A 57364-nucleotide genomic window follows, 5' to 3' on the forward strand; every position below is an offset into this window, starting at 1 on the left:
CGTTCATCCTGAGCCAGGATCAAACTCTCCATAAAAAAGTGTTTGATTAGCTCTATCAAGTGATGACAAACGATTTCATACTTTGTCGATTTCAACTTCGAGCTTGTTCATTTACCGAAGTAAAATCACTTCGCTCTCAGTTTCATCTCCTCGTCTGCCAATCGTTTTCATTCACTAGCTATAATAAGTGTTTATTGGAATTAACGTTGACATATTGTCATTTAGTTTTCAATGTTCATTTCGGTTGCTAACTAATGTTAACATCTGTTTAACACGCTGTCAACAAAAGTTTTCAATTTGTTTTCAAGTGATTAACATCACTTTTACAATATTAAATTATAAAATTGATTTTAGCAAGTATAAGTTTTACACTTTTCTGTTACTCAACTTTATAATTTCTATGTCGTTTTTGACGACTTTTATAGAGTACCAAGAAAACAATGAAATGTCAATAAAAGATTTCAACTTTTTTATTTAGCATTTCGTTCTTCATTTCTTTCGACTCACAAGAACTAATTCTAACATCTATTTCGTATAATGCAAGTGATTTTCTTAACATTTATTAATAGAAGTTTACATCTTATCAGGCTATTATTCCATAATAAAGTTATACTACTATTATTCTTGAAGCGTAACTGAATTCAACCAAAGTGTTTTTTAAAGTTCCTACTAAGTGAGTTCAGCTCACTCTCGTTCTAATTTATTTATTCTATAGACCAGTTTCTAACATATGTCCACCCTAAATAATTCATTTTTACATTTGTGCATTCTTGCTATCACTTTATTCATCAAATCATAGGATAGTCGCACCTCTCTACCGAATCGAATTCTTCATCTCAATATAAAAAGACTAAGCAAGCACGATGCTTACTTAGCCCTACACTTTCTTTAAGAATTCTTATTCTTTATCAGAAGTTTTCTCAATGATACTTTGTGCCATTGATTGATAAATCTTACCTAGACGATCATCTGGTTGATAAATGGATGGCGCGAAATCATTTGGATCCCATGATGGCTGTTCTAATGGAAGTTGACCGAGAAGTTCTGTTTGCAACTCATCGGCAAGTTTCTCTCCGCCACCTTTACCAAAGACGTATTCTTTATTTCCTGTTTCTTTACTTTCGAAATAAGACATGTTTTCAATAACACCTAAGATAGAATGCTCAGTATGTTTCGCCATTGCACCTGCTCGAGCTGCAACGAATGCTGCAGTAGGATGAGGTGTAGAAACGATAATCTCTTTACTAGATGGCAACATAGTATGCACGTCTAAAGCGACGTCACCTGTTCCTGGTGGTAAGTCGAGTAATAAGTAGTCGAGTTCGCCCCATTTCACTTCTGTGAAGAAACTCGTTAACATCTTACCTAACATAGGTCCGCGCCAAATCACTGGTGCATTCTCCTCTACGAAGAATGCCATTGAGATAACTTTAACTCCATGACGTTCAACAGGTACGATTTCTTTACCTTCCACAGCAGGTTTGCCCTCGATACCCATCATGTCAGGTACACTGAAACCGTAAATATCAGCATCGACTAATCCTACTTTCTTACCTTCGCGTGCAAGTGAGACAGCTAAGTTGACTGCTACAGTAGATTTACCTACCCCACCTTTACCAGATGCGATTGCGATAAATTCCACAGGATTGTCTTTAGATAATAGTCCTTCGATAGTTTGAGGTTCTTCTTTCTTCTTACCTGTGTATTTCTCTACAACTTCAGGTGGAAGTTCTTCGAAACGAATTCCCACAGTCTTCGCTCCGTTATCTTTCAATGTTTGCACGACTTTCATTTGTAAGTCTAATTGAGGCTGACCTCCAAGTTGTGCCATCGCTAGCTTAACACTAACATGGTCGATTTCCTCTTTAATTGAAATATTAACGATACCATCTGTTTCAGATAATGGTACATTGATGATTGGATCTTTGATTTCCCCGACAAGTTCTTGAACTTGTTCTTTAGTTAACACGATTAGTTCCCCCTCATGCAATATCTATAACATATGTATAGTTAACAAACGTTATTTGTATATGCTTCTAGTCCTAGTATATACGTTCATTATGCTTTATAAAAAGACTTAGCTCAATAGTTTCACACTATTTTCTCGTAGTAAATGCTATTTTTTACGATTGAGGTTTTCACTATCTGGATAAAAGATTTCTTTACATAAAAACAGAAATCCTATAATAACTAATATTACCCAGAAGTCGATATGAATATATTGATAGTGAATATGAATCACGAAATAAAACATAATAGTAGTCACGACATAAGAAATTAAGTGAAAAGTAATCCCTTGCAGATACTCACTTTCAGGCGCCCTTTTACGAAAATAGTCCATTAAATGTTCAACGACAAATAACGTGAAATATCCTAATACAATATAACTGCCGTAATAAATCGAATTGTCGATGAAATTTTTATTATAAGTAAAATCGGCAAGATGGAAATAAATCAGTATACGACTTAACCCGAACAAGCCGAAACCTAAAAATGCTAAGAAGACTGCTCCTGATAAAACAAAAATAGAGAGCATGACTAGCGTGGTTAATAAATATCTAAAATATCTCATCACTAATCACCTCTCTATTTGATTACTAATATAAAGTTGAATTATTAAAATCGTTATTCTAAAGCTAAAGTCTTAAAATATTAATTAAAGCTATGCTCGTGTCTATAGTAAATTGCCCATACAATAAATAGAATGACGAGCAGTATTAATGTCGTAGCCAAAATATTATAAATGCTCAATGACATAAATGGTAAACTCATTGCATATAGTGCACCCATAACACTTGAACCGATCAAGTTACCTAAGTTTTTAGTCAATGTATATAGAGACATCATACGTTTCATATTACTTGGATCTGTCTCTTCTTGGGTAATAACGCTATCTTTCGTATAGACCGTACCAAAGCTCACACCTGCAAGGATAAACGTAGCAGCCATGAACAACGGTGCATTGGTACCAAAGAATAAGAGTACACTACATACGAATAAAGCTGTAAATGCTGCAAGATACAGGCCTTTACGTGTAAGTTTTTCTTCAATCTTATGCAATGTAAAGTTTAACACAAGCCATGCCACTGAAATTGGGAAGACTACAAAACCACTTTGTAACGGAGAAAGCCCGAGATGGTCTTGCAAGTACACCGGCATGTAAATATTATAGCCCATAAGCATAAAGGCATAGAGAAAGTCTGTAAAGAAGACGAGTCCAATCATCTTATTGAATTCTTTAACTGGTAAGAATAGACGTGACACCTGACTTTCTATACGCACTAACCAAATGATAGCGACTACTGCCAAGATAATTGCAATAATCACACCATAGATTGGTAAATGGCCCATGATTGCAAGTAAGAGTAAAAAGATAAAGCAATAGAAGAGCGTTAGCCCTTTAATATCTAACTTGTTCTTTGTCGTAGTTGATTCGTTCTCGAAATGGAACGTAATAGCAACAAGTATAATCGCTAAGATAGCTATAGGTATATTAACAAAGAAGAGCCAATGCCAAGTAGCAAATTCCAAAATAGCGCCACCGAGTAATGGACCTATAATACTAGAGATGCCCCATACACTACCGACGATTCCCATAATCTTATAACGTAGTGGTATCTCAAAGGCGAGCTTTGGAACAATTTGGCCTAAAGCCATCATAACACCAGCGCCTAAACCTTGAACTAAACGTGAGATAATGAGGAATGTAAAAGTAGGGCTCATTCCTGACATGAGACTACCAATAAGGAATAATGCTACACCCATAATCGTAATATAAAGAATACGCATGCGATCTAACAGTTCCCCTACGATAGGGTTAGCGATAACAATGGCTATGAAATAAACTGCAAACACTAATGAAATAGAGCTAGACACATTTAAGTCTTCTCTAATTGTGGGTAGACCTAAAGACACGATAGATGTCTCAATAGCTGACATAAACATGATGAGAATTAATGCAGCTACTACACCAATTGATTTCAGCTTCATAAAGCACCTCCATATGTAATTTCACGTGAATACACTTTCGTGTGACGTTACTCATCATCATTTCAGAATTAATGGAGTAGCGCCTATTTTAAACCTGATATATTTTATCAAATAAAGTAGACGATTGCTATAAAATGAAATGCTGAAGCCAAGACGATAAATAAATGCCAAATCATATGGAAATATGGGCGATCCTTTTGCGCATAAAACCATGCACCTACAGTATAAGCTATGCCTCCAAATAAGATGAACAGCATAAATGGGATGGACGTTCGTGTTACGATAACTGGAATAAACAGTAAGCCTATCCAGCCCATGACTAGGTAAATGATTAAACTGAGTTTATGATTGACGTGTTTAGCTATCGACTTGTATAGAATTCCCCATATCGTAAGCCCCCATAGCAATAGCATGACGGACCAACCTATCCAGCCACCAACCACAATCATACAAACAGGTGTATACGTACCGGCAATAGCGACATAAATCATGCTATGATCGATAATACGAAGGATATACTTATGCAAAGAATCGTTAGCCATCGTGTGGTAAATGGTTGACGACAAGAACATCAGAAAGATGCTAATCACATAAATCGATACACTAAATGACTCAAGAATTGAACCTCCTATATAGCTACTAACTGCTGCATAGGGTAGAGCACACAAAGTAATTAAAGCTGCTGCTCCGTGAGATACACTATTGCCTATTTCTTCTCCGAATGATAACGGAATGATTTCTTTGAATGCACTTCTTACCTTTTTAGTCTTGCCTTTAGTCATATCTTGCATTGCATCTCCACCTTATTCTTACACTAAGCCTAGTCGTTTTAAATCTTTAGTCGCAGTTTCTACACTATCTTTCCCCTCTTTGTTCTTAAGAGGTGAAAATTCTTCATCTCGTGGAACCTGCAATGTGATAAAGCTTGTATCATATTTAAATATATCAAAGTAAAATAGTTCAAATTTCAAAGTTGGTTGTTTAATCACACCGAAATCTTCATCGAGCTGCTCTAATTCTTTAACAGCAAGATGATATGGTAATGGTCGATCTACAACATTATCAATAAAGGCAAGTTTGAAAGCGTGAATACCTATATTTGCGTTGTCGAATTGGTTGGCAATCTCTGGATCTAGTTCAGAGTATTCTAGCACTGTGTCTTTATGATCTTTATTGACAAGTCTACCTACACTTTCACCTGATTTCGGTTGAATCGATTTCGTTGTTACGTCTTTACTATGGTGATAAGTAAATCCAGCAAACAACGGATCCAATACTTTTACTAATACATTGTCGACGTTGTTGAGATAGATATACTCAATACCTAGCTCTTGCATATCTTGAAGATAACCTGCTTTAGCTAGCGACTTAAAGACGCCACCGTTGCCATTTGGTGTCTCTAGAATGTTGTTTTCCACATCTAAAACGAGTTTACCTTCTTTAGATAAAGCAACGATGTTATCTTGTTTAAATATATGTATATAATCTTTGTCGTAGCCAAAATAGTTTTTATCTTCGAGATATAAACGTGTTTGATTATCATTGATATCACTTGTCATGATATACCAATGAACTTTAGTTCCAGTACGTTCAGCAAGCTGGATGAGCTGACGTGCTTGCAGTTCAAATAAGCTTACACCTTCAATTTCAAATGTTCCTTTAGGCCCTTTGTAACCAAGTCGTGTGCCTTGTCCTCCTGCGAGTAAGACAACCGCAAACTTGCCGTCTTTAATTGCTTCTAAACCAATATCTTCATACTGTTTCGTTTCCTCTTCAGTCAATTGAGATTTAACATCATATTGAACTTCAGAAACGTTGGAAACATCGTTAATCATTTCTTTGTTGAGATATAAATCTTCGTACATATCATTAATTTCATCTAAATCAAGTTCGTCTACTTTGTCTTCTAAAGCTTCTTTTTCATTAGAACTCATTAATTTTTCATATTCAATTAAGTGTTCTTGTCCATGTTTCTCTAAGCTTTTCTTGTCCACTTGTACTTTCTCTCCCTTACCTATCATTCGTTTGTTATGCTGTATTTTATTAAAAATTCTTATATATTCAATCTTTCATTCATTTTAACATATTATAGAATACCTCTTGCCAAAACGAACTAAACAAGAGATAAACCGCTCCTATCGTCAAGGCTGTAGCTAACGCTGTATCAACAGCACCGCCTGTCTTGAAAGTCACTGGAAACTTAACATTTATCGGCAAAGGATACAACAATTTCACTCCTCGTGGTGTAAGCATATCTAATATAATATGTGAAATCATGCCTGCAATAATTGCAGTTGCATAGTAATTAGGTGTTTGAAGAAGATACAGTAATATTCCTACGAAAGCGATAAAACTAAGAGAGTGAGTAAAGGTTCGGTGGCCAAATAGTAGACGAATGACCCAACTGAGGAGTTTAAACTTTCTTCCAACTTTACTACGAGTATGACAAATATCAGGAAAGATACTACTTAACGCGGCTAAAGTTACAAGTGTGATTGAGGTGAAGATGTCAGTATCATAATAGGATACTAAACCTGCACCCACTAGGATGCCACAAGATAGATGTGTCTTACCTGTCATAACTGATACTCCTTTAAGATATCTTTTATTCTATCACATCTCACCTCTAAACGCGAACATACTTTCGCTTTTTTAGTATGGTAAAATTTACACCGTCATCATACCGCCTAAATTTCATCTCTAAAACTTCGCAAGATGATGTATTCAGTTTCGAAGATTAAACAGCGAATAATCGCTCAATGACGCGTCTGTGACACATTTATGATAACTACAGCCAAATGCTTGAAACCGATTGCATATTCTTTTATGATGAAATTACAAACTAATTAAAGGATGTGTTCAAGTTATGGCAATGACTGTTAAGAAAGATAATAATGAGGTTAATATTCAATGGCGCGTTGCAGATATTAAGATCCCTACAAGTGAAATTCAAAACATTTCACAAGATCAAGACATCCACGCAGTACCTAAATTAGATGCTGATAAAGTATCTCGTATCGGTTCAACTTTCGGTAAGACAAATCGCGTTATTATCGATACTAACGACCATGAATACATTATTTATACGCACAATGACCAAAAGGTTTATAACGAATTAACGAAATAAAGAGAATCTCAATTTGACGCATAAATAATACTCCAGGCATCCATCACGGATGCCTTTCTTTTTATGTGAGATGATCACTTTATCATCACACATCATCTTAAAAACTATAAGAGGAGGATATAAGTATGTATGTTGTAACAAATAGAATTGATCTTAAAACAGGTTATGCTGAAAAATTGGCGCCAATGTTTACTAAAAATAGTGGAATCAAAGAAATGAAAGGTTTTGTACGCACAGAAGTATGGCAAATTGATAACGAAGAATCATATGACCAACTTTACGTCAATACGTGGTGGGATACTGAAGAAGATTTCAATGCTTGGCGTAATAGTGATGCTTTCAAGAATGCTCATAAGGGTTCGAAAAAATCTGAAGAATCACCTGTTCTTAATAATGAAATTGTGAAAGCACACGTGTTAACACAATTAGATTAAATATTACTATGCGAATTCCTTACAGAATGATATTGACTTCTGTAAGGATTTTTTTAATAGCTTGGCTTACAAAAATTGATAAAGCGCTATATTCCTAGTATCTCCTAGTCTAGTTATGAAATCGCTATTTCAATAATCCTTTTCCTCCTTTTACAAAAAGAAAAAGGACAGAAACCAAGATCGATTTCTGTCCCTCACATTTTAACTTAACTAAAGTAGAGATGAGCCATAAGAGAAATAATTGGCAACGCGATAATCGTTCTGATTAAGAAAATCACAAAAAGTCTAAAGATACTCACTGGAATCTTAGAACCTAGAATCACTCCGCCTACTTCTGAGAGATAGATTAACTGAGTGATACTTAACGCACCAATCGTAAATAGCGTAATCTCACTATGGGCACCATCGATTAAGATTGACGGTAAGAACATATCTGCAAAACCGATTAAGATCGTTTCAGAAGCATGCGTAGCTTCTGGAATTTGCAATAGTTCAAGATATGGTACGAAAGGTTTCCCAATAAATTGGAATACTGACGTATAAGTCGCAATGACTGTGGCTAGTGTACCTATACTCATCACTATCGGCAAGATGACAAACCACATATCAATAACCGTCTTAAATCCAGATTTAAAGAATTCAACAAAGTTAGGTGCTTCAATTCCAGTTTGTGTAGCTTGGTCAAAACCATGCTTTAAAGGATTCGTACCTTCTGGTAATTGCTCTTGACGCGCTTCCTCAGATACATCTTGTGCATACTCATCGGGAATGCGATTGAGCGGCCAAATACGCGGCAAGATAAATGCACAAACAATACATGACACGATGACAGTAAAGTAGAAATAGAAGAAATGTTTCTGCATATGTACCGTTTGCGCAATAACGATCGCAAAAGTTAACGATACAACACTAAATGTCGTTGAAATCACTGTCGCCTCACGACGAGAATATATTCCTTTCTCGTACTGTCTACTCGTGATCAATACGCCTACCGTACCGTCACCGATGAATGAGGCCAAGTTATCGACGGTTGAACGACCTGGCAGAGTGAATAAAGGGCGCATTACAGGTCTGAAGATCGGGCCTAATAATTCGAGTAAACCGTATTCCATCAATAGTGGAAGGAATAACGCAGCGAAGAAGAATACAGATACGAGTGTCGGGAGTAAATCTCCAAAGACGAGACCACCAGTATCTTCTGAATAAATCATCTTCGACCCTGCTTTGAGATAGACCATCCACACAAACACTACTGCGAGAAGACGTAAGATGAGCCAAATCCAACTCACATTGAAAGCGTCGTTAAGCAGTTGGCCTTTCTTTAATTTATGACGTAAAAAGATAGAACAAATCACAGAAATGATACCTGATAAAGTCACAATCGCGACGATAAGTAGTGGCATCGCTGGTCCGATTAAATCTTTGAGTAAGCTTGCCAAGTATGCCACTGGTAATGACGTTTGTGATTCTCCGTCCATCTTTACAGGTATAGGAATTAAAAATAAAATTATCCCAATCAAGGACATAGTTATAAATTTGAAACGACCTTTACGTATTTGTTTATTACTATAGTCTTTCACTTTCCATCACCTTTCCGGTGTTACCTCAATATTAACAACGAATATAATTATAACTCATTATGTATAAATATGTATAGAACTTAAAGGAAATTTGTTCTTAATATTACTCATATTCTATTTAAGTTTCATAATATATATTCAAGTATGTTACTACTGTATAGGATTACGACTACTTATTCAATTATTGTTGAAAAACGATGCCTTCTTGTCATTCAATTTTACACTTATTTAACCCTCTAACCTTTGAAATTTAAACAAACAAAAAAGGAACACAACAGGCATTATAGTGACTTGACTGTTGTGTTCCATTAGATTTTAGGAGCATTCATTTAATTAAGCTGTTATCCTTTTACGTAAAATAAGAAAACGCGCGTTTCTAAAATTAATATTACTGCATACATATTAGGCCCACAACTAAATGTATACACCATTAATGTTACTCAAATATTCTTTACAAGACCGACATGACCACCACGACGCCACACCATCATCTTAACGACGCACACCTGAGCATGTATTCACATTAAAATTTCTATTGACCGCTTCAATACCTTTATCTTCCATATAATGTCGCTCTAAATGATCTTGAAACATACATTGACTCAAGGCAGAATAACCAAGACTAAAGTGAATCATATCTCCTACCTGATAAAAATCTTGCCCTTTCAAATCTAACATTAACTGATCACTCGTCTCACCAAGAATTTCAATTTGATGTGCAATCGGCTTAAGCTCATTGACCATCGTATCCAACTGACCAATATCCACTATCGCTTGGAGATATTTGTCACCCGTCTCCAAATAAATACGTGGTTGAATTTCTAATATTTCAGCTTCCAAAGTGATGCAATCTTGATAAAGCGAAGCAATACCTACATTGGTCGTCGTATCAATACCTCTGAATAACGTTTCACCTATACGCAACTCATTAATGCGCTCTAAATCACTATACATCAGCAACGGTAGCATGCTTGAGTTCCCACCCGAGATGATTCTGAAATGATGTCCTGTATCAGATTCCACTGCATCAACTACCTGCGTCATCATCGCTACATCATCTTCAGTAGGAGCAATAGAGTTGAAACACATGAAATTAAATGCGATACCTACCAAATTAATGTGACGCAATCGCAGAATTTCCTTAACATAGTGCGTCAAATCATAAGTTAAGATACCTTCACGACCATCCTTCCAATCTACCATCAACATGATTTGATGCTTCTTACCTAAGCCTGCAGCTATCTCATTCAATTGGCGAATAACCGTCAATTCAGTTTGTATGCTCATCTTACAAGTTTCAATTAACTCGGCATATTCACTCGCACGAGAAGGTCTCAGTAATGTAAAGGTATTATCTGTATCTCGGATTGGAGTGAGATGACTCAGTCTTGAATCAGCAAAGTGCGTGAGTCCTACTTTATTGAGTCGTTCAATCACTTGGCGATCACTTGCGACACTTTTCAACACAGGTGTGAAATGGATATGTTTACGCGTCAACATTTGTTGGAGCACACGCGCATTATACTCTATTTTAGACAAATTGATATTTAACTGCGCCATGAGCTGTCCTCCTCTCGCAACGGATTTGGCAAGGTAATCGTTTCATACTGCTTGACTTGTTGCTTCATCCGCATACGCATGAGCGCTTTTACTGTAATCGTCGGACCAAATAAGACATCTTTCAGTATTTGTGCATGAGGTGCTTCATCATCAATAGCCTCTCGTACTTGTTCAGCAACAATGCGATATAACTCCGCTTCTTCTACACCTTCATATTGGGCGAAATGATAGATGAGTTCACCAAACTGGTTCTGAATCACTGAATGTTGAAACTTCTGAATGACCGCCTCCATATCTTGGGCGATGAGACTCGTATTCGTTATTTCAACATTGTGAAGGGCTTGTTGGATCGCATCTATATCTAAACGCGCACCACCTAAATCTCGAATTACAAATGTCATCTCATAGTGAGGCCCCAAGTTAACGACGGTATTCTGCATATGCGCTTCTAGTGCAATGCCGTAATGTTGAATATAAGCAATAAGCGGTTTTACTAACTGACGTGCATATTCTGTGAGAAAACGTTGAATCGTTTGAGGCGAGATATCTTCACGTAACCACTCAAGATAACTATCCACGATGATTTGTTGATCAACTGGGTTGCGATTAACGAGACTCGCCGCCACCACTGATATTCCATTTTGTGTAAAAGTCGGTTTCTCCCTAACAATACATGCAAGTTGACGGGCGCGATCATCTTCAGTGCGCGCATAGATACCATAGGGTTCTTTCGCAATTTGCATATGAGGAAAGCGTTGAAATAATCCTTGTAGTTGATAACTCAAACGAGGGCCATCTACTGTCGTTACAGGCCCCACAGTTCGCACTGCACTCGTCATTTGGATATTAACAGGTAGCTTAATATGGTAAGGACGCCCGACGAGATCCATTGTACGGAAAGATAAGGTTGCTTTACTATCGATAGTAAAAGGTGTTGGTAGCAATATTTGGCGATCGATCCACTTAATGTAATCGTGCAATATCACATGCTCATATTGCCATGGATGCACGAAGATAACGTAATAATCATCTAAACTACGTTCTAACGGTTCGATAAAGGCACGTAGTTTATATCGATAATCCGGAATAACTTGATTAAGAATCATTTGTGAATCTTCGACAGGTGATGTCACGCCTGCATAGTCCTTATGTATGAGCATGAGTTTCAACGGAATCGTTTTTTCAAACTCAGGTGAATATGCTGCTACCTCTTCTTCTGTCAGTGGTAATTTCGTCTTAGACAGTGGATGAGTTGGATGGCCTTCAACAGCTAAACTTTCACTATAAAGCAAAGGATCGAGTTGTGAAGCATCAGCCATATGTTGTAACCAGCTAAAGAAATTAATCGCTATCGGCAACCGAGCATATTTCAAACTGGCTTTAACCGTCGACGCTCTACTTTTCATCACTCGATATACTGAAGCGAACCCGTCCCTACTTGAGATGAGCTCTTGATTTAATCGTTCATCAATAGGTATATCGAAATGTTGAGTGAGAATGTCGATGAGTTGTTCAGTCGATTCAATAAATTGGGTTTGAGCTCCCTTTAAGTAGCAAATCGCACCACTTAACTGATAGCGTTTAAATGTAGCCACACTTTTCAAATCCACCTTAAGCACGTGTGCGTGATATTGAATATCTAACTCGTCGTCCTTCTCTGTAATAATTGTCGACTCAGGGAAGATACGTTCCTTAACGAGGCTATTCATTATTCGATATTGTTCATTTTGATCAGCCTGTTTCCATATTGCGCTTCTCATGCGACTTCCCCTCTCTTCATTCTCTATCTTAATAATATTTACCCTTTTTAATTTGCGCTTCAAACTTTTGTTATTTTCTGAGTAATAGTGCGAATTGACTCATATTATTTTTCTCTGCTTAAAATATTAAAAATCATGTTGAGACTATACATTGAGAATTTTTTCTCTATAGTTACTCTTTTCTTAAAATGTTGAGTCCCCTCAACTTCTGTCTCAACCGTAAAATTGTTATGATAGATGTAATTAAAGATTTCTTTTAATTGATAATTATTATCAATTACTACTGACATTAATTATACAAATATCAAATCGATTTGTAAAATAATCTTTCGAGGTGCTTTATGAAGAAAATAATAGAACATGAAGAGCTTGTGATTGAATTAACACCAACTGAATCTTTAGCTTACGACTACGTAGCACAACAATCATCAGAATGGTTGAAGTATTATGAAGCCACAATCATGACAGGAAGAGATAAAATAACGCAACGCCTCATCGCTTCAATGTATCGTGAGAACTTGGTAGAAAGCTACGATCACAGTGAGATGATCTTAAGTCACCATCTTTCACCTCACTTAAGAGAACTCATTAACTCAGAATATGCGCTGTTTATTCATTTATCTTCTCAACAATCACTACTCGCTCAAGTCACTGGTACATATGCTTATGATCGTGTGGATATACGTGGTCCATTTTACCTAAAGGATAAGAAACAAGTTCATCGAGTAATGAGTCCACTAGAAGTGCTCGACCTTATCTTGAAAGAGGATTCAAGTTATCGCACTGAGGCGAGCGAGCAATTTAAGGATGATCTCGAGAACAGCATGACGCATATGGGATTGAGTTTAAGTTATCGTCTATGGACCAAGAAGGATAGAAATCAATCTCTTTATGATCATCTCATAGAGGCTCAGGATCCTTATTTAGCTTCAGAACAAGCAGTGATAGAGGGTCACCCATTACATCCGGGTGCCAAATTGAGAAAGGGAATGTCCGTAGCAGATACGATACGCTACTCCTCTGAATTTAAACAGACGATTCCATTGCACTTTGTATTAGTGAAACGTTCTCTGAGTCGTCCGAGAGCAAGTAGCGAGGATTATAATAGTGCGCTTCTTGCTGCTTTTCCAGATTTGAAAACTTATATTGAAGAGAAGTTGGGATTACATATACTCTCAGATTTCGTCATATTCGCTGTACATCCTTGGCAATATCAAGAAATTGTTCTGCGTGACTATCAATCTGACATTGAAGACGGTAATATCGTGTCGTTGTCTTATAGTCTGCCGTATTACGCCGGCTTGTCATTTAGAACTTTAATGCCAAAGTATCCTGATATGTATCCTCATGTGAAATTACCGACGAGCGTTCATATTACAGGGGAAATTCGTACGCTATCTGAACAGACGACATATAACGGGCCTTTGATGACGCAAATTATAGGTCGAATTATTGAAGAAGACCCTTTATTTCATCAGCCAAATATCGGAATATTAGATGAGTTTGCAGGCGTACATTATTATTCTCCAGACGTTAACGATGCCGTGACATTGAGCGAACAACTCGGTACACTTTTCCGTAATAATCTGTATGAAAAAGTAGATTTAAGCAAAGAAGAGCTACCCGTTATTTGTTCAAGTTTAGCAATTTCTGATGTCTACGAATCGACGCCACTCATCATGTCACTGATAGAGCAATATAGTAAGTCATTCCACTCTAAGCATGATGCAATTAGACAATGGTTTAAGATTTACGCTCAAGCGTTGTTAAATATAACGTTACCCCTTTATTTGAAATATGGTATCGCTTTGGAAGCACACCTTCAAAATACTGTAGGTATTTTTAATCGTGACGGCAGTCTTGCTCGAATGCTCGTTCGTGACTTCGAAGGTTTACGTATTGATCAACAGCAGTTAGCGAAATTAGGCTTTGATATCACGGATTTCCATGAAAAATCGCTCATCCTAACCGACAAAGATCAAACTGTGTTTAATAAAGTTTTTTATTCAACACTACAAAACCACTTGGGTGAACTCGTTACGACGATAGTTGCTCATACTGATTATGATAATTTGGAACAAGAATTGTGGACAGTTATTCGTGAATTAATAAAAGAAGGTTTAGAAAAAATAGCAGAAACCTTACCAGAGGAAACTGAATGCTTACAATCTATACGAGAGCGTCTCTTTGCACCATTGATTGACTACAAATGTGTAACGACAATGCGATTAGAAGATGAAGCGGATATTTACACGTATCGTCAAGTGCATAATCCACTTTCACGCGATAAGTAATATACCAAATTCACATTCTCCATTTATGCGCTATACCTCGTAATCACATTTATATCGCAGTTAACGCAAATTTTAGGAGCAAGACGAGGTGTTTAACCGATTGTAATCTTGCTTCTCCTTTGATCTTAGAAACTTACGCGCTTGCTAAATCTTCATCCATTTCCTCCAATAAAAAGAGACTGGGACAACATTAAAACTTATTAATTTTCAATGTTATAACTCTCGCTTGCTTATGGGACCACACTCAACTAATTCTTTTCGCTCAAAGAGCTCGAAGAATGGATTTTCGTTGTGGTCTAGATCCATCAAGCGTCTCGAGTACACATTGAATATTTGCTCAAGAATTTATTTTAAGTTTGCTTTTTATAGTCAATTTACATTTATGTACCAAGCTTAATAAAAAAGGTGAGCCTTCAACAGGCTCACCTTTCATATTATAGCGACTCTGGATTATTGTAATCCTTTGTCTTCGTTGTTATTTTTTTGGTTCTTTTCGTGTTTTTGAGACCATTCTTTCTTAGTCATTACATCGTCAACTTGCATGTTCACTTCAACTACTTCTAAACCAGTGATGTAGTTAATTTGTTCTTTAACGATGTCTTGTACTTTTTTGAAGATTTTAGGTGCAGATTCACCGTATTCTAAGATAACGCGTAAATCTACAGCTGCTTGTTTTTCGCCAACTTCAACGCTTACACCTTGAGTTACGTTGTTGCCGCTACCGAATGAGTTAGAAATGTTGTCGACGAAGCCGCCTTTCATTTCTAAGATACCTTTAACTTCGCGTGCAGCAATACCAGCGATTTTTTCAACTACTTCATCAGAGAAAGTCAATTTGTTTTGGAATTGTTGCTCTTGGCTTTCTTCACGACGTTCTTGACGTTCTTCTCTTTCTTTTTCGTTCACGCCTGATTGATTGTTATATGCTTGTTTAGCTTTGTTGTTATCTACTGCCATAATACATTCTCCTTTATTTAAAAATTTTCTTTCTTATCGAATAATTCTATTTTTCTCTAACTCCATCGATTTAAAAAGTTCATAAAGTCTTGCTTTCTGTCTTTCATATACCCGATTCCTATTCCAATCAAACATAATAAAATAATTAATATTGTCTTCCAGAATCCGAGCGTTAGGAATAAAATAGCGATAATCAAGAATGCTAGGAAACCAACTACTCGCCATTTATAAGCTTTAAGGAAATCGATCACTTGCTGTAGTGAATCTTGTTCTTGTTGATTATAGTTATTAGCCATATTAACCCTCCCTTACAACACGCGTTGTCCTGCGGCTTTCTGATCTCGTACGTTAACCTCTAGTTTTTTAACAGGAATTTCAGCAAAATGTTCTACGTTCTGTTTAATATCATTGCGAATCGTTTCTGTCAGTTGTTTCACTTGTACATCACCAGGAACGAAGAAATCAGCCTTCAATGTGATGTATGAATTGTTCTTCTTGTTATACAATTTAGCAACTACGTTAGGCTGTCTGATTGAATCATATTTAGTGACTGTATCGTAAGCAGTCTTCTCAACAGCACGGCGGGACACGTAAATATGTCCATCTTCGTAGTCTTTGTATAATCCAGGTTTGCGATACGTAGGTTTAAACAAGCTAAATACGAGTATTAGACCAATAAGTATGAGAAAAGCTGATAAACCGATAAGTAATGGTTTGAACCAGTTGAATTGCAAGAAGTAATCTTGGTATTCGCTGATTCTTGAATCATCGATGTACATGAAGAGTAAGAAACCAACGATTACTACAATTAATAGGCCTAATATGAAATTTTTAAGTCGTTTCACCTCGTATGACACCTCCTATGCATAGATTAATTATGTTCTCTTTGTATGGTCTTAATACCCTAAATTTTTCTCGAAAAACATTGTTATTAATTTTTAACATTAACGCCTTACGTGATATTATTCTTGTAAAAATATTTTATACCTATATTATCTTTCAGACTCAGCTTCACGCGCTTCCGCTTCTAATTCTGATTTACGATAATGTAAGACTTTATAATCCTGACCGAGAATCTTCTGATGTGACCGTGGTTTCTCATGAGACAGAGCTTTAAACAGCCCCCATATCATAAAGATAATGACGACAGAGAATGGTAAAGCTGCGATGATGAGTAAGTTCTGGATGGATTGTGTTCCACCGGTATAAATCATAATTATCGCAAACAATGCGAGAATAACGCCCCAGCTCACTTTAACGAAAGAACTAGGATTGATATCACCTTTCGAGCTCAACATGCCAAGCACATATGTCGCTGAATCGGCTGATGTCACGAAGAAAATCATGATTACGACGAGTGTTACGATGCTGAGAATAAAGCCTAATGGGAAGTGCTCTAACGTCGCAAACGTCGCTGTTTCTGTCGCTTCTTTCGCAATATTAGCGATGTGATGCTCTTGTAAGTAAATCGCTGTTGCACCAAATACTGCGAAGAACATGAAACATACGAGTGCCGGAACGAAGAGTACGCCTAGAATAAATTCTTTAATCGTACGACCTCTTGAAACTCGGGCGATAAAGATACCTACGAATGGTGCCCATGATACCCACCAAGCCCAGTAGAAGATCGTCCAGTTCTGCATCCACTGAAATTTCTCTCCACCGCTTTGTGGGATACGTAAACTCATGTTAAAGAAATTAGCAATGTAGTTACCTAATGAATTTGTGAAGGTATTTAAGATATGCAATGTCGGACCGACGCAGAATAGAACGACTAGTACGACGAATGCAAGTATCATATTGATATTACTTAAGTTTTTAATCCCTTTATCAATACCAGACCAAGCTGACCAAGTAAAGAGAATTGTTGCGATGATAATGATTACCACTTGTACACCAAAGTTTGAAGGCGCGTGGAACAAGTAGTGAAGTCCTTCGTTAATCTGTAAAGCGCCAAAACCAAGTGTAGCTGCAACACCTGTAACTGTCGCGATAATTGCTAGTACGTCGACAGCACCTCCTAAAGGGCCACGCATTAAGCGTTGACCAAAGACTGGAACGAGCGTCGCGCTTACTAAACCTGGATAGCCTTTATGGAAGTTAAAGTAAGCAAAGACGAGTGCGACAATACCATATACTGCCCATGCGTGAATTCCCCAATGGAAGAAAGCAAATTGCATGGCATCGTTAATCGCACTTTGTGTACCTGCTTTATGAATAGGTGTCAGCGTGAAAGCATGACTGATCGGTTCTGCTGTCGTCCAGAACACGAGACCAATACCCATTCCTGCACTAAATAACATGGCGAACCATGATTTAAGCGAGAATTCTGGATCTTCCCCTTCTTCTCCCAGTGTGATAGATGAGAATCTTGAGAAGAGTAAATATACACAGATCACTAATATCGCTAGAACGAGTAAGAGATAGTACCATCCGAAATGAACGGCGATAAAGTTAGTGATATTCTGTGTGTACTTCTCGAGTTGTTTAGGCAAGATTGCCCCGTAGATGACAAAGGCTGTACAAATTGCCAAAGCAACCCAGAAGACAATCGTCAATTTCTTTTTTTGCATGACATGATACACTCCTTAGTTGAGATGTACTTCACATACCCTCTGAGACGCAGAGTAATCGAGTTTTGAGGGATTAAATGGACTAGAAAGGCTAACTTTTATTACGGATAAAATGAGGCGCTAGAAGCGTTACGATAAAATGTTTCAAAAAAGAAGGAAGCATCCCAATTCACATGTTAGGATGCTCCCTTCTATATCACCTTTAATTCACTATTTATTCATTGGCGTGTTCGTCTTCTAAATTAATGACGAGTTTGCCTATCATTCGTTGGTCTTCGAGTATTTGATGCGCACGGTAGATATTATCGCTCGTTAAACCTTGCATGACTTGCGTCACTGTCGGTTGATAAATTCCCTGCTCAATCTTCTCAGTAATATCAGTTAAATATTCATGATGTTTAATCATATCCTCAGCTTGATGAACGACACGTGCATACATATATTCATGCGTAAAGGTTACACTCTTAGATTTCAATAAATTCAAATCCTGTTTCTCCTGAAACGCCACAATGGTTGCAATTGTGCCTCTTGCTTTAACTAAATCAATCATCGTCTCGTAATACATATCAGTGTTAAATGTACAGAAAACATAATCCACTTCATCGATATCATGCTGCTTCAATTCATCTACGAGATGATTACGATGATTCAGCACAATGTCAGCCCCCATATCTGTACTCCAACGTTTAGTTTCTTCACGCGAAGCAGTCGTAATCACACGGAGACCATAAGCTTTGGCAATCTGTGTTGCAATGCTTCCTACGCCACCTGCCCCATTGATAATCAATAATGTTTTACCTTGATTCTCTTCCGGATTAGATGAAATTTGGAACACATCAAATAATGTTTCTGAGGCAGTAAGACCGGTTAGCGGGAGACTTGCCGCTTCGTTATAGGATAAATTCTTAGGTTTACGACCTACAAGACGTTCATCTACAAGTTGATACGTTTGATTGGATCCTTGATAAATTGGTGATCCAGAATAATAAATTTTATCACCTTCATTGAATAAAGTGACCTCATCTCCAACAGATTGTACCACGCCTACCGCATCAAATCCTAATACTCTCGGCGTTTCTGACGGCGTTGTTTGACGTAGTTTCGTATCTAAAGGATTCACACTAATTGCTTTGACCTGAACGAGCAACTCATGTTCTTGAGGCTCAGGTATTTCTCTTTCATATTCATAGAATAGATTTCCTTCATCCAACGTAAAAACACGATCTGCACCTATCGCTTTCATCTTCTCACTCCTCATTAATCACGCTCTGCAACTTTAACTACTTGTTTACCGAAATTATCGCCAGTAAATAAGTTTTTGAAAGCTGCAGGAACCTTGTCAAAGCCTTCTTCAACTGAAGTTCGCACTTGAATGTCACCATTTTTTACCCATTTTGCGAGGTCTTGTGCCGCATTTGCAAAATCGTCTTGATAATTGTGAACAACGAACCCTTTCATTAAGGCTTGATTTTTAATTAAAATAGGTTGAATGCGTGGACCATAATCAATTTCTGTATCATTGTAGTTAGAAATAGAACCACAAACTGGAATACGTGCGAAAGTATTCAAATGGTTGAAGACTTCATCTGCAACTGTCCCACCAACATTTTCATAGTATACATCTATACCTTGAGGTACAGCCGCTTCTAATTGTTCTGCAAAATCTTCTGCTTTGTAATCGACCGCTGCATCGAAACCTAACTCTTCAGTTAAGAAGTGTGTCTTCTTAGGACCTCCCGCGATACCGACGACGCGAGCCCCTTTCAATTTCGCAATCTGTCCTACTACTGAACCTACAGCACCTGAAGCTGCAGAAACAACAACTGTTTCCCCTTGTTGAGGTTGACCAATCTTGAGTAAGCCATGATAAGCAGTTTGTCCCGGCATACCTAACACGCTTAAGTTTAAATATTCGGGTACATCGAGTTGTGGAACTTTGCGCACTTCATCTTCAGAAGCAGTCATTTCTTTACGCCAAGGCAAGATGCCTACAACGACGTCTCCTTCACTTAAGTGCGTTGATTTAGATTGTGTTACTTGAGCAACGATATGACCATGTATCGGTTCATTGAGTTCAAATGGTTGAACGTAAGAATCACTGTCACTCATACGACCACGCATATAAGGATCAACTGAAATATACAAGGCTTTCAACTTTACTTGACCCTCTTGCGGTTCTTGAACCTCTACATCTTCGAAATGAAAAGTGTAATCATCTGGCATTCCTTGGGGTCTTTGTGCAAGTACAATTTGTTCTGTCTTCATAATAAACCTCCTCTTTTATTATGAGGTTTACCCGCTTCACGTATTTTAAAAAAGTTGTCTAACAATATATCAACCTTGTGAATTTATTATAAAGTTGTAACCTAATCATGTCCCCATAAGAACTGATTAATATGATGAGCCACCTTCGCACTGTCGTGTAGCTCACTATGGTCACCTTCTTTACCAGTAATCTTTAAAGTGTTGTAGCTATCGACCACATCACCAATAATATATTCCAAAGATTGAGAAGAGACGTTACTTACACGACGATCTGAGTGTGAGCCATCCTCTACATCTCCATATATATTTAATACTTGGATATGTTTGTTACGGTAAATTTGTTTCAACGGTAGAATATCCCGATACTCTTTCGTCATTCGTTCAGGTTTACCATTCTGATCGAGGTGATTCTCATTTGCTTTATCATCCATACCCAACACGCCGTCAAATGTGCCTGCAATGTTAACTTGTTTATTTAATTTCGGTAAATCTTTATCATTACCATATTCCAACATAAAGTAACTAAACGACATATTGGCCATTGAATGCATCACCATATTGTACTGATCAAATTTCTGTTGGTCTTCAAGCTTTACTAAGACATTTTTAATCCACTGAGCATTTGTCGGATAATCTCCATTCTCATTATCTTCGAGCTTAATGATGACGATCGGATGACGATCATGATTAGAGAGTGGTCGATCAACAGTCACGTGACCTTGTGCATCTACCGTCGCGTACACTGTTTCATGCTTATGTTCATTCGTTGCACTGTGAATTAAATATTTAGTAGAGTTTAAAGTCCCACTATAACCATGTAGATACAAAGTTGGCGTAATTTCTTTAGAAGTATAGGTAGGCTTCTTATGACTTAGTGAAACCCAGGAACATGCACTCAACGAGGTTGTAAGGAGGACCATAAATAATATCATTGCTAGCTTTTTCATCTGTTGTCTCCTTTAAGTGTTATCACACTTAAGTATAGACTAATTTAAAGCTTTCACGTACTTTTAAGCACTTTTACAAAGGTAAGAGCCTATCTAAAATAGTTTATCGATATCGTAAAATGCAGAATTCGATGAAGTCCTCCTACCTCATCGAACTCTGCATGTATTACAAATTATAAATGTTTCTGTTCTGCGACTCTCTTATACCAATACGCACTCTCTTTCGGATAGCGTTGTTGCGTATTAAAGTCCACATAGAATAGGCCATAACGTTTCTCATAACCATTAGACCATGAGAAGACATCAATCAATGACCATAGGAAGTAACCTTTGACTTCAGCTCCATCACGTATCGCTTCTTGTATTGCCGATAGATGTGATTCAATGTAATCGATACGCGCTTTATCATGAACAGTCTGCTGTTCAACATCAAATTCATCTTTATAACCCAGACCATTTTCAGTAATATAAATCTTATTATAGTTAGGATAATCTTGTTTAATGCGCATGATTTGGTCATAGAGTCCCTGAGGATAAATAATCCAATCCCAATCTGTACGTGGGATATCCACATTAAACTCACGCTCTCCGACTCCTTTTAAAGCATAACGTGAACCACCTTTAACACCTTTAGAATTATGCGTGATGATATTCTCGCCTTCGTATGCTTTCATCCAATCACTCATGTAATAATTGATACCTAAGAAATCATTCTGGTCTTTAGCAGCACGTAATGCCTCGAAATCCTCTTCACGTAAATCCAACGTGCCACCGTTCACTTTAAGAATGTGTTTAACACCCTTCATTGTCGCATCAGAATATTCTCCTAAGTAAGTCGCATCTAAAATAAACTTGTTGTGGATGATATCTTCAAGTTCTGCTGCTTGCACATCCTTTGGATCTTCTGGATTCAATGGATATTTCGTTGGTAACGCATGAACAATACCTATTTCACCTTTGATGTTATGCGTTCTAAAGAGATTAACTGCTTTCGCATGAGCCACCATCATATTGTGATGAAACTGGAAGAGCTTTTCAAAATCATACTGAATACCTGGTGGAAACTTACCTACCAAATATTGCCCATCTCCTATAGGCCCTATTTCGTTAAAAGTCGTCCAATAGTTCACTTCAGTAAATTCTTTAAAGCAGAATTCTGCATAGTTTACAAAGTGTTCCACATTCTCTCTATTGACGAAATCACCATTCTCATGTAATGCTTCAGGTGTATCAAAATGATGCAACGTCACAAAGGGCTCAACATGATGCTCATGGCATCTTTCAAATAAACGATGATAGTATTCTACCCCTTTAGGATTCACTTCCCCATAACCTTTAGGAAAAATACGTGACCACGCAATTGAAATGCGAATACCATTGATATTGAAACGTTCGCACAAGTCTAAGTCAATAGGATACTGATGATAGAAATCACTGGCAGGTTCAGCAATATACCAATAATTCTCTTTGAGATAATTGTCCCATGCGACACGTCCTTTACCATCTATACGAGTGGCACCTTCAGCTTGATACGCAGCTGTAGCCCCACCAAATATAAAGTCCTCTGGAAATCGTTCTACCATCTCTATCTCTCCTTTGAATTAATTAAATTGTTTTTGTACAAATTCTAAAGCTTCTTTACCGTTTCTAGTTAAATTAATGTATTCTACACCTTGCGTTTTTGCTAGTTTAATACCTAAACGATCAGTGTCACATTTAATATCCTCATAGTTAGATGCGACTTGTGGTGCTAATATAACGAGTTGATAGTCTTTCATGATATCCATATGTGCGCCATAACTTCCTGCTGCTGCAGTAATCGGTTGATGATATTCAGCTGCTGCTTTGTTTAAAGCATTGGCTAGTAAACCACTCGTACCCCCGCCGGCACATAACACGAGTACATTCGTTTCTTCTTGAATAGCGGAAGCGTTAGAAGCGACCGCTTCACGTTCCTCATTTAATTTCGCCGATGCTTGTTGTTGATTATTCATCATCTGTTCTGCTTTCGTCGTATCAAAGTTCGCTTTTACTTTTTCTTCTAACGCTTTAGTAGATGCATTATCAGCATTCTCTTGTTCCTCTAAATAGATACCTTTGTCATATACTTTTAAGAAAGGATAATAAATCGTGACGTCTACAAATATCAGAACTGCAGCAAGTACGAATGACCACACACCAAACCCAGTACCCATGATGATCCCCAGAGGCCCTGGTGTCGTCCATGGTAAGTTCACACTAAAGCTATTCATGCCTAATACATCAACGAAAAATTTAAAGATCCAGACGTTGGCAATCGGTGCAAAGACAAAGGGTATAAAGAAAATCGGGTTTAAGACAAGTGGCGCACCGAAGAGAATAGGTTCATTCACTCCGAAGAAAGTTGGAACGACTGAAGCTCTTCCGATCGCTTTATTACGTTTCGATTTCGTCAACCACATAAACATAAATGGTACGACGAGCGTTGCACCCGTACCTCCCAATGTAACGATAAACATTTGAGTACCTGACGTGATCACCTTGTCAGCATGCATGCCAGCGTGTATTAGTTTGAAGTTCGTTTCAATATTCGCATAAGTAATCGCAGCAATAGCTGGTTCCACGATAGATGGTCCATGAATACCGACAAACCAGAAGAACGCAAAGGCACCAAAGATAATTGTGATACCAATCCAACCATCCGCTGCGGTAAAGAGAGGTTCAAATAATTTAAGGATTGCTTCAGCTACCGTAGTATGGATAAATGAGTGAATCAGTAAATCTAAACCATAAAGTATTAGGATAACGATAGAGAAAGGAATGATATCCTTAAATACCTGAGAAATATTAGGTGGCACTTCTTTAGGCATCTTTATCGTGATGTTCTTCTTCATACAGAAATTGTAGACTGCCACTGTGATGAAAGCTGCTAAAAATGCAGTTAACAAACCTTTCGTCCCCATAAAGGCGTTTAAATATCCGCCCTCTTTAGCTTGTTCGGCAGAAAGTAACAAAAATCCACACATAGCCGCTAACATAATAGAAATAAAGTTCAATTGTTGGTTTGCCTTAAGCTTTCGGTTATAGGAGTCCGTCAATGACTTCGCTGTCGTTCCAGCTACCAGTATGGCTACTAATCCCATTGTGTAATTGTAGGGCTTCATCAAGATGCCTTCCATATGCTTAGACCAAGTGAAGCCGAAGATATTAGGTACGAAAGCGATGAGTAAGAACAAACTAGAGAATAAGATGACCGGCATCGCTGCAATAAAGCCATCGCGAATGGCTCTTAAGTAAATATTTCTTGAAATCTTCTCAAAAAATGGTTTTGCTTTCTCAATTTGTGCAATTAGTCTGTTCATGCTGTTCACCGCTCTCTTTGATATAATTCAATAATGTGCGTCATTAAATCTCGAATGGCAAGTGTCGTCATCAAGTGATCCTGTCCGTGCATCATTGTTACACTATAAGGAATATCATTACCTTGCGCTTCATTGGCTAACAATTCCGTCTGAGCGTTATGTGCTTGAGTGATGACTTGGTTTCCTTCTTCAATCAGCGACTCAGCACCTGCAATATCTCCATTCTTAGCAGCTTGGAGCGCTTCCAGGAATTTAGATCTCGCTTCACCTGCATATGCGACAATTTCAAAGCCTAACATTTGTACGTCTTCTTTTTGCATCTTAATCACCCTTTTAAAAGTATTCAGTTGTCAATCTGTATATTCACCGTTGTTCCATTTTTCCAACAATGGATCAAAAGCATGAGTATCATGGTCATACTTACGTTCTTGATCCAATTCAGTAATCTTATCTATCAATTGCTGATTCTCAGGCGTTGGTTTGTACTCCGCAGCAAGAAAGGCATCGATTAAATCGAACAACAATAACTCACCGATGATTCGACCACCGAAGCCGATAACATTCGCGTTCAATTGCTCTTTAGAATAACGTGCAGTCATCAAATCTTTAACCAAACCTGCTCTCACGCCAGGCACCTTATTCGCAGCATTAGTAATACCCACGCCAGTCCCACAAATGCAGATTCCGAGGTCTGCTTCATGTTGAACGACTGCCTCGCCGACCTTTCGACCAAATATTGGATAGTGCGTGCGTGCAAAGTCATACGTTCCTACATCGATAACTTCATGCCCTTGCTCCTTCAAGTATTTAGAAACATTCATCTTCGTATCTGTGACGATATGATCACAGCCAATCGCAATCTTCATAATCATCTTCCTTTAGCACATTTGATTTAACATATCTACTCTGATTTGATGTCGTCCTCCATCATATCCTGCTGTTAAAAATGCTTCGACGATATTGACGGCTAACGAAGCTCCTACAATTTCACTGCCTAAAGTGATAAGTTGACAGTTATTATGTGCACGTGTCATATAGGCTGAGCGTTCGTCTGAAACTTCAGCAGCGATAATACCTTGAACTTTAGTCGCTGTGATAAAGCTTCCTACGCCATAGGCATCAATCGCTATCGCTAAAGCATCCTCATGTTGCTTTAAAGCTTTAGTTATCGCTAATGTCGCATCTACAAAATCTAACGCTTGATCACGCGTCGCATCAACGACCTCATAATCCTGTTGCTTTAAGTGTTCAATGAGTAAATCCTTTAATCTAACTCCTGTTTGGTCTGAACCAATAACTACAACCATGTCGATTCCTTCCCACTTCAAGTATTAATCAATAATGAAAGCGCTTTATTTGATCACTTTAAGTATAAACATAACCAAACAATAAATCAACACAAAACAACATAAATAAACATTATTTGTTTACTAATGTTGAATGAGGCTAAAACTTAATTTTGTGGATTTAATTAGAGTCTCTCATGTCAGGACTAATAAAGATTTATCTCAGCACTTCACAAATAGATGATTTACTAAAAAAAGTAGAACGGCGACATTTTTATTGTCACCATTCTACTTCTTACTTCATCTAATGATTAATCTCGACCAGTTATTTATTTTTTTCTTAGCTTGTTAGTATCTTACCTACCTCTACATATCGTCGCAATCAATTACTTTAAAGTTTCAGTATTTTTTCTATCTACCCTTGTCCTCACAAATGTTACTTAATAATAAATCTTTTTATTATAATCCAACAAATAGTCAATCGCATCTCTGCGTAACGCATCCGTATAAATACCTGTCACTTCTGTAATATCACAGAACTGATTGAAATCCTCTTTGAAGATCTTTGAGCTATCTACAAGCAAATACGTCTCAAGCGAATGATTTAACGCGATTTGTTGCGTATAAGCTTCCTCTACTGATGAAGTCATCGCATATCCATTGTTCACCGCATTACTACTGAAAAACATCTTGTTGAACTTCAGATTGCTCAATATCGTATTCGTCATCTCGCCTACGAAAGATTGAGTAATATCACGCATGTTGCCACCTAACAAGAAGACTTTAAAGTCGAGCGATTTTTTCTTATTCAGAATTTCAAATACTGGCAAGCAATTGGTGATAACTGTTAACTTCTGATGATCTATTTCTTCCGCAAGAATTTCAATCGTAGTCCCGGGGCCTAAGAAGATATTATCCCCTTCTTCAATAATCGCAGCCGCTTGATGGGCAATCGTTCTTTTTTCCGTCACATGCTCTGTATGTTTCTCCTTGTGAGAGCGTTCTCTATACTGAGTTAAATCGTTGCTACGCGCGCCTCCGTAAATCTTCGTTAGCACGCCTTGTTCTTCAAGTTCACTCAAATCTCTTCTCACTGTCATATCTGAGACATTTAAATCAGCAACGATTTCATTCGTCGTCACCGATCCTTTTTTATTAATTAATTTCGTAATTTCTTCGAGTCGTTCAAATTTATTCACATCAATCCCTCGCTCTATGTCCAGCGTTCATTCATTGTACTCTCAATATGTCATACTATACCATACTCTAAGCCATTTTTCTTAAATAGGTAAAATGGCTCATGTGTACTATAATAAAAGTAATAACTCTGATAAATATCAAATAGAGGTGTTAATGATGACAGATCAAATCACTAAATTGAAGACGATCATCGATGAATCAGAACGTATCGTGTTCTTTACAGGAGCGGGTGTATCCGTTGCAAGCGGCATTCCAGATTTCCGTTCTATGGGTGGTTTATTCGATGAAATTTCCAAAGACGGTTACTCTCCTGAATATTTACTCAGCCGTGACTATTTAAATGCGGATCCAGAAGGTTATATTAACTTCACGCACAAACGCTTACTCATGTCTGATAAAGCGCCTAATCCAGTACATGAATGGATTGCACAACTCGAAGATGAAGGACGTGCGCTAGGCGTCATTACGCAAAACATCGATGGCTTGCATAGTGATGCTGGTAGTACAAATGTCGATGAACTACATGGTACATTGAATCGATTCTATTGTTTAAACTGTGATGCTGAATACACGAAAGAAGAAGTTATGGAGAAAACGTTAAAGGAATGTGAGCGTTGTGGAGGCCCTATTCGTCCAGATATCGTGCTGTATGGAGAAATGCTCAATCAGCAAACGATCAGTCGAGCATTAAACAAATTAACGTCTGCAGACACACTTGTCGTATTAGGTACTTCTTTAGTTGTGCAACCCGCAGCTGGATTAGTCTCCAACTTCCAAGGTGACCATTTTGTCATTATTAATCGAGATCAAACGCCTTATGACAATTCAGCAGACTTAGTCATTCACGATGATATGGTAGATGTGATTAAAGCATTAAACGAGCAATCTTAATTTCAATATCAACGTAAAAAAACACTTCCCAATCTTTTGGGAAGTGTTTTCGTATCGAACCACAAATTAACGTTTTGAGAATTGTGGAGAACGACGTGCTTTTTTAAGACCTGGTTTTTTACGTTCTTTCATACGTGGGTCACGAGTTAAGAGACCTGCGCGTTTTAAAGAACCTCTGTATTCAGGGTCTGCTTCTAATAATGCACGAGCGATACCGTGACGGATAGCTTGTGCTTGTCCAGTGAAGCCACCACCATGAACATTAACTAATACATCATAGTTACCTTTAGTTTCAGTTACATCAAATGGTTGACTTAAGTCTAAGATTAAAGATTCGAATGGTAAGTAATCGCGTACGTCACGTTCGTTTACTTTGATATTACCTTCACCTGGTACTAAACGAACACGTGCTACTGAGTTTTTACGACGGCCTGTGCCTCTATATTCAACTTGTGCCAATGTAATTTCCTCCTTCTAATTAACCACGTAACTCGTAGTTTTCTGGTTGTTGTGCAGCGTGTGGATGTTCAGCGCCACCATATACAAATAATTTCTTGCCTTGTTTCTCACCTAAACGTGTGTTTGGTAACATACCTTTGATTGAAGTTTCTAATAAACGTTCAGGGTTAGTTTCTCTTAATTCACCAGCAGTGATTGATTTGATACCGCCTGGGTGATTTGAGTGGTGGTAGTAGACTTTATCTTTGTCCTTTCTACCAGTAAATTGAATTTGTGATGCGTTGATGATGATTACATAGTCACCAGTATCAACGTGTGGTGTGTAAGTTACTTTATTTTTACCGCGTAAAATAGCTGCTACTTCTGAAGAAAGACGACCAAGCGTTTGTCCAGCCGCATCAATAACATACCATTTGCGTTCAATATTTGATTCGTTAGCCATAAATGTTTGACGCATAATATTGTCCTCCTAGTAAATAAATGGTTATCTCATTAAATGTTGTTACGATTTAAAGCTTAGATTTCATTTATTAATTACTGTTAGTTCTACCTGCTTCTATATCTTGTAACACAATAAGTTTCCGGGGCTTATCGTGGGGTAATATAAAACAATACCGTTAATAATCGTATAATTTATAACCCATTTTGTCAATGTCATTCAGTCATTTTCTAATGATTTTTTTCGATGTATACGGATATCTTCGCCAAAGTCTTGAATTAAAGATTCTGGGGACAAATAGACCTTTTCTAAATACAACCCTGCTGCTGGAGCAGTAAATGGCATTTGGTTACGATCTTTAGCCTCTAATAACCGTGGCACATCTTCAGGACGTTTCTTACCTTGCCCTACTTGTAGTAAAAATGCGACCAGTACTCGAACCATATTATAAAGAAAGCCTGAACCTGTCACGACATAGTCAAAACCGTCCTCAGTCACTACCATTCTACTTTCATAAAGCGTACGCACTTTACTTTCGACCTCAGTCTTCTGCGAACAAAAGCCTGTGAAATCGTGTGTCCCTACGAAAGCTTGTGCCGCTTCTTGCATCGCCTCAATATCCAGCTGATAAGGGATGTATGTCTTTAATCCACTTTGAAAAGGATCTTTGTGCGCCCCTTGATATATCTTGTAGCGATACGTCTTCCCTACACAATCGTAGCGACAATGGAAGTTGTCGCTCACAAATTGGATGTCATGCACGTAAATATCATCTGGCAAAGCACTATTCATCGCATATTGCCATTTCTCAGGTGTGATATTCAATTCAGTATCAAAGTGAAAGTATTGATTTAAAGCGTGCACCCCACGGTCAGTACGACTTGTCGGATGTATGCGCACATGACGTTTGTGCATACGTTTCAATATCTTCTCAAATTGTTGTTGAATCGTACGACCATTCTGTTGAATTTGAAATCCTAAATAGTCACGACCCATATACGCTATATTAACTAATACACGCATTAGTAATTACACTCCTAAGTATTTTAATCCAAATAATATAAGCGCGATTGGAATAATCGACAATAGGAAGCAAGTGTCTTTGAACTTCCAGTGTAGTCGACGGTAATTGGTACGTTCTCGATCGACGTCATAACCTCGCACTTCCATAGCAATGGCTAAATCTTCTGCGCGTTGAAATGCAGAGATAAATAGCGGGATGAGTAGTGGCACGAAAGCGCGCACACGTGTGATGAAACTGCCTGAACTGATTTCGGAACCACGAGATTTCTGAGCGAGAATAATCTTGTCTAACTCTTCCATCAATGTCGGGATAAAGCGTAAAGCGATGGACATCATCAGACTTAACTGCTGCACAGGTACTTTGACCAGCTTTAAAGGCGACAGTAGTTTATCAAAGGCGTGTGTTAAGTCTAATGGACTTGTAGACAATGTTAAAATGGTTGAAATCATCATGATGAACATCAATCGCAGTACGATATAGATACCTTCAATAATCCCATTGGAATCAATCGATAGCATACCCACTTGAACTAAGCGTGTACCTCCCTTAGTTAGAAAGAGGTGCATCAGAAATGTGAGTGCTAAAAATATCCACAATGGGGTCAGCCCTTTTACAATATACCATGGCCGAATCTTCGCAAGTTGCATGGCTATAAAGATCAGTACGAATAGCCATAGATACGTTGCAGCCGAGTGAGCGAAAAAGACAAGTATAATAAACAGAAAGACAAAGATAAACTTTGCGCGTGGATCTAAACGATGAATAATACTATCTAACGGTAAATAGCGGCCGAGTATAAATTTATCTTTCATGTTGCCACTCCTTATACATCGCTACAAATTCCTCTTCAGTCAACGCAGTACGTGCGAATTGAGTTTGATGGCGTTGTTCAACATCCTTCTGAAGTTGAACGATATCAGGTAACTCTAAATGTAGCGCTTCAACTTTAGATGTATCACTAAACAACTCACGTGGTGTCAATGTCTCAACTACTTGACCTTGTCGCATCACTTTGACCTCATCCGCATATTGAGCCACGTCATTCATCTCATGTGATATCAGAATAATCGTCTTGCCCTCTTCTTTCTGTAGCCGCTTAATCAATTGCATCACCTGTGTTTTACTATGCGGATCTAAGCCTGCTGTAGGCTCGTCTAATATGATAACGTCGGGGTCCATAGCTAATATTGAAGTCAATGCAATTTTGCGCATTTGACCCCCAGACATCTGAAACGGCGAGCGCGCCATAATATCTTCTTGGAAACCAAACTCTTTGAATAACGCTTTCGCCCTATTAAGTACCTCTTCTTGATTCATCTTGAAGTTCTGCGGACCAAAACGAATCTCACGTTCTACATTATCTTCGAATAGTTGAGATTCAGGAAATTGGAATACCATTCCTACATGTTTACGGATATCTCGTAAAGCTTTGTCTTTCGTCTTGGCGGTAATACGTGTACCGTTCACATAGACTGAACCCTTAGTTGGTTTCAGCAAACCATTGATATGTTGAATCAGTGTGGACTTACCTGAACCTGTATGGCCGATGATCGCATAATATTTACCTTCATCGAACTGTGTAGTGACGTTCTTTAACGCTACAAACTCGTGCGGCGTCTTAGGTTGATATACTTGCTCTACTTCTTGAAAATAAATCGTCATAGCATCTTCACCAACTCATCATAAGTCACATATTGGGTTTCGTGCCCTAAAGCTTTATACATACGCATCGCAAAAGGCAAATCGAGACCAATGTGTTCTAAATCATGCTGTGAATTAAATACAGAGCGAGGTGTTCCTTCTGTATAAACACGGCCTTGATCTATAACGATCATATAGTCTGAATCGACTACCTCACTCAGATCGTGCGTGATTGATATAATCGTTACGTTCTTCTCTGCTTGTAACCTTTTAATCAAAGTGATGAGCTCATTGCGACCTTCAGGATCTAACATAGAAGTAGCCTCGTCCAGTATAATAACGTCTGTATTTAAGGCAAGCACGCCAGCAATGGCAACTCTTTGTTTCTGCCCACCTGATAAAGCTGAAGGTTCACTATCTTTGTATTGAAGCATATTCACATCTTCTAAGACCTCTGGAACGATTCGATGCATCGTTTCGTAATCCGTCGCATGATTCTCCAAACCGAAAGCGACGTCAAACTCTACCGTTGAGCCTACAAATTGATTTTCAGGGTTCTGAAAGACAATTCCGATATGTTGACGTAGCTCTTCCAACTCCATATCTGACGTCGCTTGCTGATTGAAATAAATCTGCCCTTCGTGTGGCTGTTCTATTCCCATCATCAGTTTAGTCAATGTAGACTTGCCTGACCCATTATGTCCTACGATAGATGTCCATTTACCTCGTGGAATATCGAAATTAATATGTTCTAATATTGTGGGTCCTTCCTCTTGATATCGAAAGGAAATATCTTCAAACGTAATCACCGAATCGAAGCTTTCCATGCTTTGAACCTCCGTTTAAATTGCGCTTGCTATATATTGTACACGAATTACCCTTTAGTGTATACGAGTAGACCCGTGCGGTTGAGCTCATAGATAGTGTGTGCGATTGCATTCTTTGTACTAGCTTGCTTAACCTATCCTTGAATTCTATCCAATCTGAAAGTAATTAACCCGCAGATGATGTTGTGATTCATCCACGGGTTATGCTGATATGTTTCACTATGCCTTAATTATGTATGAATAAGCTCATTAAAAAGATTGATGAGCTCATTACATGACTGCTTTATAACGATAACAAGCGTCTCGTTATATATTGCTGAATATAAAAAAGCGCGCACCCCATCATGAGTTCACGCTTAGTTCAAATTTAGTTGGATGGGGTGCTCTGAGCTAGACAATATTTGTATGTGGCAAACATTATCATTGCACTCATTTGCTTTAAATATAGTAGTTAGTGTATTTAAATAGTCGTTTCTATCTTAATTAAACGAGTTCGATGATTACTGATTCAGCACCATCACCACGACGAGGACCTACTTTAAGGATACGAGTGTATCCGCCTTGACGTTCAGTGTAACGTTCAGCGATTTCGCCGAATAATTTTTGAAGTGCAGTTTGAGTTGTTTCATCTTCGTTTAAGATCTTAACGTTGCGTAAAGTTTTAGCAGCGTTACGACGAGATGCTAAATCACCTTTTTTACCTAACGTGATTAATTTTTCTACGATTTTGCGTAATTCTTTCGCGCGAGCTTCTGTAGTTTCAACACGTTCACTTACGATTAATGAAGTCGCTAAGTCACGAAGCATTGCTTTACGTTGATCAGAAGTGCGTCCTAGTTTTCTGTAAGCCATGAGTTAACCTCCTTTATTCTATATTAATCTTCTTTTCTAAGTCCAAGTCCTAAATCTTCGAGTTTGTATTTAACTTCTTCTAGAGATTTACGACCTAAGTTACGTACTTTCATCATATCTGCTTCAGATTTATCTGCTAACTCTTGAACAGTATTGATGCCTGCACGTTTAAGACAGTTATAAGAACGTACGGATAAGTCTAATTCTTCAATAGACATTTCAAGTACTTTTTCTTTTTGGTCTTCTTCTTTTTCAATCATGATTTCAGCATTTTGTGCTTCATCAGTTAATCCTACAAAGATGTTCAAGTGTTCAGTCATAATTTTTGCTGCTAATGAAACTGACTCTTGTGGCGTAATAGAACCGTTAGTCCAAACATCTAGTGTGAGTTTGTCGAAATCACTGCTTTGTCCAACACGTGTATTCTCTACTGTGTAGTTTACACGTTCTACTGGAGAATAAAGTGAATCAACAGGAATAACTCCAATTGGTAAATCACTAGTGTTGTTTTGTTCTGCTAATGCGTAACCTCTACCCTTGTTTGCAACTAAGCGGATTTTTAAATGACCACCATTAGAAACCGTTGCAATCTTAAGATCAGGATTTAGTATTTCAACATCACTATCATGTGTAATGTCGCTTGCAGTTACTTCGCCTTCATTTTTAACATCGATTTCTAGCGTCTTATCTTCTTCAGAATAGATTTTTAAAGCTAGTTTCTTGATGTTCATAATAATTGTTGAAACATCTTCAACTACATTATCGATTGCTGAGAACTCGTGTAATACGCCTTCGATTTCGATATATTTAACGGCTGCACCTGGTAATGAAGATAGTAGGATACGACGTAAGGAGTTTCCTAGTGTAGTACCGTAGCCACGTTCAAGTGGTTCAACAACGAACTTACCGAATTTAGCATCTTCACTAATTTCAATTGTTTCAATTCTAGGTTTTTCGATTTCTATCATTTAATAATATCCTCCTCGAATACGTCGACTTATTATATGCTGTTGCTCAGTGCCCTCGGACAATAACAATCAAAAATTATACGCGACGACGTTTTGGTGGACGACAACCGTTATGTGGAACTGGAGTTACGTCACGGATAGCAGTAACTTCTAAACCAGCTGATTGTAACGCACGGATAGCTGATTCACGACCAGGTCCAGGACCTTTAACAGTTACTTCTACAGTTTTCAAACCATGTTCCATTGCAGATTTAGAAGCTGTTTCTGAAGCCATTTGTGCAGCAAATGGTGTTGATTTTTTAGAACCTTTGAAACCAAGTGCACCTGCTGATGACCATGATAATGCATTACCGAATTCGTCAGTAATAGTTACGATTGTGTTATTGAATGTTGAACGGATGTGCGCTACACCGTTCTCAATATTCTTTTTGACTTTACGTTTACGAGATACTTGTTTACGTGCCATTTATATTCTGCCTCCTTTACCTATTATTTTTTCTTATTAGCTACAGTCTTAACTGGGCCTTTACGTGTACGAGCGTTGTTTTTAGTCTTTTGACCACGAACTGGTAAGCCACGACGGTGACGGATACCACGGTAAGAAGAGATTTCCATTAAACGTTTGATGTTTAAGTTTTTCTCACGACGTAAGTCACCTTCAACTTTGTAACCGTCTACTACTTCACGGATACGACCTAATTCGTCATCTGTTAAATCTTTTACACGAGTATCTGCTGAAACGTTAGCTTCTTCAACAATTTTGTTAGCAGTTGAAGTACCGATACCGTATATATAAGTTAATGAAATAACAACTCGTTTTTCACGAGGAATATCGATTCCTGCAATACGTGCCATATTTGATTACACCTCTCTTTTATTATCCTTGTTTTTGTTTGTGCTTAGGATTGCTACAAATTACCATTACTTTACCTTTACGTTTAATGACTTTACATTTTTCGCAAATTGGTTTTACTGATGGTCTTACTTTCATTTTTATACCTCCCTATATTATGGAGTGACGATTATTTATAACGGTAAGTGATTCTACCTTTAGATAAATCGTATGGAGACATTTCAACAGTTACTTTGTCACCAGGTAGAATACGAATATAATTCATTCTAATTTTACCACTCACATGTGCTAAAATTTCATGACCATTTTCTAATTCTACTTTAAACATTGCATTTGGTAAAGTATCTAATACTGTACCTTCAAGTTCGATTACATCTTGTTTTGCCATCGGTTACTTCCTCCTTTTGCAATAGTTCATGATCTTGGATGGATTATTCTGTGTTAATGAAATTTCTTTCATCTTAAAAGTGCTAAGCATCAGTTCTTAAACATCAAGAATGTACATATCGTCACTCTCGTAATGATTAAAATGAGTCTTACTTAACTTTCACACATTATTTTAAATCATCTAAGATTTGAATCACATCTGAAGTGACATCGTCGATATCTTTAGCTCCGTCAATATTTTTCAATACACCTTTTTGATCATAGTATTCTAAGATCGGTTTAGATTGTTTAATATTGACTTTCAGACGATTTGAAACAGTTTCAGGGTTGTCATCTTCACGTTGATATAATTTACCGCCATCAAGATCACATACACCTTCAACTTTCGGAGGATTGAACACAAGATGATACGTAGTACCACATTTTTCACAAATTCTGCGACCAGTTAGGCGATTCATCAATTCCTCTTCTGGAACTTCAATATTGATCACAGCTTCGATTTCACGATCTAAGTCACTCATAATGTCGTTGAGTGCTTCTGCTTGATCAATTGTACGAGGAAATCCATCGAGTAAGAATCCTTTCTTAGCATCGTCTTCAGAAAGTCTTTCTTTAACGATACCCACTGTTACCTCATCTGGTACTAATTCGCCACGATCCATGAATGATTTCGCTTTCTTACCAAGCTCAGTTTCTTCACGAATCGCTTTACGGAACATATCACCAGTAGATATATGAGGGATCGGATATTTCTTTACGATTTCACTCGCTTGAGTTCCTTTTCCTGCACCAGGTAAACCCATTAAAATGATATTCATAAGTGCCCTCCTACAGATTATCTACGACCAAAGCCTCGATATTCTTTCTGACTCACTTGTGCTTCTAAGCTCTTCATTGTCTCAATAGCAACACCGATAACGATGAGCAAGCTTGTACCACCGACTTGGATGGACTGAGGCAAGCCCATGAGCTTCGTCGCTAGAATCGGCAATATCGCTACCACAGCTAAGAAGATAGAGCCAACGAAAGTTAAACGATATAAGACTTTGGTAATATATTTTTTAGTTTGTTCACCAGGACGAATTCCTGGGACATAACTTCCTTGTTTCTTAAGGTTGTCAGCCATCTTTTCAGGGTTAACTTGAACGAAAGCATAGAAATAAGTGAATGCGATAATCAAGATAATATAAACTATCATTCCGATATTATTTGATGGATTGGCAACACTAGAGACTTTCTGTGCCCAATCTGCATCAGGGAAGAAGAGCGTTAACGTTCTAGGAAGTAAGAAGAACGCCATTGCAAAGATTACCGGAATAACCCCTGCAGAGTTGACCTTTAAAGGTAAATACGTTGCTTGTGAACCTATTCTTTGTGCTGATTGTTTCTTCGCATACTGAATTGGCACTTTACGTAACGCTTGTAGTACGTAAATCGCACCAATAGTTAAAAGTATCAAACCGACGATAAGACCAATCACTTTCAACCATGCCATAGACACATCTTCAGCACCTACAAAGGCTTGTTGATAGAATTGGTTAATTGACGACGGTAACGTTGACAAGATACCGGCGAAGATAATAATTGAAATACCGTTACCAACACCAAATTGAGTGATTTGTTCACCCAACCACATAAGAAATGCAGTTCCAGTTGTTAAAACTACTGCGATAAGTAGATAACTCATGATGCTTTGGTCAATGAGCAAAGCACCTTTCAAATAGTTATTGAACTGGAATGCCATACCAATAGATTGAACGAAAGCAAGTATAACGGCGAAATAACGAGTTACGTTCGTTAATTTCTTCCGCCCTACATCACCTTGTTTTGCCCACTCTGAGAACTTAGGAACGATGTCCATTTGTAACAACTGCATAACGATAGAAGCAGTGATATATGGCATGATTCCCATCGCAAAGATTGAAAAGTTCTTCAAGGCGCCGCCACCGAATGTGTTTAACAGATCAGTGACACCTTGAGAACCTTGTTGCTGATCAAAGGCATTTGGGTTTACGCCCGGTGCTGGTATATAAGTACCAATTTTGAAAATAACTAACATCGCGAGAGTAAAAAATATTTTATTACGAACTTCTTTAGTCTTGAAGAAGTTCACGAGCGTTTGAAACATTAAATCACCTCGTGTACTCCGCCTTTAGCATCAATTGCTTCTGCTGCAGAAGCAGAGAATTTATGAGCTTTCACTGTTAATTTTTTCTCTAGTGAACCTTTGCCTAGGATTTTAATACCTGATTTCTCGTTCTTCACTACACCAGATTCTACTAAAAGAGCAGGAGTTACTTCAGTACCATCTTCAAATTTATTGAGTTGGTCTAAGTTAACAATAGCATACTCTTTACGGTTGATGTTAGTGAAACCACGTTTAGGTAAACGACGGAATAGAGGTAATTGACCACCTTCGAAGCCTGGTTTGATATTACCGCCTGAACGTGCTTTTTGACCTTTTTGTCCACGACCACTTGTCTTACCATTACCTGTAGCTGCACCACGACCTACGCGGTTGCGTTCTTTACGAGAACCTGCTGCTGGTTTTAACTCATGTAATTTCATTTCGGCACCTCCTTAATTATTTTTCTTCAACAGTCAATAAGTGACTTACTTTGTCGATTTGACCACGAATTGCTGGGTTGTCTTCAACAACTACTGTAGAGTTAGTCTTTTTTAATCCAAGTGCTTCAACTGTTTTGCGTTGAGTTTCTGGACGACCAATCACACTACGACTGAGGGTAATTTGTAATTTAGCCATAACTTATATTCCCTCCTTAATTGTAAAGTTCTTCAACTGATTTGCCGCGTAATTTAGCAACATCTTCAGCGTTTTTAAGATTTTGTAAACCGTTAATTGTTGCACGCACCATGTTGATTGGTGTGTTTGAACCTAGTGATTTACTTAAAATGTCAGTGATACCTGCTAATTCAAGTACGGCACGAACTGGACCACCAGCGATTACACCAGTACCAGGAGCAGCTGGTTTCATGAAGACATTTCCTGAACCATAACGTCCTGTGATTGTATGAGGTGTAGTACCTTCAACACGAGGAACTTCGATAAGTTCTTTCTTAGCATCTTCAACAGCTTTCTTGATCGCTTCAGGTACCTCTTTAGATTTACCAGTACCGAAACCTACGCGACCATTCTTGTCTCCGACTACAACTAATGCAGTGAAACGGAAATTACGTCCACCTTTAACAACTTTAGCAACACGGTTAATCGTTACAACGCGTTCTTCAAATTCTTTAGTTTCTTCATCTCTGCGAGCCATTTAAGTGTCCCTCCTTTTAAATTAAAATTCTAATCCGTTTTCACGTGCAGCTTCTGCTAAAGCTTTCACACGTCCGTGATATAAGTAACCTCCACGGTCAAATACGATTGTAGAGATTCCTTTGTCTTGAGCTCTTTTAGCGACTGCTGCGCCTACTTTAGAAGCCATTTCGACTTTAGAACCTGATTCGTTAGCAAGTTCTTTGTCTTTAGTTGAAGCTTGCGCTAAAGTTTCGCCTTTCACATCGTCGATTACTTGAGCGTAGATGTGTTTGTTTGAACGATAAACGTTTAAACGAGGCTTCTCAGCTGTACCAGATAATTTAGTACGAACACGAGCATGTCTTTTTAAACGTACTTTGTTTTTATCAATTTTGCTGATCATGTCAATACTCCTTTCTATAGAGTGTTATTTATTATTTACCAGTCTTACCTTCTTTACGGCGAACGTATTCATCTTTGTAGCGAATACCTTTACCTTTATAAGGTTCTGGAGGTCTTACTGAACGGATGTTTGAAGCAGTAGCTCCAACTAATTCTTTAGAAATACCAGATACCGTCACGTTTGTGTTCTTTTCAACTGAGAAGCTGATACCGTCTTCAGCTTTGATCTCTACTGGGTGAGAGTAACCAACGTTAAGTACTAAGTTCTCACCTTGCATTTGAGCACGGTAACCTACACCAACAAGTTCAAGTGACTTGCTGAAACCTTGTGATACACCAAGTACCATGTTGTTGATTAAAGCACGAGTAGTACCGTGTACTGTTCTGTCTTCTTGAGAATCAGTAGGACGGATAACTTCTAATGCGTTATCTTCTTGTTTGTAAGTCATTCTCTCACTTAATGTTTTTGATAATTCGCCTTTAGGACCTTTAACAGTCACTGTATTGTTGTCAATAGAAACTGTTACGTCATTAGGGATTTCGATTACTTTTTTACCAACACGACTCATGTTATCGCACCTCCTTGTTAATGATTACCAAACGTAAGCGAGGATTTCTCCGCCGATATTACGTTTTCTAGCTTCTTTATCTGTGATAACACCTTCAGATGTTGATACTAATGCAATACCTAAACCGTTTAATACTTTAGGAACTTCATCAGCTTTAGCGTAAACACGTAAACCAGGTTTAGAAATACGTTTTAAACCAGTGATTACACGTTCGTTGTTTTGACCATATTTTAAGAATAAACGAATAACACCTTGTTTATCGTCTTCTACAAATTCAACATTTTTGATGAAACCTTCATTTTTTAAGATTTCAGCGATTTCTTTTTTGATATTTGATGCAGGTAACTCTAATTTATCGTGACGTACCATGTTAGCGTTACGCACGCGAGTGAGCATATCTGCAATTGGATCTTGCATTGTCATTGATTGTTGCCTCCTTTCAGACTTGTTTGTATTACCAGCTTGCTTTACGAACGCCAGGAATTTGGCCTTTGTAAGCTAATTCACGGAAACAAATACGGCATAATTTGAATTTACGATATACAGAATGTGGACGTCCACAACGTTCACAACGTGTGTATTCACGTACAGAGAACTTCTGTTTTTTCTTTTGTTTAGCTACCATTGAACTTTTAGCCATTTAATTAGCCTCCTTTAGAGTTATTTTTGAAATGGCATACCGAATTGAGTTAATAACTCACGAGCTTCTTCGTCAGTGTTAGCAGTAGTAACGATGACGATATCCATTCCACGTACTTTGCTTACTCTATCATAGTCAATCTCAGGGAAGATAAGTTGTTCTTTAATACCTAATGTGTAGTTTCCACGACCATCAAATGATTTTTTAGAAACACCGTGGAAGTCACGTACACGTGGTAATGAAACTGAGATAAGTTTATCTAGGAATTCGTACATTCTTTCACCGCGAAGTGTAACTTTCGCACCGATTGGCATACCCTCACGTAAACGGAATGTAGCGACTGATTTTTTCGCTTTAGTTACTAATGGTTTTTGACCAGTGATTTGTTCTAACTCTTCAACAGCGTTGTCTAATACTTTAGAGTTTTGAACAGCGTCACCTACACCCATGTTCACTACAATTTTATCAATTTTAGGTACTTGCATTACTGAACTGTAGTCAAATTTTTTCACTAAGTTCTCAGTAACTTCTGAGTTAAATTTTTCTTTTAAACGGTTCAAAGTGGATCCTCCTTTCACTAATTATTAATTATTAGATTTGATTTCTTCGCCAGATTTCTTAGCTACTCTGACTTTTTTACCATCTACAAATTTGTAACCAACACGTGTAGGTTCATTTGTTTTAGGGTCTAATAATTGTACGTTAGAAACATGGATTGCTGCCTCTGTTTCTAAGATTCCACCTTCAGGATTAAATTGAGTTGGTTTTTGGTGTTTCTTGATTACGTTCACACCTTCAACTACGACACGGTCATGTTTAGGTTGAGTTTCAAGTACTTGACCTTCTTTACCTTTGTCCTTACCTGCGATAACTTTTACGTTGTCACCTTTTTTGATATGCATGTGGGCACCTCCTTAGTGTTAATTGGTTTGATTAAAATTATAGTACTTCTGGAGCTAATGAAACGATTTTCATGAAGCTACCTTCACGTAATTCACGTGCAACAGGTCCGAAGATACGAGTACCACGTGGGCCTTTGTCGTCACGAATGATGACACATGCATTTTCATCAAATTTAATATAAGAACCGTCTTTACGACGAACGCCTGATTTAGTACGAACTACAACCGCTTTAACAACGTCACCTTTTTTGACAACGCCACCTGGTGTAGCATTTTTAACAGTTGCAACGATAATATCGCCGATGTTCGCAGTTTTACGACCAGATCCACCTAATACTTTGATAGTTAGTACTTCACGCGCACCAGAGTTGTCTGCAACCTTTAAGCGACTCTCTTGTTGGATCATAGTTAAACCTCCTTTATCTCAATGTTTTATTAAATAATTACTGATTCTTCAATAATTTCTACTAAACGGAAACGTTTTGAAGCTGATAAAGGACGAGTTTCTTGGATTTTAACAGTGTCCCCTAATTTAGCTGAATTGTTTTCGTCATGTGTTTTATATTTTTTAGAGTATTTTACACGTTTGCCGTATAACTTGTGTGTTTTGTAAGTTTCAACAAGAACTGTGATTGTTTTATCCATTTTGTCAGAAACGACTCTTCCAACATAAACTTTACGATCATTTCTTTCGCTCACTTTTGTAACCTCCTCTTTCATTTAATTATTGATTAGCCTTACTTTGTTCAATCTCTCTTTCACGAGCGACAGTTTTTAAACGCGCAATAGTTTTTCTAACTGTGCGGATACGTGCAGTTTCTTCTAATTGACCTGTAGCTAACTGAAAGCGTAGGTTAAAAAGCTCTTCTTTGGAAGATTTGATTTGTTCTTCGATTTCTGAAGTGGTTAAGTCTCTAATTTCCTTAGCTTTCATTTGTTTCACCACCCAATTCTTCACGTTTTACAAACTTAGTTTTAACTGGAAGTTTGTGACTTGCTAAACGTAATGCTTCGCGTGCTACTTCTTCGCTAACACCTGCTACTTCGAATAAGATACGACCTGGTTTTGCTACAGCGATCCAGCCGTCTACTGAACCTTTACCAGCACCCATACGTACTTCTAATGGTTTAGCAGTGTATGGTGTATGAGGGAAGATTTTGATCCAAACTTTCCCGCCACGTTTCATGTAACGTGTCATAGCAATACGAGCTGATTCGATTTGACGAGAAGTGATCCAAGATGTTGTTGTCGCTTGGATACCGTACTCACCAAATGTTACATAGTTACCGCCTTTAGAACGTCCAGTTGTTTTCGGACGATGTTGACGACGATATTTTACACGTTTTGGTAGTAACATTATTATTTTCCTCCTTCACTAGTGTTCTTAGTAGGAAGAACTTCTCCACGATAGATCCATACTTTGACACCTAACTTACCGTAAGTTGTGTCTGCTTCAGCATGTGCGTAACCGATGTCAGCACGTAGTGTATGAAGTGGAACAGTTCCTTCTGAGTATTGTTCTGCACGAGCGATGTCAGCTCCGCCTAAACGACCTGAAACTTGAGTCTTGATACCTTTAGCTCCTTGTTTCATAGCTCTTGAAATCGCTTGTTTTTGTACACGACGGAATGAAGCACGATTTTCTAATTGGCGAGCGATATTTTCAGCTACCAATTTAGCATCTAAATCGATTTTCTTAATTTCAACTACGTTGATGTGTACTTTTTTATCAGTTAAACCATTGATTTGGTTACGTAATTTTTCAATTTCTGAACCGCCTTTACCGATTACCATACCTGGTTTACCTGTATGGATAGCAATGTTAATACGGTTCGCAGCACGTTCAATATCCACGTGAGATACTGAAGCCTCTTTTAATGCTTTATCAATAAATTTACGGATTCTTAAGTCTTCATGTAATAATGAAGCAAAATCTTTCTCTGCGTACCATTTTGCTTCCCAGTCACGGATGACACCGACACGAAGTCCGATTGGATTAATTTTTTGACCCACAGTGTTCCCTCCTTAAAGTATTATTAAGCTTCTTTCGCTTCTTCTTTACCGTCACTTACGACGATTGTGATATGGCTTGTACGTTTGTTGATCGCACTTGCACGGCCTTGTGCACGTGGACGGAAACGTTTAAGCGTTGGTCCTTCGTTAGCATATGCTTCTTTAACTACTAATTCGTCTGTGTTCATATCATAGTTATGCTCAGCATTTGCTAAAGCGGAATTTAATAATTTTTCTACGACTGGTGATGAAGCTTTGTTTGTTAGCTTTAAGATAGCAAGAGCTTCCCCAGCACTTTTTCCTCTAATTAGATCTAATACAAGTCTAACTTTACGAGGTGCGATTCTAATTGTTCTTGCAACCGCTTTTGCTTCCATTGGATTGTCCTCCTCTACTTGTTAGATATTATCTTCTTGTCTTCTTATCGTCTGCTGCGTGACCTTTGAATGTACGAGTTGGTGCGAATTCGCCTAATTTATGACCAACCATGTCTTCGACAACATATACTGGTACGTGTTTACGTCCGTCATGTACTGCGAATGTGTGACCGATAAAGTTAGGGAAAATAGTTGAACGACGTGACCAAGTTTTGATTACTTGTTTTTTGTCATTACCGCTTTGCGCTTCAACTTTTTTCATTAAGTGATCATCGACAAAAGGTCCTTTTTTAATACTACGAGCCATTTTGGCGCCTCCCTTCTTATTATGGCGTGCAGCGATTACGCCGCACACACTAATAAGTTTTTAGAATTATTTTTTCTTCTTCTTACGTCTACGTACGATAAATTTATCAGATGATTTTTTACCGCGACGTGTTTTCTTACCAAGCGTTGGTTTACCCCATGGTGACATTGGAGATGGCATACCGATTGGAGCACGGCCTTCACCACCACCGTGAGGGTGATCGTTAGGGTTCATTACAGAACCACGAACTGTTGGACGGATACCTTTCCATCTTGAGCGACCTGCTTTACCAACGTTAACAAGTTCGTGTTGAAGGTTACCAACTTGACCAATCGTAGCACGGCAAGTTGAAAGGATCATGCGTACTTCACCTGATTTTAAGCGAATAAGTACGTATTTACCTTCTTTACCAAGTACTTGAGCGTTTGCACCTGCTGAACGAGCAAGTTGTCCACCTTTACCTGGTTTAAGTTCGATATTGTGGATTACTGTACCTACTGGAATGAATTGAAGTGGTAATGCGTTACCTACTTTGATATCAGCATTTTCGCCACTTTCTACTTCTTGTCCTACTTTTAAGTTTCTTGGAGCAAGAATGTAGCGTTTCTCACCATCAGCGTAAACAAGTAATGCAATGTTTGCTGAACGGTTTGGATCATATTGAATTGAATCAACTTTAGCAGTGATTCCGTCTTTGTCACGTTTAAAATCGATAACACGGTATTGACGTTTATGTCCGCCACCATGATGGCGTACTGTCATTTTACCTTGGTTGTTACGTCCCGCTCTTTTCGGTAGCGGCTGTAATAATGACTTTTCAGGTTTAGTCTTCGTAATTTCAGCGAAGTCTAAAGTAGTCATATTACGACGACCATTTGTTATTGGCTTATATTTTTTAAGAGCCATTGTCGCTTACCTCCTTATTGGTAACTTATTTTTAGTTGAATAGATCGATTGATCCTTCAGATAATTTAACGATAGCTACACGACGTTTGTTTGTGTAACCTTGATAACGTCCCATACGTTTCTTTTTAGGTTTATAGTTAATGATATTAACTTTGTCTACTTTTACATCGAAGATTTCTTCAACTGCAATCTTAACTTGTGTCTTGTTAGCAGTAGTCGCAACATCGAATGTATATTTATCTTCTGCCATTGCTGCAGATGATTTCTCAGTGATTACGGGGCGCTTAATAACATCTCTTGCTTCCATTATCCGAGCACCTCCTCAACTTTTTTCGCAGCTGCTTCAGTAATGATTACACTGTCAGCGCTTGAGATATCTAATACGTTTAAACCTTCAGCTGTAGTAACTTGAACGCCTGGGATGTTGCGTGCTGATAATTCAACGTTTACATCTTCGCCTTCAACTACTACTAATACTTTCTTAGGTTGTTCTAAATTAGTAAGTACGTTTTTGAATTCTTTAGTTTTTGGTGCATCGAAGTTAAATGCATCTACTACTGTGAATCCATTTTCTTGTACTTTGTAAGATAATGCTGAGCGTAAAGCTAAACGACGCATTTTCTTAGGCATCTTATAGCTATAGCTTCTTGGTGTTGGTCCGAATACGATACCACCACCGCGCCATTGTGGAGCTCTGATAGTACCTTGACGTGCGCGTCCTGTACCTTTTTGTCTCCATGGTTTACGGCCACCGCCTCTTACTTCAGAACGATTCTTTACAGAGTGCGTACCTTGGCGTAATGAAGCGCGTTGTAAATTGATAGCTTCGAAAAGAACATCGTTGTTTGGTTCGATTGCAAATACTGCATCATTTAATTCAACTGAACCTGATTTAGATCCGTCTACTTTTACTACATCATAATTAGCCATTATGCATTTCCTCCTTTCGTCCGTTATTATTTATTACCTTTTTTAATTGAAGTTGTGATTTCTACAAATCCTTTTTTAGGACCTGGTACGTTACCTTTAACTAAGATGACGTTGTTGTCAGTATCAACTTGAACTACTTCTAAGTTTTGTACTGTAACTGTATTGCCGCCCATGCGACCTGGCATTTTTTGACCTTTGAATACTTTAGATGCGTCAGATGCCATACCTACTGAACCAGGTGATCTGTGGAAGTGAGAACCGTGTGAGCTTGGTCCACGTCCTTGGTTATGGCGTTTGATAGCACCTTGGAAACCTTTACCTTTAGATACGCCTGTTACATCAATTACATCGCCAGTTTCAAATGTATCTACTGAGACTTCTTGACCTACTTCGTATTCATCAACGTTTACGTTTCTGAATTCACGAATGAAGCGCTTAGGTGCTGTGTCAGCTTTCTTAGCGTGACCTTCAGCTGGTTTGTTCGCAAATTTGTTTGATTTACGTCCTTTTTTGTATCCTTGTTTATCTTCGAAACCTACTTGGATTGCGTTGTAACCGTCAACCTCTTCAGTTTTCTTTTGTAGGACAACGTTTTGTCCTGCTTCTACTACTGTTACTGGGATTAAGTCACCGTTTTCTCCGAATACTTGTGTCATCCCAATCTTTCTTCCTAAGATTCCTTTGGTCATCGAAAGTCCACCTCCTATAGTTATCTATTATAATTTAATTTCGATGTCTACACCTGATGGTAAGTTTAAGCCCATAAGAGCATCTACTGTTTTTGGTGTAGGGTTTACAATGTCGATTAAACGTTTATGTGTACGTTGTTCGAATTGTTCACGAGAATCTTTGTACTTATGCACCGCACGGATGATTGTGTAAACTGATCTTTCAGTTGGTAATGGGATCGGTCCAGAAACATCTGCACCAGAACGTTTAGCTGTTTCAACAATCTTCTCTGCTGATTGATCAATCACTCGGTGATCATAAGCTTTTAATCTGATTCTGATTTTTTGTTTTGCCATAATTTACCCTCCTTATTCGTCTACATTTAAGTGATAGACTTCTCCACGAAAACTATCTCACACAACGCCATGACAAAGCGGCCGGGTGTGTCAGTAACCTTTCGCTTCATCGCGTTTTCTAAAAGTCCAACATTAGATATAATACACGAAATGCGTTGATTTATCAAGCTTTCGCTTACCTTTAATTAAACTTTTTGTCTAACACATACCCTGTTATTGTACTGTATATTAGAAAGTACTTCAACACCTTTTCCAGGATTTTTTCTAAGATTTACATGAGTCGATTTCGTATTGCTCTAATATTTTACTTTAATATGGTATATTATAGGTAAGAATATTACAAAGGTGGTTAATCATTAATGAGAAATGGTGTGCGATTAACACTAATTATACTCAGTATTATCCTTATTATAGATGAATGCGTATACGGTATCCCGTTTTTAGGTGGACTCATTATCGTTCACGGCGGATGGTCTCCAATCTTCTTTAACGCATTCTTATATGCAGTCGTTCTAATCATATTACTAGCTGATCGTCAGAATTCAATTAAACCTATGGCGATTATTCCACTCATTGGTCTTATCGGTTCGATTATTGCAATCATTCCTTTCGTTGGACTGATTACACACTGGATTCTATTCTTCTTGATGATTTTCTTCCTATTCATTGTGTTCTCAGCTCCCGTATATATTCCGAACCGTCATGCTAAGACGATTTATAATGATGAAAAACGTCATTAACTACAATGAGCGACTCGTTAGCTTTTAATTTTAAAAGAAATCAACTCATTCCAAACATAAAATTAGGGTTTAGGTTTAACAACAGCGTTGTTAAACCTAAACCCTTTTTAATTATCCATGCACAAACACGAAATAGAGAATAAAGAGAATCATGAGTACATACATAATCGGATGAATTTGCTTATGCTTTTTAGTAATCAACATTGTGATCGAATAGAAGATAAACCCACATGCAATCCCTGTCGCAATGGAATATGACAGTGGCATCATGATGATCGTCACAAATGCTGGCACCGCAATCTCAAACTGCTTCCAATTGATCTCAGCAAAGTTTGCCGCCATAAGTACACCTACTACGACAAGTGCTGGCGTCGTCACTGCACTTGTAACGACGGCCATTAAAGGGCTGAAGAAGATTGCCAGTAAGAAACAGAAGCCTGTAACCACACTAGCAAAGCCTGTACGCGCACCTACTGCTACACCTGAACTTGACTCAATATAAGAAGTCGTCGTTGTAGTACCAAAGATCGCACCCACGATTGTCGCTAGTGAGTCAGAGAACAACGCACGTCCTGCACGTGGCAATTTGTTATCTTTCATTATGCCAGCTTGCGTTGCAACTGCTACAAGTGTACCTGCTGTATCAAAGAAATCGATAAATAAGAATGTCAGAATGACAATTAAGAATTGGACTGAGAATAATTGTCCTGGGTCCTTAAATGCATCAAATGCAGCACCAAAGGTAGGTTCGATACTAGGAATTTTACCTACGATACTCGTTGGTGTATGTATCTGACCTGTAATCATACCTGCAATTGATGTAATAACCATACCGATGAATATCGCACCCGGTACTTTCAAGGCATATAGAATCACCGTGATGATAATTCCGAAGATTGCTAGAAGTACTGCCCCATCTGTAAGTTGACCTAAAGTTACGAGTGTAGAATCGTTCTTAGTGATAATCCCAGAACTCTGTAAGCCGACGAAAGTAATAAAAAAACCAATTCCCGCCGATACTGCCATCTTCATCTGATAAGGAATCGCATTGATGATAATCTCACGCAACCCGGTCACAGTCAGTATCGCAAAGAAGATACCTGAACAAAGCACACCGGTCAAACCGACTTGCCAAGGAATGCCCATCGTTAGTACAACGGTAAAGGCAAAGAAAGCGTTCAATCCCATACCAGGAGCTAGACCTATTGGATACCTAGCAATCAGCCCCATAAATAATGAACCGACGAAAGCAGCTAAGGCTGTTGCTACGAAAATAGCGCCTTGGTCCATCTTCATACTCTCAGATACACCTTTAACACCAGCAAGGCTAAGCACTTGTGGGTTAACCGCTAAGATGTAAGCCATGCTGAGAAAGGTCGTCAATCCACCGAGAATTTCTCTTTTGAAGTTCGTCCCATGTTCTTGAAAACCAAAGTATTTTTTCACTGTAAGTTCTCCTTTTATTACACAAATACTCTAACAGTTTAATACTAAAACATTGATATTACAATAACCGTCAGCAATTTTTCTTAGATTTTAAACTGCTGCAAACTATAATTTCAGATCTTTGAGCGCATCTGCAAACGGATTATTCTGCATCGATTCGTCTTTGCCCATATATTTCTTCATATCTTTCTTAGATGCTCGATCTGCCTTTTTATTTTTATGACGTTGATCCATTTGAGCTTGTGTTTCACTATAACCACAGACACAACGATAGACTGCTTGCTTTCCTCTACCAAAGCGTGTCAATTTCTTCTTACAATTAGGACAGCGTGCATTCGTCTTCTGCTGTACGTTCTTCTTCGTCTTACAAGTCGGATCTTGACATGCCAACATCTGTCCGTGCTTTGTCTTCACTTTAATCATAAACTTCCCACATGTTGGACATTCCGTGGTAGTTAAATTATCGTGTTTATATTTTTGCTCGCTCGCCTTAATCTCGTCTACGATTTCCTGAGTAAAGGACTTCATTTCTTTCATAAACTGTCCCGCATTGTAATTGCCACGCTCAATTTGACTCAACTTGTCTTCCCACTCCGCTATCATAATCGGAGAGGTTAACTGTTGAGGTGCCAATTCTAGAATTTGCTTTCCTTTGCTAGTCACCTTAATTTTTCCGTCATTTTGCGTAATCGCATTCATGTTAAATAACTTTTCAATAATATCTGCACGTGTCGCTACTGTACCGATACCTCCAGTAGACTTTAATGTTTCAGCATGCTTCTTATTCTGCACATCAATATATTTCTGAGGATTCTCCATCGCTTTTAACAAACTACCCTCGTTAAAGTATTCAGGTGGCTCAGTGTGATGAGTATAGATGTTAAAGTCTGTAACAGAGTAAGCTTTCCCTTGAGTAAAATGCACAGTGGAAGACGAAACAGATTTATCCCCCTGACTCACTGCCTTATACCCTAGCTCCTGAGTCACACGCTCTTTGAAAACGAAAGGATACTTACTAATTTGTGCAGTAACTGTAAGCTGGCTATAGCGCTCTGGCGGAAGTAAGTTCTCAACGAAACGTTCAGCCACGAGCATATAAAGTTTCTGTTCTCTCGCCGACAAAGCGTTAAGATCCACACGCACCTCAGTAGGAATAATTGCGTGGTGATCAGAGACTTTACTATTATTGATAAAATGACTCTTATGTGTAAAATGCGTTCGGCGACAAACTTTCGCATGCGGTTTCAATGACGTTGTCATCACTGCGTCTAAACGCTCCTTTAACGTACCCAGCATATCATCCGTTAAATAATTCGAATCTGAACGTGGATACGTCACTAATTTGTGACGCTCATAGAGATTCTGAAGTGTATTCAATGTCTCTTTGGCTGTAAAACGATAGCGTTTCTACGCCGCTTCTTGTAAATCCGTCAAACTAAATAGATGTTGCGGATATGATTTCTTGTGTTTCTCATTCACTTTCACAACCTTCGCCTGCTTGCCTTTCAATTGTTGAATTAACGATTGCAATTCTGCTTTATCAGAAACATTGCGCGGTTGTTCACATTTAAAGGCTGCTCCGTTAATGTGTGCACTTAACGTGAAATACTCTTGCGGTTGAAAGTGATTGATTTGTTCTTGGCGTGTTTGAATCAGTTGAATTGTAGGTGTCTGTACACGACCAAGCGAGAGTTGAGCATCGTATTTCGTAGTCAACGCACGTGTCGCGTTAATACCATCCAATCCGCTTCGCTACGAGCAAGCGCCGCACGATACAATGAATTATATTTGCGCCCATCCTGTAAATGTTTGAAACCGTGTTGGATGGCTTTACGTGTCACTGAACTTACCCATATACGCTTGATTGGCTTTTTATTTTTAACTTTATCTAGAATCAAACGCGCTACGAGCTCCCCTTCGCGTCCTGCATCTGTCGCAATAATAATCTCTTTTACATCTTTGCGCGTCAATAACGACTTCACCGTGTTAAATTGGTGTTTCGTCTTCGGTATGACGACAGATTTCATATACTTAGGGATGATAGGTAGATCTTGCAGACGCCATTCTTTCCAATGCTTATCATACTGTTCAGGTGTCGCGTTCGTCACGAGATGCCCTAACGCCCATGTGACGATATATTGTTTATTCTCAAAGTAACCTTTACGCTGTTGATCAATATGTAATGCCTGCGCGATATCTTTACCTACTGAAGGCTTCTCTGCTAATATTAATGATTTCATAACTCTTTCCTTTCTCGTCTAGTTATTCTATTGTAACACGTCGATTTGATACGTTAGCCATTTCTACATATAATAAGGTTAAGTAAGAAGCCAAGATTACGCAATATCAAACTCATACGGAGGCCATTGATATGAATATAACTCAACTCACTGATACTCAGACGATACTCAACTTTATTGAACATGCGAACTATGACAAGACATCATACCTTTATAAACTTCCTCAAGAACATGCGCATATCAACCAAATGCTTGATCAAGCGATAGATAACCCAGGTGTCTTTGCGTTAGTCGAAGATGATGACATTAAAGCTGTCCTCTTTGCATTTACATATGATACCGAACGCTATAAAGTCATCGGCCCTATCGTTCAAACAGATTATACACTATCAATCGAAGACCAAGATGCATTGTTTAAACATATGTACCAAGCTCAACCACCCGAAGCGAATTTCAATTTCTCTTATGAAGCACAAACTCAAACGTATGCGCGTGAGATGAAAGCGATGAACGTCGCTTACAACTTTACGGATTATTACTTAGAAGCTTACCCTGACCAATCCGAAGCACTCGCCTCATCCCACCCTACAATCACTGAATATCACAAAGCGTACTTCAGAGCGTTTCGCAAGCTTCATGATAAAGCCTTTAAGCGAGCAGAAATGAGTGCAGAAGATATCGTAGATTCTTTGGACGAACATAATCGCTTGTTCATCTATATGTCTGAAGGTTTATTAAAAGGCTACGTTTATCTTCAAGTGAATCCTAACAATCGCATCGCTGAAATTAAATATTTCACGAGTCATCGAGATTACCGCTTTAAAGGTATTGCATTCGACTTATTGAAATATGTATTACATTTTGCTTTTACAAACTATGAGTTGAAAAAGGTCTACTTTAAGATTCGTAGTAAAAATAGTAAACTTGTCGAACGTTTCAACGAACTCGGTTTTGTGGTTAATAATGAATATAAGAAGTTTAAATTCGTCGCTAACAATCTTCAATAACAATGTAGAAAAGGTCGGAAAACAGGACGCATACACCTGTACTTCCGACCTTTATTTTTGCCCATTAAACTGCAATGGCTTGATAGAGATATAGAATAATAATGCTGATTAGAATCGTGCTATTCGACGCCATACCAATTAACGGCAAGGTCTTATATCTGAATTGAAGCGCATATGGAATAATTGCGACACCTACAGGTAACAACCAAGCGACTTGGAGTGTCGATTTGATCATTGGATCGCTCACTGGTAAGAAGAAGTGAACGAGTAAGCCTGCGATAACACCTAGTGCATAATGACTGACAATATATTTCCATGCGAGTGGTAAGAAATGTTTCTCAATATTAAAGTTCAACATTAAGCCTAATAATATCATTGAAAGTGGCATATTGGCTTTTCCTAACACATCAAAGAACTGAATCATCGCTGAAGGCAAGTGAATGTTGCTCATATTTAATATAAACATGACTACATAAGTCACGAGTGGGACAGATTTAACTAAGCTGATTACTAGTTGTTTAAAGCTAAATGGCTGACCATTGCTGCTAAAATGACTTCCAACAAGATAAGTAATACCGAACATCACGATTGCCCCACCAATATCAGCCATACCGAAGTAAATGAGTCCTTTCTCAGGCCAAATTGCTTCTACTAACGGATAAGCAAAGATACCAATGTTAAGTGATGCGATCATCATGCCCATCGTTCCTCGCACCTGCTTATTGTGTTTCATGAACAGCCAAAGCATAATCGCTTTCGCAATCACACCATAGAGAATCATCATGACAGGCAGGATAGATAGAGAAATATCTAAATCCGCACTATTTAGATTAACGATAACGAGTGAAGGCAAGGTCACGTTAATTACGAGTGTGGCAAAAACTTGACTATCGTTCGCTTTAAAGAAATTCATTCGTTTAAGGAAGTAGCCAAGTGCAATTAATATGATGATTATAATAAATTGAAGCGTCACACTATCCCTTCTTTCAGACATCAGAAATTACCATACTGATTTACTTTAACACAGATGATAGTTAGTTTAGAAGCAATCTATTTCGTGTTATAATCGTGAGGAAATGCTTAGTTTCGATTGATAAGCAAATAGCGTTATATATCATATTAGAACAATCATAATTATCACTGAGTAAAGGAGTATCGCTATGGATTTAAATTCACAATTAGAAGAATTGAAATATGACTACGTTCGTTTGCAGAACGATTTAGATAAACGTGAATCTGTTGGCCTTGAAACAGATCCACTTATCAAACAATTAGAGGACATTGAGCAACAAATCTCAGATGTACGTGCTAAGATGAGAGAAGAACAATAATCTACAAACGTCGATACTAACGTTTGCATCACTTAAGAAAGGATATCATCCCATGCAACTTTACTTGATTCTATTACCTATTTTATATTTAATCGTTGCTTACATTAGTATTTTTAAGATGAAGACCATCTTTACAACGATATTGCGTATTATCATGGCTGTATTGTTACTGTTCGTCGTTGCGTTAACGACTGTATCATTCCCAGCAGCTAATTGGTGGGTCTTCGTCGTTCTCTTCTTATTAGTGGCCAATGTGGAAATCACTGGTTTCAAACATAGTAAACATGATAAGAAGGGTGTAAGCTTACTCAACATTCTTACTGTTATTCTTTTCGTGATTTACTTGATCTTAACGATTGTAATGTATTAAAAATGAGTGACAACAATTGGACTCATTCGTGCTTAGTGAAATCACATTTAACAAGAGCCTGGGACTAAATTAAAACTTATTAATTTTCAATGTTATAACTCTCGCTTGCTTGGGAAAAGTACAGAAATCTATGATTTCGTAGTGCTTACCCCGCAAAGTTGACTAGAGTTCGAGAAAGCGTTAGCCATCTCGAATTCAGTCAACTACTGCGTAGGACCACACTCAACTAATTCTTTTCGCTCAAAGAGCTCTAAGAATGGATTTTCGTTGTGGTCTAGTTCCATCAAGCGTCTCGAGTACACATTGAAAATCTATTCAAGAATTGAATTCAAACGTGCTTATCATTTACCTCTGAAGTTAATTTATATAATTATTCCAGGCTCTCATTTCTACTGTGACCTAATACTCTCAATCGTTACGAGTAGACATTGAAAACACTATAAATTAAAACAAACGTTAAATTATTAACCTCTCTTCTATTACTACTGATTAACTTCCTTACAATGTATTAAGCTTAGATAAAATAGATAAATCGCTATGAAACTCATTAGCTACTATATGCTTTCATAATAAATTCTAATATATTACTTTATTAGCTTCTTGTTAGCTTTGAGATTGTGAGAAATTTCGAGTTCGATCACTCTCAATTCGTTCTAGCAAGGAGCTATTTTAGTTCTTCGTTTTTACCTCTTCAGAGCCAACCTCAACCTCCCCTACAATTAAAGAAACCGCCCATAACTCAAAAAGTTGAATATTGACGTTACCTTGGCCTTTTTAAATCAAGCGCAGGTCATCCACTCAACTCCGAGCAATGGACGGTTAGGTTCATTGTATGAAATGGGTCTTCATCTTTAACTTGTCAAAGATGACTTATTTATCACCATGTTTTACAATCTTATCCTTTAACGTAAATAGAATTTCATAAATTACAGGTACAACGATAAGGGTCAATAGTGTAGATGAAATGAGTCCACCAACTACAGCCGCTGCTAAGCCTTTAGAAATCAATACGGAACTGTCTTGACCGAATAACAACGGTACTAACGCCCCGATTGTTGCTAAAGCAGTCATTAAGATTGGACGAATACGAGTGCCGCCCGCTTCTAATAATGCTTCTTCCGTTGTCATACCTCGTTGTTGGTTGTTTACTACTCGATCGATCAACACGATCGCGTTGGTCACAACGATACCGATCAACATCAACATACCAATCATCGTTGAAACTGAGAATGTCTCTCCTGTGATGAGTAACGCGATGATGACACCAATCACCGTGTAAGGTAATGAGAAGAGAATCGTGAATGGTGCGAGTGCCCCTTTAAATGTTAGGACGAGCACGAGATAAACAATGATAATAGCTGCAATCATTGCAATAGAAAGTTGCGTTATCGCATCTTTAATATCATCCGTCGCACCACCGATATCTATGCTGACGTCTTTCGGTTTATCAATCTTGTTCACTTTCTGAATGATATCATTCGATACGCCACCAACGTCTTTATTCGTTACCTTACCAGTCACAGAAGTCATGTAATCGCCTGATTCTGTTTCAAGTTTATTTGGTGTTTTACCTTTTTCTAATGTGGCGATATCACTGAGTTTCACTACTTTACCCGTCGGTGTAGGCAAACTGATATTCTCCAACTTCTCTTTAGACCAATGCGTCTCTTTATCTTGTTTGACTTTGACATTAATCGATTTGCCACCGTCTTTAACTGTCGTTAGCGTCTCTTCTGGCGCGTTCTCATTCAATGCAAGCGCAAGTTGTTTCGCTTTGATGCCATTATCAGCCGCTTTGTTGTGATCGACCTTCACTTGATATTGCTCATATGTTTGTGATAAGTCTGATTTCACATTAGCGAGCGATTTCTGTTGTTTCATCAATTTCTCAACTTTAGCTGACGACGCTTTAATTTTATCTAAAGATTCACCTTTAACTTTAACCTCTAGACTATTGTTATCTCCACCAGTTCCTAAATCTTGGTTCTTCCACGTACCTGGCTGTTTAAAATGCTCGATGTGTTTCAACACTTTATCAGGTTCTTCGTCAAAGTGAGGTGTATTCTTATCATACTCAACCATGATGGCTAAGCTGTTCGTACTACCCGTTGGATCGGTTGGTGTCGCGCCACCGACAGAGTACTGAACTGTCTTCACTTTATCTTTATTGTTTAAGTATTTCTGAACTTTCTCGGCATGGTCAAGCACTCCTTCTTCTGTTTCACCTGGTTCAGGAGAATAAGTTAAAGCAAGGTATTTATCTTCACCTGTAGAGATGAAGCTCGTTCCGATACGTGTACCACCCAATGCAATCGTTAATACTAACACGAACGTACTTACGATAATGACGATCCATTTATGATTTAATGACCACGAAAGCACACGACGATAGCCTTTACTTACGGAGCCCAGTGATGATTCAAATGCTTTCTTGCGTACACCCTTTTTAAATAAAGTCGCACCTAAAGCTGGAACAATGGTAATGGAAACGAGGAGGGACGCCAATAGACTGAAGGCGATCGCAATCGCAAACGGTCGGAACATCTCCCCAACTGAACCTGTCACAAAGGCTAAAGGCAAGAACACAACTATCGTTACAAATGTTGACGACATAATCGGTTTAAATACTTGGCGTGTCGCATCGATAATCAAATGCTCCCCTCGTGCTTCCTCATCTGGTTTCGTCAACCGTCGATAGATATTCTCAACGACCACGATAGAGTCATCAATGACACGGCCAATTGCTACAGTTAAAGCACCGAGCGTAAGTATATTGAGTGAGATATTGCATAGTTTCATCGCTACGAGTGCAATAAGCAAGGACATCGGAATTGAGACGATAGAGATGGCTGTCGTACGAACATTTCTCAGGAATAAGAGAATAATGATAATCGCTACAATCGTACCTATTGCAGCCTTTTCAACCATCGTATAGATAGAATCTTGAATCGGTTTCGCTGTGTCCATCACTTTCGTTGCTTTCAAACCAGGATTATCTTTCGTAAATTGTTTAATCTTCTCTCTCACATCAGATGCAACCTGTACTGTATTTGCATCTTGTGCTTTCGTCACTTGGACATTCACCGCATCTTTACCATTTGTTCGAGAAATGGAATCACGCACGTCGCCTTCTTTGACATCCGCTATGTCAGATAACGGCACAGTTGAAGTCTCACTCTTCTTCTTAGAAGCGTCAGAACTTTGATCGTCAGAACTTTGTCCAATATCTAAAGGAATCTTC

68 protein-coding genes and 1 pseudogene (1 of these 69 cut by a window edge) are annotated in these 57364 nt (G+C 38.2%); 8 read left to right on the forward strand and 61 right to left on the reverse strand.

What is annotated here, in order from left to right; all coding sequences use genetic code 11:
• Window positions 1-898: 898 nt before the first annotated feature.
• The 6 genes from CD039_RS06915 to CD039_RS06940 form a co-directional block, all read right to left on the reverse strand.
• Entirely contained in the window at window positions 899-1969 is a 1071-nt protein-coding gene (locus CD039_RS06915) for an Mrp/NBP35 family ATP-binding protein (RefSeq protein ID WP_103371706.1), read from the reverse strand.
• A gap of 147 nt (window positions 1970-2116) precedes the next feature.
• The gene (locus CD039_RS06920) at window positions 2117-2572 is read right to left on the reverse strand and encodes a SepA family multidrug efflux transporter (RefSeq protein ID WP_103371707.1); all 456 of its coding nucleotides are present in this window, start codon (window positions 2570-2572) and stop codon (window positions 2117-2119) included.
• An 80-nt stretch (window positions 2573-2652) separates the two neighbouring features.
• Complete coding sequence (sdrM, locus tag CD039_RS06925; protein WP_103371708.1) at window positions 2653-3990, reverse strand: multidrug efflux MFS transporter SdrM; 1338 nt, start codon at window positions 3988-3990, stop codon at window positions 2653-2655.
• A gap of 107 nt (window positions 3991-4097) precedes the next feature.
• Window positions 4098-4781, reverse strand: coding sequence for a PAQR family membrane homeostasis protein TrhA (trhA, locus tag CD039_RS06930; RefSeq protein ID WP_103371709.1), 684 nt, complete (start codon window positions 4779-4781; stop codon window positions 4098-4100).
• Window positions 4782-4799: 18 nt separating this feature from the next.
• Complete coding sequence (locus CD039_RS06935) at window positions 4800-6011, reverse strand: UTP--glucose-1-phosphate uridylyltransferase (protein ID WP_103371710.1); 1212 nt, start codon at window positions 6009-6011, stop codon at window positions 4800-4802.
• Window positions 6012-6063: 52 nt separating this feature from the next.
• The gene (locus tag CD039_RS06940) at window positions 6064-6570 is read right to left on the reverse strand and encodes a metal-dependent hydrolase (RefSeq protein ID WP_103371711.1); all 507 of its coding nucleotides are present in this window, start codon (window positions 6568-6570) and stop codon (window positions 6064-6066) included.
• Between the two features lie 286 nt (window positions 6571-6856).
• Here CD039_RS06940 and CD039_RS06945 point away from each other — a divergent pair, with 286 nt between their 5' ends.
• Together CD039_RS06945 and CD039_RS06950 are read left to right on the forward strand one after the other, a co-directional pair.
• Window positions 6857-7117 carry a SunI/YnzG family protein gene (locus tag CD039_RS06945; RefSeq protein WP_002471374.1) on the forward strand — a complete coding sequence of 87 codons (261 nt, stop codon included), beginning with the start codon at window positions 6857-6859 and terminating at the stop codon, window positions 7115-7117.
• 125 nt (window positions 7118-7242) lie between these two features.
• Complete coding sequence (locus CD039_RS06950) at window positions 7243-7551, forward strand: heme oxygenase (RefSeq protein ID WP_103371712.1); 309 nt, start codon at window positions 7243-7245, stop codon at window positions 7549-7551.
• Window positions 7552-7757: 206 nt separating this feature from the next.
• Here the strand turns inward: CD039_RS06950 and CD039_RS06955 are convergent, their stop codons facing one another.
• The 3 genes from CD039_RS06955 to CD039_RS06965 all read right to left on the reverse strand — a co-directional run bounded on the left by CD039_RS06955 (window position 7758) and on the right by CD039_RS06965 (window position 12451).
• Complete coding sequence (locus CD039_RS06955) at window positions 7758-9077, reverse strand: YjiH family protein (RefSeq protein ID WP_390612100.1); 1320 nt, start codon at window positions 9075-9077, stop codon at window positions 7758-7760.
• A 546-nt stretch (window positions 9078-9623) separates the two neighbouring features.
• Window positions 9624-10691, reverse strand: coding sequence for an alanine racemase (locus tag CD039_RS06960; RefSeq protein ID WP_103371714.1), 1068 nt, complete (start codon window positions 10689-10691; stop codon window positions 9624-9626).
• Window positions 10679-12451: an IucA/IucC family protein gene (locus CD039_RS06965; RefSeq protein WP_103371715.1), complete on the reverse strand. Its 1773-nt coding sequence runs from the start codon at window positions 12449-12451 to the stop codon at window positions 10679-10681. Before CD039_RS06965 ends, CD039_RS06960 begins: the two co-directional genes overlap by 13 nt.
• Window positions 12452-12792: 341 nt before the next feature.
• Here CD039_RS06965 and CD039_RS06970 point away from each other — a divergent pair, with 341 nt between their 5' ends.
• On the forward strand, window positions 12793-14745 hold the full coding sequence (locus tag CD039_RS06970) for an IucA/IucC family protein (RefSeq protein ID WP_103371716.1): 1953 nt from the start codon (window positions 12793-12795) through the stop codon (window positions 14743-14745).
• Window positions 14746-15195: 450 nt separating this feature from the next.
• On the opposite strand, the gene CD039_RS06975 is transcribed toward CD039_RS06970, so the two are convergent.
• From CD039_RS06975 to CD039_RS07035, 13 genes are all read right to left on the reverse strand, one after another.
• Window positions 15196-15702 (reverse strand): Asp23/Gls24 family envelope stress response protein, encoded by a 507-nt coding sequence (locus tag CD039_RS06975; protein WP_049407694.1) that lies wholly within the window; start codon window positions 15700-15702, stop codon window positions 15196-15198.
• 56 nt (window positions 15703-15758) lie between these two features.
• On the reverse strand, window positions 15759-15998 hold the full coding sequence (locus tag CD039_RS06980) for a DUF2273 domain-containing protein (protein WP_103371717.1): 240 nt from the start codon (window positions 15996-15998) through the stop codon (window positions 15759-15761).
• A gap of 12 nt (window positions 15999-16010) precedes the next feature.
• Entirely contained in the window at window positions 16011-16547 is a 537-nt protein-coding gene (gene amaP / locus CD039_RS06985) for an alkaline shock response membrane anchor protein AmaP (protein WP_103371718.1), read from the reverse strand.
• A 147-nt stretch (window positions 16548-16694) separates the two neighbouring features.
• A complete protein-coding gene (locus CD039_RS06990; RefSeq protein ID WP_103371719.1) occupies window positions 16695-18275 on the reverse strand; it encodes a BCCT family transporter in 1581 nt (526 codons plus the stop codon).
• Window positions 18276-18489: 214 nt separating this feature from the next.
• Entirely contained in the window at window positions 18490-19518 is a 1029-nt protein-coding gene (locus CD039_RS06995; protein ID WP_103371720.1) for a zinc-binding alcohol dehydrogenase family protein, read from the reverse strand.
• 14 nt (window positions 19519-19532) lie between these two features.
• Window positions 19533-20540, reverse strand: coding sequence for an NADP-dependent oxidoreductase (locus tag CD039_RS07000; RefSeq protein WP_103371721.1), 1008 nt, complete (start codon window positions 20538-20540; stop codon window positions 19533-19535).
• A 101-nt stretch (window positions 20541-20641) separates the two neighbouring features.
• Entirely contained in the window at window positions 20642-21487 is an 846-nt protein-coding gene (locus CD039_RS07005; RefSeq protein ID WP_103371722.1) for an alpha/beta hydrolase, read from the reverse strand.
• 173 nt (window positions 21488-21660) lie between these two features.
• Window positions 21661-23070, reverse strand: coding sequence for a 6-phospho-beta-galactosidase (gene lacG / locus CD039_RS07010; RefSeq protein WP_103371723.1), 1410 nt, complete (start codon window positions 23068-23070; stop codon window positions 21661-21663).
• Between the two features lie 18 nt (window positions 23071-23088).
• On the reverse strand, window positions 23089-24828 hold the full coding sequence (locus CD039_RS07015) for a lactose-specific PTS transporter subunit EIIC (protein WP_103371724.1): 1740 nt from the start codon (window positions 24826-24828) through the stop codon (window positions 23089-23091).
• Between the two features lie 5 nt (window positions 24829-24833).
• A complete protein-coding gene (locus tag CD039_RS07020) occupies window positions 24834-25148 on the reverse strand; it encodes a PTS lactose/cellobiose transporter subunit IIA (protein WP_103371725.1) in 315 nt (104 codons plus the stop codon).
• A 30-nt stretch (window positions 25149-25178) separates the two neighbouring features.
• Window positions 25179-25694: a galactose-6-phosphate isomerase subunit LacB gene (gene lacB, locus CD039_RS07025; protein WP_103371726.1), complete on the reverse strand. Its 516-nt coding sequence runs from the start codon at window positions 25692-25694 to the stop codon at window positions 25179-25181.
• A 12-nt stretch (window positions 25695-25706) separates the two neighbouring features.
• A complete protein-coding gene (gene lacA, locus CD039_RS07030; protein ID WP_103371727.1) occupies window positions 25707-26135 on the reverse strand; it encodes a galactose-6-phosphate isomerase subunit LacA in 429 nt (142 codons plus the stop codon).
• A gap of 419 nt (window positions 26136-26554) precedes the next feature.
• Complete coding sequence (locus CD039_RS07035) at window positions 26555-27313, reverse strand: DeoR/GlpR family DNA-binding transcription regulator (protein WP_103371728.1); 759 nt, start codon at window positions 27311-27313, stop codon at window positions 26555-26557.
• Between the two features lie 157 nt (window positions 27314-27470).
• Between CD039_RS07035 and CD039_RS07040 the strand changes: the two genes are divergently transcribed.
• Entirely contained in the window at window positions 27471-28205 is a 735-nt protein-coding gene (locus CD039_RS07040; RefSeq protein ID WP_103371729.1) for an NAD-dependent protein deacylase, read from the forward strand.
• A 66-nt stretch (window positions 28206-28271) separates the two neighbouring features.
• Here CD039_RS07040 and rpsI read toward each other — a convergent pair whose 3' ends face one another.
• From rpsI to rpsJ, 35 genes are all read right to left on the reverse strand, one after another.
• Window positions 28272-28664, reverse strand: a complete 393-nt coding sequence (gene rpsI, locus CD039_RS07045) for a 30S ribosomal protein S9 (RefSeq protein WP_002471323.1) — start codon at window positions 28662-28664, stop codon at window positions 28272-28274.
• Window positions 28665-28683: 19 nt separating this feature from the next.
• Window positions 28684-29121 carry a 50S ribosomal protein L13 gene (rplM, locus tag CD039_RS07050; protein WP_103371730.1) on the reverse strand — a complete coding sequence of 146 codons (438 nt, stop codon included), beginning with the start codon at window positions 29119-29121 and terminating at the stop codon, window positions 28684-28686.
• Between the two features lie 201 nt (window positions 29122-29322).
• Entirely contained in the window at window positions 29323-30126 is an 804-nt protein-coding gene (gene truA / locus CD039_RS07055; protein ID WP_103371731.1) for a tRNA pseudouridine(38-40) synthase TruA, read from the reverse strand.
• Window positions 30127-30132: 6 nt separating this feature from the next.
• On the reverse strand, window positions 30133-30939 hold the full coding sequence (locus tag CD039_RS07060) for an energy-coupling factor transporter transmembrane component T family protein (RefSeq protein WP_103371732.1): 807 nt from the start codon (window positions 30937-30939) through the stop codon (window positions 30133-30135).
• Window positions 30929-31789, reverse strand: a complete 861-nt coding sequence (locus CD039_RS07065) for an energy-coupling factor transporter ATPase (RefSeq protein ID WP_103371733.1) — start codon at window positions 31787-31789, stop codon at window positions 30929-30931. Before CD039_RS07065 ends, CD039_RS07060 begins: the two co-directional genes overlap by 11 nt.
• Window positions 31786-32595 carry an energy-coupling factor transporter ATPase gene (locus CD039_RS07070; protein WP_103371734.1) on the reverse strand — a complete coding sequence of 270 codons (810 nt, stop codon included), beginning with the start codon at window positions 32593-32595 and terminating at the stop codon, window positions 31786-31788. Before CD039_RS07070 ends, CD039_RS07065 begins: the two co-directional genes overlap by 4 nt.
• 483 nt (window positions 32596-33078) lie before the next feature.
• The gene (gene rplQ, locus CD039_RS07075) at window positions 33079-33447 is read right to left on the reverse strand and encodes a 50S ribosomal protein L17 (RefSeq protein WP_002471309.1); all 369 of its coding nucleotides are present in this window, start codon (window positions 33445-33447) and stop codon (window positions 33079-33081) included.
• A gap of 23 nt (window positions 33448-33470) precedes the next feature.
• Window positions 33471-34415: a DNA-directed RNA polymerase subunit alpha gene (locus CD039_RS07080; RefSeq protein ID WP_049407669.1), complete on the reverse strand. Its 945-nt coding sequence runs from the start codon at window positions 34413-34415 to the stop codon at window positions 33471-33473.
• Between the two features lie 76 nt (window positions 34416-34491).
• Window positions 34492-34881, reverse strand: coding sequence for a 30S ribosomal protein S11 (gene rpsK, locus CD039_RS07085; RefSeq protein ID WP_002471279.1), 390 nt, complete (start codon window positions 34879-34881; stop codon window positions 34492-34494).
• Window positions 34882-34904: 23 nt separating this feature from the next.
• The gene (rpsM, locus tag CD039_RS07090) at window positions 34905-35270 is read right to left on the reverse strand and encodes a 30S ribosomal protein S13 (protein WP_002471272.1); all 366 of its coding nucleotides are present in this window, start codon (window positions 35268-35270) and stop codon (window positions 34905-34907) included.
• 22 nt (window positions 35271-35292) lie between these two features.
• Window positions 35293-35406 (reverse strand): 50S ribosomal protein L36, encoded by a 114-nt coding sequence (gene rpmJ, locus CD039_RS07095; RefSeq protein WP_002471372.1) that lies wholly within the window; start codon window positions 35404-35406, stop codon window positions 35293-35295.
• Between the two features lie 31 nt (window positions 35407-35437).
• A complete protein-coding gene (gene infA, locus CD039_RS07100) occupies window positions 35438-35656 on the reverse strand; it encodes a translation initiation factor IF-1 (RefSeq protein WP_002471350.1) in 219 nt (72 codons plus the stop codon).
• A gap of 166 nt (window positions 35657-35822) precedes the next feature.
• Window positions 35823-36473: an adenylate kinase gene (locus CD039_RS07105; RefSeq protein WP_103371735.1), complete on the reverse strand. Its 651-nt coding sequence runs from the start codon at window positions 36471-36473 to the stop codon at window positions 35823-35825.
• 17 nt (window positions 36474-36490) lie between these two features.
• The gene (gene secY, locus CD039_RS07110) at window positions 36491-37783 is read right to left on the reverse strand and encodes a preprotein translocase subunit SecY (protein ID WP_049407667.1); all 1293 of its coding nucleotides are present in this window, start codon (window positions 37781-37783) and stop codon (window positions 36491-36493) included.
• The gene (gene rplO, locus CD039_RS07115) at window positions 37783-38223 is read right to left on the reverse strand and encodes a 50S ribosomal protein L15 (RefSeq protein ID WP_103371736.1); all 441 of its coding nucleotides are present in this window, start codon (window positions 38221-38223) and stop codon (window positions 37783-37785) included. Before rplO ends, secY begins: the two co-directional genes overlap by 1 nt.
• 16 nt (window positions 38224-38239) lie before the next feature.
• Window positions 38240-38419 carry a 50S ribosomal protein L30 gene (gene rpmD, locus CD039_RS07120; RefSeq protein ID WP_002471339.1) on the reverse strand — a complete coding sequence of 60 codons (180 nt, stop codon included), beginning with the start codon at window positions 38417-38419 and terminating at the stop codon, window positions 38240-38242.
• Between the two features lie 16 nt (window positions 38420-38435).
• Window positions 38436-38936 carry a 30S ribosomal protein S5 gene (rpsE, locus tag CD039_RS07125; RefSeq protein WP_002471257.1) on the reverse strand — a complete coding sequence of 167 codons (501 nt, stop codon included), beginning with the start codon at window positions 38934-38936 and terminating at the stop codon, window positions 38436-38438.
• Window positions 38937-38957: 21 nt separating this feature from the next.
• Entirely contained in the window at window positions 38958-39320 is a 363-nt protein-coding gene (gene rplR, locus CD039_RS07130) for a 50S ribosomal protein L18 (RefSeq protein ID WP_002471319.1), read from the reverse strand.
• Window positions 39321-39351: 31 nt separating this feature from the next.
• A complete protein-coding gene (gene rplF, locus CD039_RS07135; RefSeq protein ID WP_002471299.1) occupies window positions 39352-39888 on the reverse strand; it encodes a 50S ribosomal protein L6 in 537 nt (178 codons plus the stop codon).
• 24 nt (window positions 39889-39912) lie between these two features.
• Complete coding sequence (gene rpsH / locus CD039_RS07140; RefSeq protein WP_002471330.1) at window positions 39913-40311, reverse strand: 30S ribosomal protein S8; 399 nt, start codon at window positions 40309-40311, stop codon at window positions 39913-39915.
• A gap of 31 nt (window positions 40312-40342) precedes the next feature.
• Window positions 40343-40528: a type Z 30S ribosomal protein S14 gene (locus CD039_RS07145; RefSeq protein WP_002471303.1), complete on the reverse strand. Its 186-nt coding sequence runs from the start codon at window positions 40526-40528 to the stop codon at window positions 40343-40345.
• 20 nt (window positions 40529-40548) lie between these two features.
• Entirely contained in the window at window positions 40549-41088 is a 540-nt protein-coding gene (rplE, locus tag CD039_RS07150) for a 50S ribosomal protein L5 (RefSeq protein ID WP_103371737.1), read from the reverse strand.
• Window positions 41089-41112: 24 nt separating this feature from the next.
• Window positions 41113-41430, reverse strand: coding sequence for a 50S ribosomal protein L24 (gene rplX, locus CD039_RS07155; RefSeq protein ID WP_002471259.1), 318 nt, complete (start codon window positions 41428-41430; stop codon window positions 41113-41115).
• Between the two features lie 37 nt (window positions 41431-41467).
• Window positions 41468-41836, reverse strand: coding sequence for a 50S ribosomal protein L14 (gene rplN, locus CD039_RS07160; RefSeq protein ID WP_002471341.1), 369 nt, complete (start codon window positions 41834-41836; stop codon window positions 41468-41470).
• Between the two features lie 29 nt (window positions 41837-41865).
• The gene (rpsQ, locus tag CD039_RS07165; RefSeq protein WP_002471371.1) at window positions 41866-42129 is read right to left on the reverse strand and encodes a 30S ribosomal protein S17; all 264 of its coding nucleotides are present in this window, start codon (window positions 42127-42129) and stop codon (window positions 41866-41868) included.
• A gap of 25 nt (window positions 42130-42154) precedes the next feature.
• Window positions 42155-42364, reverse strand: coding sequence for a 50S ribosomal protein L29 (gene rpmC / locus CD039_RS07170; RefSeq protein ID WP_000644737.1), 210 nt, complete (start codon window positions 42362-42364; stop codon window positions 42155-42157).
• Window positions 42354-42788, reverse strand: a complete 435-nt coding sequence (gene rplP / locus CD039_RS07175; RefSeq protein WP_049407661.1) for a 50S ribosomal protein L16 — start codon at window positions 42786-42788, stop codon at window positions 42354-42356. Before rplP ends, rpmC begins: the two co-directional genes overlap by 11 nt.
• Before the next feature lie 2 nt (window positions 42789-42790).
• The gene (gene rpsC / locus CD039_RS07180) at window positions 42791-43444 is read right to left on the reverse strand and encodes a 30S ribosomal protein S3 (protein ID WP_002471267.1); all 654 of its coding nucleotides are present in this window, start codon (window positions 43442-43444) and stop codon (window positions 42791-42793) included.
• A 23-nt stretch (window positions 43445-43467) separates the two neighbouring features.
• On the reverse strand, window positions 43468-43821 hold the full coding sequence (gene rplV, locus CD039_RS07185) for a 50S ribosomal protein L22 (protein WP_002471313.1): 354 nt from the start codon (window positions 43819-43821) through the stop codon (window positions 43468-43470).
• 28 nt (window positions 43822-43849) lie between these two features.
• Window positions 43850-44128 carry a 30S ribosomal protein S19 gene (gene rpsS, locus CD039_RS07190; RefSeq protein WP_002471283.1) on the reverse strand — a complete coding sequence of 93 codons (279 nt, stop codon included), beginning with the start codon at window positions 44126-44128 and terminating at the stop codon, window positions 43850-43852.
• Between the two features lie 66 nt (window positions 44129-44194).
• A complete protein-coding gene (gene rplB, locus CD039_RS07195; RefSeq protein WP_103371738.1) occupies window positions 44195-45034 on the reverse strand; it encodes a 50S ribosomal protein L2 in 840 nt (279 codons plus the stop codon).
• A gap of 31 nt (window positions 45035-45065) precedes the next feature.
• The gene (rplW, locus tag CD039_RS07200) at window positions 45066-45341 is read right to left on the reverse strand and encodes a 50S ribosomal protein L23 (RefSeq protein WP_002471342.1); all 276 of its coding nucleotides are present in this window, start codon (window positions 45339-45341) and stop codon (window positions 45066-45068) included.
• Window positions 45341-45964 (reverse strand): 50S ribosomal protein L4, encoded by a 624-nt coding sequence (rplD, locus tag CD039_RS07205; protein ID WP_002471375.1) that lies wholly within the window; start codon window positions 45962-45964, stop codon window positions 45341-45343. Before rplD ends, rplW begins: the two co-directional genes overlap by 1 nt.
• 26 nt (window positions 45965-45990) lie before the next feature.
• Window positions 45991-46653: a 50S ribosomal protein L3 gene (gene rplC / locus CD039_RS07210; RefSeq protein ID WP_049407656.1), complete on the reverse strand. Its 663-nt coding sequence runs from the start codon at window positions 46651-46653 to the stop codon at window positions 45991-45993.
• Window positions 46654-46680: 27 nt separating this feature from the next.
• A complete protein-coding gene (gene rpsJ, locus CD039_RS07215; protein WP_002471362.1) occupies window positions 46681-46989 on the reverse strand; it encodes a 30S ribosomal protein S10 in 309 nt (102 codons plus the stop codon).
• Window positions 46990-47348: 359 nt separating this feature from the next.
• Between rpsJ and CD039_RS07220 the strand changes: the two genes are divergently transcribed.
• A complete protein-coding gene (locus CD039_RS07220; RefSeq protein ID WP_103371739.1) occupies window positions 47349-47729 on the forward strand; it encodes a hypothetical protein in 381 nt (126 codons plus the stop codon).
• 111 nt (window positions 47730-47840) lie between these two features.
• Here CD039_RS07220 and CD039_RS07225 read toward each other — a convergent pair whose 3' ends face one another.
• Together CD039_RS07225 and CD039_RS07230 are read right to left on the reverse strand one after the other, a co-directional pair.
• Complete coding sequence (locus CD039_RS07225) at window positions 47841-49175, reverse strand: NCS2 family permease (protein ID WP_103371740.1); 1335 nt, start codon at window positions 49173-49175, stop codon at window positions 47841-47843.
• Between the two features lie 105 nt (window positions 49176-49280).
• Window positions 49281-51415, reverse strand: a pseudogene (locus CD039_RS07230) (DNA topoisomerase III).
• A gap of 131 nt (window positions 51416-51546) precedes the next feature.
• Between CD039_RS07230 and CD039_RS07235 the strand changes: the two are divergent.
• Window positions 51547-52422, forward strand: a complete 876-nt coding sequence (locus CD039_RS07235) for a GNAT family N-acetyltransferase (protein ID WP_103371741.1) — start codon at window positions 51547-51549, stop codon at window positions 52420-52422.
• Between the two features lie 64 nt (window positions 52423-52486).
• Here CD039_RS07235 and CD039_RS07240 read toward each other — a convergent pair whose 3' ends face one another.
• Window positions 52487-53395 (reverse strand): AEC family transporter, encoded by a 909-nt coding sequence (locus tag CD039_RS07240; protein WP_103371742.1) that lies wholly within the window; start codon window positions 53393-53395, stop codon window positions 52487-52489.
• Between the two features lie 187 nt (window positions 53396-53582).
• Between CD039_RS07240 and CD039_RS11860 the strand changes: the two genes are divergently transcribed.
• Complete coding sequence (locus tag CD039_RS11860) at window positions 53583-53753, forward strand: SE1832 family protein (protein WP_002471302.1); 171 nt, start codon at window positions 53583-53585, stop codon at window positions 53751-53753.
• A gap of 52 nt (window positions 53754-53805) precedes the next feature.
• Complete coding sequence (gene mspA, locus CD039_RS07245) at window positions 53806-54123, forward strand: membrane stabilizing protein MspA (protein ID WP_103371743.1); 318 nt, start codon at window positions 53806-53808, stop codon at window positions 54121-54123.
• Between the two features lie 870 nt (window positions 54124-54993).
• Here the strand turns inward: mspA and CD039_RS07250 are convergent.
• Window positions 54994-57364 carry the 3' portion of an efflux RND transporter permease subunit gene (locus CD039_RS07250; protein ID WP_103371744.1) on the reverse strand. The gene runs 728 nt beyond the window's last position, so the window shows 2371 of its 3099 coding nt (coding positions 729-3099); its start codon lies off the right edge, out of view; the stop codon is at window positions 54994-54996.

The organism is Staphylococcus argensis (assembly GCF_002902305.1).
GTDB classification, from domain to species: Bacteria; Bacillota; Bacilli; order Staphylococcales; family Staphylococcaceae; genus Staphylococcus; species Staphylococcus argensis.

What these genes read in the sequence shown, in the direction of transcription:
- CD039_RS06920 (WP_103371707.1), bottom strand. Translation starts at nt 2,572, where the DNA reads ATGAGATATTTTAGATATTTATTAACCACGCTAGTCATGCTCTCTATT.
- sdrM (WP_103371708.1), bottom strand. Translation starts at nt 3,990, where the DNA reads ATGAAGCTGAAATCAATTGGTGTAGTAGCTGCATTAATTCTCATCATG.
- trhA (WP_103371709.1), bottom strand. Translation starts at nt 4,781, where the DNA reads ATGCAAGATATGACTAAAGGCAAGACTAAAAAGGTAAGAAGTGCATTC.
- CD039_RS06935 (WP_103371710.1), bottom strand. Translation starts at nt 6,011, where the DNA reads ATGATAGGTAAGGGAGAGAAAGTACAAGTGGACAAGAAAAGCTTAGAG.
- CD039_RS06940 (WP_103371711.1), bottom strand. Translation starts at nt 6,570, where the DNA reads ATGACAGGTAAGACACATCTATCTTGTGGCATCCTAGTGGGTGCAGGT.
- CD039_RS06945 (WP_002471374.1), top strand. Translation starts at nt 6,857, where the DNA reads ATGGCAATGACTGTTAAGAAAGATAATAATGAGGTTAATATTCAATGG.
- CD039_RS06950 (WP_103371712.1), top strand. Translation starts at nt 7,243, where the DNA reads ATGTATGTTGTAACAAATAGAATTGATCTTAAAACAGGTTATGCTGAA.
- CD039_RS06955 (WP_390612100.1), bottom strand. Translation starts at nt 9,077, where the DNA reads ATGTCCTTGATTGGGATAATTTTATTTTTAATTCCTATACCTGTAAAG.
- CD039_RS06960 (WP_103371714.1), bottom strand. Translation starts at nt 10,691, where the DNA reads ATGGCGCAGTTAAATATCAATTTGTCTAAAATAGAGTATAATGCGCGT.
- CD039_RS06965 (WP_103371715.1), bottom strand. Translation starts at nt 12,451, where the DNA reads ATGAGAAGCGCAATATGGAAACAGGCTGATCAAAATGAACAATATCGA.
- CD039_RS06970 (WP_103371716.1), top strand. Translation starts at nt 12,793, where the DNA reads ATGAAGAAAATAATAGAACATGAAGAGCTTGTGATTGAATTAACACCA.
- CD039_RS06975 (WP_049407694.1), bottom strand. Translation starts at nt 15,702, where the DNA reads ATGGCAGTAGATAACAACAAAGCTAAACAAGCATATAACAATCAATCA.
- CD039_RS06980 (WP_103371717.1), bottom strand. Translation starts at nt 15,998, where the DNA reads ATGGCTAATAACTATAATCAACAAGAACAAGATTCACTACAGCAAGTG.
- CD039_RS06990 (WP_103371719.1), bottom strand. Translation starts at nt 18,275, where the DNA reads ATGCAAAAAAAGAAATTGACGATTGTCTTCTGGGTTGCTTTGGCAATT.
- CD039_RS06995 (WP_103371720.1), bottom strand. Translation starts at nt 19,518, where the DNA reads ATGAAAGCGATAGGTGCAGATCGTGTTTTTACGTTGGATGAAGGAAAT.
- CD039_RS07000 (WP_103371721.1), bottom strand. Translation starts at nt 20,540, where the DNA reads ATGAAGACAGAACAAATTGTACTTGCACAAAGACCCCAAGGAATGCCA.
- CD039_RS07005 (WP_103371722.1), bottom strand. Translation starts at nt 21,487, where the DNA reads ATGAAAAAGCTAGCAATGATATTATTTATGGTCCTCCTTACAACCTCG.
- lacG (WP_103371723.1), bottom strand. Translation starts at nt 23,070, where the DNA reads ATGGTAGAACGATTTCCAGAGGACTTTATATTTGGTGGGGCTACAGCT.
- CD039_RS07015 (WP_103371724.1), bottom strand. Translation starts at nt 24,828, where the DNA reads ATGAACAGACTAATTGCACAAATTGAGAAAGCAAAACCATTTTTTGAG.
- CD039_RS07020 (WP_103371725.1), bottom strand. Translation starts at nt 25,148, where the DNA reads ATGCAAAAAGAAGACGTACAAATGTTAGGCTTTGAAATTGTCGCATAT.
- lacB (WP_103371726.1), bottom strand. Translation starts at nt 25,694, where the DNA reads ATGAAGATTGCGATTGGCTGTGATCATATCGTCACAGATACGAAGATG.
- lacA (WP_103371727.1), bottom strand. Translation starts at nt 26,135, where the DNA reads ATGGTTGTAGTTATTGGTTCAGACCAAACAGGAGTTAGATTAAAGGAT.
- CD039_RS07040 (WP_103371729.1), top strand. Translation starts at nt 27,471, where the DNA reads ATGACAGATCAAATCACTAAATTGAAGACGATCATCGATGAATCAGAA.
- rplM (WP_103371730.1), bottom strand. Translation starts at nt 29,121, where the DNA reads ATGCGTCAAACATTTATGGCTAACGAATCAAATATTGAACGCAAATGG.
- truA (WP_103371731.1), bottom strand. Translation starts at nt 30,126, where the DNA reads ATGCGTGTATTAGTTAATATAGCGTATATGGGTCGTGACTATTTAGGA.
- CD039_RS07060 (WP_103371732.1), bottom strand. Translation starts at nt 30,939, where the DNA reads ATGAAAGATAAATTTATACTCGGCCGCTATTTACCGTTAGATAGTATT.
- CD039_RS07065 (WP_103371733.1), bottom strand. Translation starts at nt 31,789, where the DNA reads ATGACGATTTATTTTCAAGAAGTAGAGCAAGTATATCAACCTAAGACG.
- CD039_RS07070 (WP_103371734.1), bottom strand. Translation starts at nt 32,595, where the DNA reads ATGGAAAGCTTCGATTCGGTGATTACGTTTGAAGATATTTCCTTTCGA.
- rplQ (WP_002471309.1), bottom strand. Translation starts at nt 33,447, where the DNA reads ATGGCTTACAGAAAACTAGGACGCACTTCTGATCAACGTAAAGCAATG.
- CD039_RS07080 (WP_049407669.1), bottom strand. Translation starts at nt 34,415, where the DNA reads ATGATAGAAATCGAAAAACCTAGAATTGAAACAATTGAAATTAGTGAA.
- rpsK (WP_002471279.1), bottom strand. Translation starts at nt 34,881, where the DNA reads ATGGCACGTAAACAAGTATCTCGTAAACGTAAAGTCAAAAAGAATATT.
- rpsM (WP_002471272.1), bottom strand. Translation starts at nt 35,270, where the DNA reads ATGGCACGTATTGCAGGAATCGATATTCCTCGTGAAAAACGAGTTGTT.
- rpmJ (WP_002471372.1), bottom strand. Translation starts at nt 35,406, where the DNA reads ATGAAAGTAAGACCATCAGTAAAACCAATTTGCGAAAAATGTAAAGTC.
- infA (WP_002471350.1), bottom strand. Translation starts at nt 35,656, where the DNA reads ATGGCAAAACAAGATGTAATCGAACTTGAAGGTACAGTATTAGATACT.
- CD039_RS07105 (WP_103371735.1), bottom strand. Translation starts at nt 36,473, where the DNA reads ATGAATATCATTTTAATGGGTTTACCTGGTGCAGGAAAAGGAACTCAA.
- secY (WP_049407667.1), bottom strand. Translation starts at nt 37,783, where the DNA reads ATGTTTCAAACGCTCGTGAACTTCTTCAAGACTAAAGAAGTTCGTAAT.
- rplO (WP_103371736.1), bottom strand. Translation starts at nt 38,223, where the DNA reads ATGAAATTACATGAGTTAAAACCAGCAGCAGGTTCTCGTAAAGAACGC.
- rpmD (WP_002471339.1), bottom strand. Translation starts at nt 38,419, where the DNA reads ATGGCTAAATTACAAATTACCCTCAGTCGTAGTGTGATTGGTCGTCCA.
- rpsE (WP_002471257.1), bottom strand. Translation starts at nt 38,936, where the DNA reads ATGGCTCGCAGAGATGAAGAAACTAAAGAATTTGAAGAACGCGTTGTA.
- rplR (WP_002471319.1), bottom strand. Translation starts at nt 39,320, where the DNA reads ATGATCAGCAAAATTGATAAAAACAAAGTACGTTTAAAAAGACATGCT.
- rplF (WP_002471299.1), bottom strand. Translation starts at nt 39,888, where the DNA reads ATGAGTCGTGTTGGTAAAAAAGTAATCGAAATCCCTAATGACGTAACA.
- rpsH (WP_002471330.1), bottom strand. Translation starts at nt 40,311, where the DNA reads ATGACAATGCAAGATCCAATTGCAGATATGCTCACTCGCGTGCGTAAC.
- CD039_RS07145 (WP_002471303.1), bottom strand. Translation starts at nt 40,528, where the DNA reads ATGGCTAAAAGTTCAATGGTAGCTAAACAAAAGAAAAAACAGAAGTTC.
- rplX (WP_002471259.1), bottom strand. Translation starts at nt 41,430, where the DNA reads ATGCATATCAAAAAAGGTGACAACGTAAAAGTTATCGCAGGTAAGGAC.
- rplN (WP_002471341.1), bottom strand. Translation starts at nt 41,836, where the DNA reads ATGATCCAACAAGAGAGTCGCTTAAAGGTTGCAGACAACTCTGGTGCG.
- rpmC (WP_000644737.1), bottom strand. Translation starts at nt 42,364, where the DNA reads ATGAAAGCTAAGGAAATTAGAGACTTAACCACTTCAGAAATCGAAGAA.
- rplP (WP_049407661.1), bottom strand. Translation starts at nt 42,788, where the DNA reads ATGTTACTACCAAAACGTGTAAAATATCGTCGTCAACATCGTCCGAAA.
- rplV (WP_002471313.1), bottom strand. Translation starts at nt 43,821, where the DNA reads ATGGAAGCAAAAGCGGTTGCAAGAACAATTAGAATCGCACCTCGTAAA.
- rpsS (WP_002471283.1), bottom strand. Translation starts at nt 44,128, where the DNA reads ATGGCTCGTAGTATTAAAAAAGGACCTTTTGTCGATGATCACTTAATG.
- rplB (WP_103371738.1), bottom strand. Translation starts at nt 45,034, where the DNA reads ATGGCTCTTAAAAAATATAAGCCAATAACAAATGGTCGTCGTAATATG.
- rplW (WP_002471342.1), bottom strand. Translation starts at nt 45,341, where the DNA reads ATGGAAGCAAGAGATGTTATTAAGCGCCCCGTAATCACTGAGAAATCA.
- rplD (WP_002471375.1), bottom strand. Translation starts at nt 45,964, where the DNA reads ATGGCTAATTATGATGTAGTAAAAGTAGACGGATCTAAATCAGGTTCA.
- rplC (WP_049407656.1), bottom strand. Translation starts at nt 46,653, where the DNA reads ATGACCAAAGGAATCTTAGGAAGAAAGATTGGGATGACACAAGTATTC.
- rpsJ (WP_002471362.1), bottom strand. Translation starts at nt 46,989, where the DNA reads ATGGCAAAACAAAAAATCAGAATCAGATTAAAAGCTTATGATCACCGA.
- CD039_RS07220 (WP_103371739.1), top strand. Translation starts at nt 47,349, where the DNA reads ATGAGAAATGGTGTGCGATTAACACTAATTATACTCAGTATTATCCTT.
- CD039_RS07235 (WP_103371741.1), top strand. Translation starts at nt 51,547, where the DNA reads ATGAATATAACTCAACTCACTGATACTCAGACGATACTCAACTTTATT.
- CD039_RS11860 (WP_002471302.1), top strand. Translation starts at nt 53,583, where the DNA reads ATGGATTTAAATTCACAATTAGAAGAATTGAAATATGACTACGTTCGT.
- mspA (WP_103371743.1), top strand. Translation starts at nt 53,806, where the DNA reads ATGCAACTTTACTTGATTCTATTACCTATTTTATATTTAATCGTTGCT.